This is a genomic window from Streptomyces sp. NPDC058741, assembly GCF_042746715.1.
Lineage (GTDB): Bacteria > Actinomycetota > Actinomycetes > Streptomycetales > Streptomycetaceae > Streptomyces.
The window spans coordinates 193,418-248,830 of sequence record NZ_JBHYQH010000005.1 but is presented as its reverse complement, the minus strand read 5'-3'; the positions used below and the strand labels follow the sequence as shown (position 1 = coordinate 248,830).

General features: G+C 71.5%; 50 protein-coding genes and 6 pseudogenes (2 of these 56 only partly in view). 28 read left to right on the top strand and 28 right to left on the bottom strand.

Features of this window, described 5'->3' with window-relative positions:
• From pta to pyk, 3 genes are all read left to right on the top strand, one after another.
• Positions 1 to 1,970, top strand: partial view of a phosphate acetyltransferase gene (pta, locus tag ACFW6P_RS06605; protein WP_386352392.1) — the 3' portion only. Its footprint begins 133 nt before the window's first position; the window shows 1,970 of its 2,103 coding nt (coding positions 134-2,103); its start codon lies off the left edge, out of view; the stop codon is at positions 1,968 to 1,970.
• Positions 1,967 to 3,181 (top strand): acetate kinase, encoded by a 1,215-nt coding sequence (locus ACFW6P_RS06600; protein WP_386352389.1) that lies wholly within the window; start codon positions 1,967 to 1,969, stop codon positions 3,179 to 3,181. Before pta ends, ACFW6P_RS06600 begins: the two co-directional genes overlap by 4 nt.
• A 73-nt stretch (positions 3,182 to 3,254) precedes the next feature.
• The gene (gene pyk / locus ACFW6P_RS06595) at positions 3,255 to 4,679 is read left to right on the top strand and encodes a pyruvate kinase (RefSeq protein WP_386352386.1); all 1,425 of its coding nucleotides are present in this window, start codon (positions 3,255 to 3,257) and stop codon (positions 4,677 to 4,679) included.
• A 98-nt stretch (positions 4,680 to 4,777) separates the two neighbouring features.
• Here the strand turns inward: pyk and ACFW6P_RS06590 are convergent, their stop codons facing one another.
• The 4 genes from ACFW6P_RS06590 to ACFW6P_RS06575 form a co-directional block, all read right to left on the bottom strand.
• On the bottom strand, positions 4,778 to 6,010 hold the full coding sequence (locus ACFW6P_RS06590) for a hypothetical protein (RefSeq protein WP_386352383.1): 1,233 nt from the start codon (positions 6,008 to 6,010) through the stop codon (positions 4,778 to 4,780).
• 127 nt (positions 6,011 to 6,137) lie between these two features.
• Entirely contained in the window at positions 6,138 to 6,698 is a 561-nt protein-coding gene (locus tag ACFW6P_RS06585) for a DUF6114 domain-containing protein (RefSeq protein WP_386352380.1), read from the bottom strand.
• A gap of 116 nt (positions 6,699 to 6,814) precedes the next feature.
• Positions 6,815 to 7,447: a DUF6230 family protein gene (locus ACFW6P_RS06580; protein WP_386352377.1), complete on the bottom strand. Its 633-nt coding sequence runs from the start codon at positions 7,445 to 7,447 to the stop codon at positions 6,815 to 6,817.
• A gap of 622 nt (positions 7,448 to 8,069) precedes the next feature.
• The gene (locus tag ACFW6P_RS06575) at positions 8,070 to 9,044 is read right to left on the bottom strand and encodes a tetratricopeptide repeat protein (RefSeq protein ID WP_386352374.1); all 975 of its coding nucleotides are present in this window, start codon (positions 9,042 to 9,044) and stop codon (positions 8,070 to 8,072) included.
• A gap of 235 nt (positions 9,045 to 9,279) precedes the next feature.
• Between ACFW6P_RS06575 and ACFW6P_RS06570 the strand changes: the two genes are divergently transcribed.
• Positions 9,280 to 9,915, top strand: a complete 636-nt coding sequence (locus ACFW6P_RS06570; protein WP_386352371.1) for a TetR/AcrR family transcriptional regulator — start codon at positions 9,280 to 9,282, stop codon at positions 9,913 to 9,915.
• 385 nt (positions 9,916 to 10,300) lie between these two features.
• Here the strand turns inward: ACFW6P_RS06570 and ACFW6P_RS06565 are convergent, their stop codons facing one another.
• The 5 genes from ACFW6P_RS06565 to ACFW6P_RS06545 form a co-directional block, all read right to left on the bottom strand.
• Positions 10,301 to 12,001, bottom strand: coding sequence for a methylmalonyl-CoA mutase (locus ACFW6P_RS06565; protein ID WP_386352368.1), 1,701 nt, complete (start codon positions 11,999 to 12,001; stop codon positions 10,301 to 10,303).
• A 75-nt stretch (positions 12,002 to 12,076) separates the two neighbouring features.
• Positions 12,077 to 12,415 carry a DUF3817 domain-containing protein gene (locus ACFW6P_RS06560; RefSeq protein ID WP_386352365.1) on the bottom strand — a complete coding sequence of 113 codons (339 nt, stop codon included), beginning with the start codon at positions 12,413 to 12,415 and terminating at the stop codon, positions 12,077 to 12,079.
• 43 nt (positions 12,416 to 12,458) lie between these two features.
• Complete coding sequence (locus tag ACFW6P_RS06555; RefSeq protein WP_386352362.1) at positions 12,459 to 12,968, bottom strand: MarR family winged helix-turn-helix transcriptional regulator; 510 nt, start codon at positions 12,966 to 12,968, stop codon at positions 12,459 to 12,461.
• A gap of 84 nt (positions 12,969 to 13,052) precedes the next feature.
• The gene (locus tag ACFW6P_RS06550; protein ID WP_386352360.1) at positions 13,053 to 13,346 is read right to left on the bottom strand and encodes an MTH1187 family thiamine-binding protein; all 294 of its coding nucleotides are present in this window, start codon (positions 13,344 to 13,346) and stop codon (positions 13,053 to 13,055) included.
• The gene (locus ACFW6P_RS06545; RefSeq protein WP_386352358.1) at positions 13,343 to 13,687 is read right to left on the bottom strand and encodes a DUF3817 domain-containing protein; all 345 of its coding nucleotides are present in this window, start codon (positions 13,685 to 13,687) and stop codon (positions 13,343 to 13,345) included. The genes ACFW6P_RS06550 and ACFW6P_RS06545 overlap by 4 nt, the downstream gene beginning before the upstream one ends.
• 205 nt (positions 13,688 to 13,892) lie before the next feature.
• Here ACFW6P_RS06545 and ACFW6P_RS06540 point away from each other — a divergent pair, with 205 nt between their 5' ends.
• The 4 genes from ACFW6P_RS06540 to ACFW6P_RS06525 all read left to right on the top strand — a co-directional run bounded on the left by ACFW6P_RS06540 (position 13,893) and on the right by ACFW6P_RS06525 (position 16,567).
• Positions 13,893 to 14,525, top strand: coding sequence for an AIM24 family protein (locus ACFW6P_RS06540; RefSeq protein WP_386352437.1), 633 nt, complete (start codon positions 13,893 to 13,895; stop codon positions 14,523 to 14,525).
• A gap of 1 nt (position 14,526) precedes the next feature.
• A complete protein-coding gene (locus ACFW6P_RS06535; protein ID WP_386352355.1) occupies positions 14,527 to 15,177 on the top strand; it encodes an AIM24 family protein in 651 nt (216 codons plus the stop codon).
• Complete coding sequence (locus ACFW6P_RS06530) at positions 15,174 to 15,974, top strand: AIM24 family protein (RefSeq protein WP_386352353.1); 801 nt, start codon at positions 15,174 to 15,176, stop codon at positions 15,972 to 15,974. The genes ACFW6P_RS06535 and ACFW6P_RS06530 overlap by 4 nt, the downstream gene beginning before the upstream one ends.
• 116 nt (positions 15,975 to 16,090) lie before the next feature.
• Positions 16,091 to 16,567, top strand: a complete 477-nt coding sequence (locus tag ACFW6P_RS06525) for a MarR family winged helix-turn-helix transcriptional regulator (RefSeq protein WP_386352349.1) — start codon at positions 16,091 to 16,093, stop codon at positions 16,565 to 16,567.
• 184 nt (positions 16,568 to 16,751) lie between these two features.
• On the opposite strand, the gene ACFW6P_RS06520 is transcribed toward ACFW6P_RS06525, so the two are convergent.
• Both ACFW6P_RS06520 and ACFW6P_RS06515 read right to left on the bottom strand, forming a co-directional pair.
• Positions 16,752 to 18,188, bottom strand: coding sequence for a sensor histidine kinase (locus ACFW6P_RS06520; protein WP_386423049.1), 1,437 nt, complete (start codon positions 18,186 to 18,188; stop codon positions 16,752 to 16,754).
• Positions 18,185 to 18,853 (bottom strand): response regulator transcription factor, encoded by a 669-nt coding sequence (locus tag ACFW6P_RS06515; protein ID WP_386352344.1) that lies wholly within the window; start codon positions 18,851 to 18,853, stop codon positions 18,185 to 18,187. The genes ACFW6P_RS06520 and ACFW6P_RS06515 overlap by 4 nt, the downstream gene beginning before the upstream one ends.
• 131 nt (positions 18,854 to 18,984) lie before the next feature.
• Between ACFW6P_RS06515 and ACFW6P_RS06510 the strand changes: the two genes are divergently transcribed.
• Positions 18,985 to 19,557 carry a PepSY domain-containing protein gene (locus ACFW6P_RS06510; RefSeq protein ID WP_386352341.1) on the top strand — a complete coding sequence of 191 codons (573 nt, stop codon included), beginning with the start codon at positions 18,985 to 18,987 and terminating at the stop codon, positions 19,555 to 19,557.
• A 481-nt stretch (positions 19,558 to 20,038) separates the two neighbouring features.
• On the opposite strand, the gene meaB is transcribed toward ACFW6P_RS06510, so the two are convergent.
• Both meaB and ACFW6P_RS06500 read right to left on the bottom strand, forming a co-directional pair.
• Positions 20,039 to 20,995, bottom strand: a complete 957-nt coding sequence (gene meaB / locus ACFW6P_RS06505; RefSeq protein WP_386352338.1) for a methylmalonyl Co-A mutase-associated GTPase MeaB — start codon at positions 20,993 to 20,995, stop codon at positions 20,039 to 20,041.
• A gap of 49 nt (positions 20,996 to 21,044) precedes the next feature.
• Positions 21,045 to 22,253, bottom strand: a complete 1,209-nt coding sequence (locus ACFW6P_RS06500) for an acetyl-CoA C-acetyltransferase (RefSeq protein ID WP_386352335.1) — start codon at positions 22,251 to 22,253, stop codon at positions 21,045 to 21,047.
• A 148-nt stretch (positions 22,254 to 22,401) separates the two neighbouring features.
• Between ACFW6P_RS06500 and mce the strand changes: the two genes are divergently transcribed.
• The 7 genes from mce to ACFW6P_RS06465 all read left to right on the top strand — a co-directional run bounded on the left by mce (position 22,402) and on the right by ACFW6P_RS06465 (position 32,326).
• Positions 22,402 to 22,842 carry a methylmalonyl-CoA epimerase gene (gene mce / locus ACFW6P_RS06495; RefSeq protein ID WP_386352332.1) on the top strand — a complete coding sequence of 147 codons (441 nt, stop codon included), beginning with the start codon at positions 22,402 to 22,404 and terminating at the stop codon, positions 22,840 to 22,842.
• Positions 22,843 to 23,075: 233 nt separating this feature from the next.
• Positions 23,076 to 27,023 (top strand): polarized growth protein Scy, encoded by a 3,948-nt coding sequence (scy, locus tag ACFW6P_RS06490; protein ID WP_386352329.1) that lies wholly within the window; start codon positions 23,076 to 23,078, stop codon positions 27,021 to 27,023.
• Between the two features lie 183 nt (positions 27,024 to 27,206).
• The gene (locus ACFW6P_RS06485) at positions 27,207 to 28,142 is read left to right on the top strand and encodes a cellulose-binding protein (RefSeq protein ID WP_386423048.1); all 936 of its coding nucleotides are present in this window, start codon (positions 27,207 to 27,209) and stop codon (positions 28,140 to 28,142) included.
• 86 nt (positions 28,143 to 28,228) lie between these two features.
• Entirely contained in the window at positions 28,229 to 29,191 is a 963-nt protein-coding gene (locus ACFW6P_RS06480; protein WP_386423047.1) for an ABC transporter ATP-binding protein, read from the top strand.
• Positions 29,192 to 29,193: 2 nt separating this feature from the next.
• Positions 29,194 to 29,964 carry an ABC transporter permease gene (locus ACFW6P_RS06475; protein ID WP_386352320.1) on the top strand — a complete coding sequence of 257 codons (771 nt, stop codon included), beginning with the start codon at positions 29,194 to 29,196 and terminating at the stop codon, positions 29,962 to 29,964.
• Between the two features lie 122 nt (positions 29,965 to 30,086).
• Entirely contained in the window at positions 30,087 to 31,439 is a 1,353-nt protein-coding gene (locus tag ACFW6P_RS06470; RefSeq protein ID WP_386352318.1) for an ATP-binding cassette domain-containing protein, read from the top strand.
• Positions 31,436 to 32,326 carry an ABC transporter permease subunit gene (locus ACFW6P_RS06465; protein WP_386352315.1) on the top strand — a complete coding sequence of 297 codons (891 nt, stop codon included), beginning with the start codon at positions 31,436 to 31,438 and terminating at the stop codon, positions 32,324 to 32,326. The genes ACFW6P_RS06470 and ACFW6P_RS06465 overlap by 4 nt, the downstream gene beginning before the upstream one ends.
• Before the next feature lie 6 nt (positions 32,327 to 32,332).
• On the opposite strand, the gene ACFW6P_RS06460 is transcribed toward ACFW6P_RS06465, so the two are convergent.
• Positions 32,333 to 32,665 (bottom strand): ATP/GTP-binding protein, encoded by a 333-nt coding sequence (locus tag ACFW6P_RS06460; protein ID WP_386423045.1) that lies wholly within the window; start codon positions 32,663 to 32,665, stop codon positions 32,333 to 32,335.
• Between the two features lie 288 nt (positions 32,666 to 32,953).
• Here ACFW6P_RS06460 and ACFW6P_RS06455 point away from each other — a divergent pair, with 288 nt between their 5' ends.
• Entirely contained in the window at positions 32,954 to 33,982 is a 1,029-nt protein-coding gene (locus ACFW6P_RS06455; protein ID WP_386352309.1) for an LLM class flavin-dependent oxidoreductase, read from the top strand.
• Between the two features lie 64 nt (positions 33,983 to 34,046).
• Here the strand turns inward: ACFW6P_RS06455 and ACFW6P_RS06450 are convergent, their stop codons facing one another.
• Positions 34,047 to 34,439 (bottom strand): SCO5389 family protein, encoded by a 393-nt coding sequence (locus ACFW6P_RS06450; protein WP_386352306.1) that lies wholly within the window; start codon positions 34,437 to 34,439, stop codon positions 34,047 to 34,049.
• Between the two features lie 253 nt (positions 34,440 to 34,692).
• Between ACFW6P_RS06450 and nucS the strand changes: the two genes are divergently transcribed.
• Positions 34,693 to 35,364: an endonuclease NucS gene (nucS, locus tag ACFW6P_RS06445; protein WP_386352303.1), complete on the top strand. Its 672-nt coding sequence runs from the start codon at positions 34,693 to 34,695 to the stop codon at positions 35,362 to 35,364.
• Positions 35,365 to 35,416: 52 nt separating this feature from the next.
• On the opposite strand, the gene ACFW6P_RS06440 is transcribed toward nucS, so the two are convergent.
• From ACFW6P_RS06440 to ACFW6P_RS06425, 4 genes are all read right to left on the bottom strand, one after another.
• On the bottom strand, positions 35,417 to 37,903 hold the full coding sequence (locus tag ACFW6P_RS06440; RefSeq protein ID WP_386423043.1) for an ATP-binding protein: 2,487 nt from the start codon (positions 37,901 to 37,903) through the stop codon (positions 35,417 to 35,419).
• Between the two features lie 267 nt (positions 37,904 to 38,170).
• Positions 38,171 to 38,494, bottom strand: coding sequence for an STAS domain-containing protein (locus ACFW6P_RS06435; protein ID WP_386352297.1), 324 nt, complete (start codon positions 38,492 to 38,494; stop codon positions 38,171 to 38,173).
• A 149-nt stretch (positions 38,495 to 38,643) separates the two neighbouring features.
• Positions 38,644 to 39,492 carry a 3-hydroxyacyl-CoA dehydrogenase family protein gene (locus ACFW6P_RS06430; protein ID WP_386352294.1) on the bottom strand — a complete coding sequence of 283 codons (849 nt, stop codon included), beginning with the start codon at positions 39,490 to 39,492 and terminating at the stop codon, positions 38,644 to 38,646.
• Between the two features lie 116 nt (positions 39,493 to 39,608).
• On the bottom strand, positions 39,609 to 40,244 hold the full coding sequence (locus ACFW6P_RS06425) for a TetR/AcrR family transcriptional regulator (RefSeq protein WP_386352291.1): 636 nt from the start codon (positions 40,242 to 40,244) through the stop codon (positions 39,609 to 39,611).
• Between the two features lie 102 nt (positions 40,245 to 40,346).
• Here ACFW6P_RS06425 and ACFW6P_RS06420 point away from each other — a divergent pair.
• Positions 40,347 to 40,526, top strand: a pseudogene (locus ACFW6P_RS06420) (IS630 family transposase); the annotation flags it as partial.
• A gap of 10 nt (positions 40,527 to 40,536) precedes the next feature.
• Positions 40,537 to 40,710, top strand: a pseudogene (locus ACFW6P_RS06415) (cytidine deaminase); the annotation flags it as partial.
• 290 nt (positions 40,711 to 41,000) lie between these two features.
• Here ACFW6P_RS06415 and ACFW6P_RS06410 read toward each other — a convergent pair.
• From ACFW6P_RS06410 to ACFW6P_RS06400, 3 genes and pseudogenes are all read right to left on the bottom strand, one after another.
• Positions 41,001 to 41,333, bottom strand: a pseudogene (locus tag ACFW6P_RS06410) (leucine zipper domain-containing protein); the annotation flags it as partial.
• An 87-nt stretch (positions 41,334 to 41,420) separates the two neighbouring features.
• Positions 41,421 to 41,867, bottom strand: a complete 447-nt coding sequence (locus ACFW6P_RS06405) for a tyrosine-type recombinase/integrase (RefSeq protein WP_386352288.1) — start codon at positions 41,865 to 41,867, stop codon at positions 41,421 to 41,423.
• Positions 41,833 to 42,732, bottom strand: a complete 900-nt coding sequence (locus tag ACFW6P_RS06400; protein WP_386352285.1) for an NAD(P)H-binding protein — start codon at positions 42,730 to 42,732, stop codon at positions 41,833 to 41,835. The genes ACFW6P_RS06405 and ACFW6P_RS06400 overlap by 35 nt, the downstream gene beginning before the upstream one ends.
• A gap of 68 nt (positions 42,733 to 42,800) precedes the next feature.
• Between ACFW6P_RS06400 and ACFW6P_RS06395 the strand changes: the two genes are divergently transcribed.
• The 5 genes and pseudogenes from ACFW6P_RS06395 to ACFW6P_RS06375 all read left to right on the top strand — a co-directional run bounded on the left by ACFW6P_RS06395 (position 42,801) and on the right by ACFW6P_RS06375 (position 46,051).
• Complete coding sequence (locus ACFW6P_RS06395; RefSeq protein ID WP_386352282.1) at positions 42,801 to 43,610, top strand: LysR family transcriptional regulator; 810 nt, start codon at positions 42,801 to 42,803, stop codon at positions 43,608 to 43,610.
• Between the two features lie 74 nt (positions 43,611 to 43,684).
• A pseudogene (locus ACFW6P_RS06390) lies at positions 43,685 to 43,848 on the top strand (IS630 family transposase); the annotation flags it as partial.
• A gap of 77 nt (positions 43,849 to 43,925) precedes the next feature.
• Positions 43,926 to 44,696, top strand: a pseudogene (locus ACFW6P_RS06385) (ABC transporter ATP-binding protein); the annotation flags it as partial.
• 21 nt (positions 44,697 to 44,717) lie between these two features.
• A pseudogene (locus tag ACFW6P_RS06380) lies at positions 44,718 to 45,465 on the top strand (ABC transporter permease).
• 13 nt (positions 45,466 to 45,478) lie between these two features.
• A complete protein-coding gene (locus tag ACFW6P_RS06375; protein ID WP_386352279.1) occupies positions 45,479 to 46,051 on the top strand; it encodes a cob(I)yrinic acid a,c-diamide adenosyltransferase in 573 nt (190 codons plus the stop codon).
• 70 nt (positions 46,052 to 46,121) lie between these two features.
• On the opposite strand, the gene ACFW6P_RS06370 is transcribed toward ACFW6P_RS06375, so the two are convergent.
• The gene (locus ACFW6P_RS06370; protein WP_386352276.1) at positions 46,122 to 46,700 is read right to left on the bottom strand and encodes a hypothetical protein; all 579 of its coding nucleotides are present in this window, start codon (positions 46,698 to 46,700) and stop codon (positions 46,122 to 46,124) included.
• A gap of 138 nt (positions 46,701 to 46,838) precedes the next feature.
• Between ACFW6P_RS06370 and ACFW6P_RS06365 the strand changes: the two genes are divergently transcribed.
• The 3 genes from ACFW6P_RS06365 to ACFW6P_RS06355 all read left to right on the top strand — a co-directional run bounded on the left by ACFW6P_RS06365 (position 46,839) and on the right by ACFW6P_RS06355 (position 50,630).
• Positions 46,839 to 48,032: a sensor histidine kinase gene (locus ACFW6P_RS06365; protein WP_386423041.1), complete on the top strand. Its 1,194-nt coding sequence runs from the start codon at positions 46,839 to 46,841 to the stop codon at positions 48,030 to 48,032.
• Positions 48,029 to 48,670, top strand: a complete 642-nt coding sequence (locus ACFW6P_RS06360; RefSeq protein ID WP_386352273.1) for a response regulator — start codon at positions 48,029 to 48,031, stop codon at positions 48,668 to 48,670. Before ACFW6P_RS06365 ends, ACFW6P_RS06360 begins: the two co-directional genes overlap by 4 nt.
• A 133-nt stretch (positions 48,671 to 48,803) precedes the next feature.
• Positions 48,804 to 50,630 (top strand): glycosyl hydrolase family 18 protein, encoded by a 1,827-nt coding sequence (locus ACFW6P_RS06355; protein WP_386352270.1) that lies wholly within the window; start codon positions 48,804 to 48,806, stop codon positions 50,628 to 50,630.
• A gap of 77 nt (positions 50,631 to 50,707) precedes the next feature.
• Here the strand turns inward: ACFW6P_RS06355 and ACFW6P_RS06350 are convergent, their stop codons facing one another.
• The 5 genes from ACFW6P_RS06350 to atpA form a co-directional block, all read right to left on the bottom strand.
• Positions 50,708 to 51,154 (bottom strand): DUF2550 domain-containing protein, encoded by a 447-nt coding sequence (locus tag ACFW6P_RS06350; protein ID WP_386352267.1) that lies wholly within the window; start codon positions 51,152 to 51,154, stop codon positions 50,708 to 50,710.
• Positions 51,155 to 51,284: 130 nt separating this feature from the next.
• Entirely contained in the window at positions 51,285 to 51,662 is a 378-nt protein-coding gene (locus ACFW6P_RS06345; RefSeq protein WP_386423039.1) for a F0F1 ATP synthase subunit epsilon, read from the bottom strand.
• A 111-nt stretch (positions 51,663 to 51,773) separates the two neighbouring features.
• Positions 51,774 to 53,222 (bottom strand): F0F1 ATP synthase subunit beta, encoded by a 1,449-nt coding sequence (gene atpD, locus ACFW6P_RS06340; protein ID WP_386352261.1) that lies wholly within the window; start codon positions 53,220 to 53,222, stop codon positions 51,774 to 51,776.
• 3 nt (positions 53,223 to 53,225) lie between these two features.
• Positions 53,226 to 54,140 (bottom strand): F0F1 ATP synthase subunit gamma, encoded by a 915-nt coding sequence (locus ACFW6P_RS06335; RefSeq protein ID WP_386352259.1) that lies wholly within the window; start codon positions 54,138 to 54,140, stop codon positions 53,226 to 53,228.
• Between the two features lie 20 nt (positions 54,141 to 54,160).
• Positions 54,161 to 55,413 carry the 3' portion of a F0F1 ATP synthase subunit alpha gene (gene atpA, locus ACFW6P_RS06330; protein ID WP_386352257.1) on the bottom strand. Its footprint extends 337 nt past the window's final position, so the window shows 1,253 of its 1,590 coding nt (coding positions 338-1,590); the start codon falls outside the window, past its right edge; its stop codon occupies positions 54,161 to 54,163.

The window sequence follows — 55,413 nt, the reverse complement described above, 5'->3', positions numbered from 1 at the left end:
CCGACCGCCTCTTCGAGCTGCTGCGCGCCCGCTACCGCCTCACCCAGGACCCGGCCACCGTCTACGGCATGGACTACCACGAGGCGTCCGCCCTGCAGGCCGAGTCCGGCACCGACGAGCTGGTGTCCACGCTCGTGGACCGCTTCCACCTGGTCGCCCGGGACTACGACGTCGTCCTGGTCCTCGGCACCGACTACGCCGGCACCCAGCTCCCGGACGAACTGTCGCTCAACGCCCGGCTCGCGAACGAGTTCGGCGCCTCCGTGATCCCGGTCGTCGGGGGCCGCGGGCAGAACGTGGAGTCGGTGCTCGCGGAGACGCGCAACGCCTACCGCGCCTACGACACCCTCGGCTGCGACGTCCTGGCCATGGTCACCAACCGGGTCGCCCGCGAGGACCGCGACGAGATCGCCCGCCGGCTCGACTCCCGGCTCCCCGTGCCCTGTTACGTGCTGCCCGACGAGCCGGCCCTGTCCGCGCCGACCGTCTCGCAGATCAGCCACGCCCTCGGCGCCCGGGTGGTGCTCGGCGACGACTCGGGCCTCGCGCGGGACGTGCTCAACTTCGTCTTCGGCGGCGCGATGCTGCCGAACTTCCTGAGCGCCCTCACCCCGGGCTGCCTCGTCGTGACCCCGGGCGACCGCGCCGACCTGGTGGTGGGCGCGCTCGCCGCGCACAGCGCCGGCACCCCGCCGATAGCCGGGGTGCTGCTCACCCTGAACGAGGTGCCGGGCGACGACATCCTGACCCTCGCCGGCCGCCTCGCCCCGGGCACGCCGGTGCTGTCCGTGGCCGGCACCAGCTTCCCCACCGCCGAGCAGCTGTTCTCCCTGGAGGGCAAGCTCAACGCGGCCACCCCGCGCAAGGCGGAGCGGGCCCTCGGCCTGTTCGAGCGGTACGCCGACACCGCCGACCTCGTGCGCCGGGTCTCCGCGCCGAGCAGCGACCGCGTCACGCCGATGATGTTCGAGCACAAGCTGCTGGAGCAGGCCCGATCCGGCCTGCGCCGGGTCGTCCTGCCGGAGGGCACCGAGGAGCGCGTGCTGCACGCGGCGGAGGTGCTGCTGCGCCGGGGCGTGTGCGAGCTGACCCTGCTCGGGCCGGTCGACCAGATCCGCAAGAAGGCCGCCGACCTGGGCGTCGATCTCGGCGAGTCCCAGCTGATCGACCCGGCCACCTCCGAGCTGCGCGACGGCTTCGCCGAGAAGTACGCGGCCCTGCGCGCCCACCGGGGCGTCACCGTCGAGCTGGCCTACGACGTCGTCTCCGACGTGAACTACTTCGGCACGCTGATGGTGCAGGAGGGCCTCGCCGACGGCATGGTGTCGGGCTCGGTGCACTCCACGGCCGCGACCATCCGCCCGGCGTTCGAGATCATCAAGACGAAGCCGGACGCGGGCATCGTCTCGTCGGTGTTCTTCATGTGCCTGGCCGACAAGGTCCTGGTCTACGGCGACTGCGCGGTCAACCCGGACCCGAACGCCGAGCAGCTCGCGGACATCGCCATCCAGTCGGCGACCACGGCCGAGCGGTTCGGCGTGGAGCCGCGCATCGCGATGCTTTCGTACTCCACCGGCACCTCCGGCTCCGGCGCCGACGTCGACAAGGTGCGCGAAGCCACCGAACTGGTCCGCGCGCGCCGGCCCGACCTGAAGATCGAGGGCCCGATCCAGTACGACGCCGCCGTGGAGCCGTCGGTCGCGGCGACCAAGCTGCCCGGCTCGGAGGTCGCCGGGCAGGCCAGCGTGCTGGTCTTCCCCGACCTGAACACCGGCAACAACACCTACAAGGCCGTGCAGCGCTCGGCCGGCGCGATCGCCGTCGGGCCGGTGCTGCAGGGCCTGCGCAAGCCGGTCAACGACCTGTCCCGGGGCGCCCTCGTCCAGGACATCGTCAACACCGTCGCCATCACGGCGATCCAGGCCCAGTCCCCCGCCCCGTCCCCGCGCGAGAAGGCAGCCGCCCAGTGAGCCCGTCCCGTGTCCTCGTCCTCAACTCCGGCTCCTCGTCGGTGAAGTACCAGTTGCTCGACATGCGGGACAGCAGCCGGCTGGCGGTGGGCCTGGTGGAGCGCATCGGCGAGCAGACCTCGCGGCTGCGGCACACCCCGGCGGGCGGCGGGAGCCGGGAGCGCGGCGGGGCGATCGCCGACCACGACGCCGCCCTGAAGGCCGTCGCCGAGGAGCTGGCCAAGGACGGCCTGGGCCTGGACTCGCCCGAACTGGCCGCGATCGGGCACCGGGTGGTGCACGGCGGCAAGTTCTTCACCGAGCCCACGGTGATCGACGACACCGTGCTCGCCGAGATCGAGCGGCTCATCCCGGTGGCGCCGCTGCACAACCCGGCCAACCTCACCGGCATCCGCACCGCGCGGGCGCTGCGGCCGGACCTGCCGCAGGTCGCCGTCTTCGACACCGCCTTCCACACCACGATGCCGGAGTCGGCGGCCCGCTACGCGATCGACGTGAAGACGGCCGACGAGCACCGCGTCCGCCGCTACGGCTTCCACGGCACCTCGCACGCCTACGTCTCCCGGGCCACGGCGAAGCTGCTGGGCAAGGACCCCTCCGCGGTGAACGTGATCGTGCTGCACCTGGGCAACGGGGCGTCCGCGTCGGCCGTGCGGGGCGGACGCTGCGTGGACACCTCCATGGGGCTGACGCCTCTGGAGGGGCTCGTGATGGGTACGCGCTCCGGGGACATGGACCCGGCCGTCATCTTCCATTTGATGCGTGTGGGGGGAATGTCCGCCGACGAGATCGACACTCTTCTCAACAAGAAGAGCGGTCTGATCGGACTGTGCGGCGACAACGACATGAGGGAGATCCGCCGCCGGGTCGACGCGGGCGACGCGCAGGCGCAGCTGGCCTTCGACATCTACATTCACCGCCTGAAGAAGTACATCGGCGCCTATTACGCCGTGCTCGGCCGGGTGGACGCGGTGGCCTTCACCGCCGGTGTCGGCGAGAACGCGGCGCCCGTGCGCGAGGCCGCCATGGCGGGCCTGGAGGAGCTGGGCCTGGCGGTGGACGGCGAGCGCAACGCGGCGCGCGGCGACACCGCACGGCTGATCTCGCCGGACGGCGCCCGGGTCGCCGTGGCGGTGGTACCCACGGACGAGGAAATGGAGATCGCGACACAGACCTACGCGCTGGTAAACGATCCGGGGATTCACACCTGAGCGGCATCCCGCCCTTCTGAATTTTCCACCAGACGGAATATTCCGCTGAGAAACAAACCGATAGGATCGCCCCATGCGCCGTTCGAAAATCGTCTGTACTCTCGGCCCCGCGGTCGACTCCCACGATCAGCTCGTCGCGCTGATCGAAGCCGGCATGAACGTGGCCCGCTTCAACTTCAGCCACGGCTCGCACGCCGAGCACCAGGGCCGGTACGACCGGGTCCGGGCCGCCGCCAAGGAGACCGGCCGGGCCATCGGTGTCCTCGCCGACCTGCAGGGCCCGAAGATCCGACTGGAGACCTTCGCCGAGGGTCCCGTGGAGCTGGTGCGGGGTGACGAGTTCACCATCACCACCGAGGACGTCCCCGGCGACAAGACGATCTGCGGGACCACCTACAAGGGCCTGACCGGCGACGTCTCCCACGGCGACCAGATCCTCATCAACGACGGCAACGTCGAGCTGAAGGTCACCGAGGTCCACGGGCACCGGGTGAAGACGATCGTCATCGAGGGCGGCGTCATCTCCGACCACAAGGGCATCAACCTGCCCGGCGCGGCCGTCAACGTGCCCGCGCTGTCCGAGAAGGACATAGAGGACCTCCGCTTCGCGCTCCGCATGGGCTGCGACCTGGTCGCGCTGTCGTTCGTCCGGGACGCCAAGGACGTCCACGACGTGCACCGCGTGATGGACGAGGAGGGCCGCCGCGTCCCGGTCATCGCCAAGGTGGAGAAGCCGCAGGCGGTGCAGAACATGGAGGACGTCGTGATGGCGTTCGACGGTGTGATGGTCGCCCGCGGTGACCTCGCCGTCGAGTACCCGCTCGAGAAGGTCCCCATGGTGCAGAAGCGCCTCATCGAGCTGTGCCGCCGCAACGCCAAGCCGGTGATCGTGGCGACCCAGATGATGGAGTCGATGATCACCAACTCCCGCCCGACCCGCGCCGAGGCCTCCGACGTGGCCAACGCGATCCTGGACGGGGCCGACGCGGTCATGCTGTCCGCGGAGTCGAGCGTGGGCGCGTACCCGATCGAGACCGTGAAGACGATGTCGAAGATCGTCACCGCGGCCGAGCAGGAGCTGCTGTCCAAGGGCCTGCAGCCGCTGGTCCCGGGCAAGAAGCCGCGCACGCAGGGCGGTTCGGTCGCGCGCGCGGCCTGCGAGATCGCCGACTTCCTCGGCGGCCGGGGCCTGGTGGCCTTCACGCAGTCCGGCGACACCGCCCGCCGTCTGTCCCGCTACCGCGCGCAGCAGCCGATCATCGCCTTCACCACCGACGAGGGCACGCGCAACCAGATGGCGCTGAGCTGGGGCGTGGAGCCGTACGTGGTGCCGTTCGTGAACAGCACCGACGAGATGGTCGAGCTCGTGGAGCAGGAGCTGGTCAAGCTCAACCGCTTCAACGCGGGTGACGTCGTGGTCATCACGGCCGGTTCGCCCCCCGGTGTCCCCGGCACCACCAACATGGTCCGCGTCCACCACCTGGGCGGCTCGAACTGATCCGGACGGGGCCGTGAGGGCCCTGCGACGCCGAGGGCGCCCCCTGGGATCCAGGGGGCGCCCTCGTGTCTGCGGCTCCCGAACGGGCCGGGGCGCGCTCAGTCGGTGATGAAGTTGTGCAGCCCGGGCACGTGCAGCGTCCCGCCGAACTGGCCGGCCTGGGTGACCTTCACGTTGGTGAAGTAGATCAGCGGGATGTTCAGGGGCGGCGGGTGCTCCGGGTCGAAGGTGATCGGGATCAGCCCGAGCAGGTTGCCGGAGATGCTCTCCGTGTACATCACCGTGTCACCGTCGCGGATCGTGGACGTCGAGCCCTTGGCCGCCTGCACGTGGTAGGTCTTGCCGGACTGCTTGTCCTTGACCGTCTGGTGCAGGTCGCCGATGTCGGTGCCGCCGGAGATGACGTACTTCAGCACCTTCTTGACCGAGCCGTCGGCGGTCCGCACCTCGACGACGCCCTTGTAGTCGGCGCCCTTCAGCGTCAGCGAGCTAGCGTCGAGGTACCACGGGTCGTCGGGCAGCGGCACCGTGTTGTCGACGCCGCCCTCGGCGTCGGTGGCGGCCGGGCAGTCCTCGGGGTCCGTGCTGGCGCTCGGGGACGGGCTGGGCGAGGCCGTGGCCTTCTCCGCCGTCTCCTCCACCGCCTTCCCGGCGGCCCCGGTGGTACCCTCGACCGCCTTGCCGGTGTCCTCGGCCGCCCCGGACGCCTTGTCGGCGGTGTCCTCGACGGTGTCCCGGACCGTGCCGGTGACCTGGTCGGTCGTCTCCCTCACGGTGTCGCCGGCGTCCTCGGCGGCCCTCCCGGTGCCGTCGCCGCTCCCGGTGGGCGAGGCGGACGGGGTCGGGCCGGCGCTCTCGTCGGCGTCCTTGCCGCCGTCGAAGAGGCCGCCGATGGCGTCGCCGATGCCCTCCAGCAGGCCGCCGCCGCTCTCCGAGGGCGACGGGGACGGGGTGGCCGTGTCGTCGCCGGTGGCCGGCTCACTCGTGGACGGGGCGGGTTCGGCCTCGGGCTCGTCCTTGTCGCCGGAACCTGAATCCGGCGAGGAGGAAGCGCCACGGTTCGCCTCCGGGCCGCCCGAGGGGGACGGAGCCGGGGTCGGTTCGCCCTGGTCGTCCTTCCCGTCCGTCGCGTCCTCGCTCGCCGACGGGGACGGCGTGGGCGAGGGGGACTCGTCGTCCTCGGCGTCCTTGCCGGAGTCCTCCAGCGCCGCCACGCAGTCCTTGTACTGGTCGGCCGTCAGGCTCTTCGCGGCCGGAGTCGCCGGGTTGGTGCTGTCGGCGATGGCGAGCGTCGACGTGAAGCCCATGCCCATGAGCACCGCGGTCGGCATCGCCGCCATGGCCATCGCCTTGCCGGTCGGCCTGCTGAACCTGGTGAACAGCGGCTTCTTGGGTGCCGCGTGACGCGGCCCGGTTCTCCCACGGGTCGCTTCCACATCAGCCCCGTGGGTCACCTCGTCAGCCGGCACTGTGCCTCCCGTTCGCCCCGTTGGCCGGGTTCGTTCCTGACAGATCGTTCGACTCGTCCGCCTGGTCCACGGGCCGCAGGGCCGCGGTGCCGTCCACGACTGCGGGAGCCTCGCCCGTCCCTGTGGCGGCGTGACCCGCGGGCTTCCCCTGGGACTTCGGGCCGGGCGCCCAGGACACGGCCATCGCCCCGCCCACGAGCGCGAGGAGGAAGCCGACGAGGAAGCCGCCGAGGTTGGACACGGGAATGGACACCAGCGCCAGCAGGATGGCCGCGACTCCCGCGAAGACGCGGACGTGCTTCTGGAACCAGAGGCTGACACCCAGTACGACGAGCAGCACGCCGATGATCAGGGACCCGGCACCCGCGGTGGTCGCCATCGCCAGCGTCAGGTGACCGATCTGGAGGTTCGCGTACGGGAAGTAGGCGATGGGCAACCCGCTGAGCAGGACGAACAGTCCGGCCCAGAACGGCCGCGTACCCCGCCAGGCGCGGAACTGCTGCCTCCGGAGGGTGAACTGGCCGGTGGCGGCAGGAGTCTCGGCGCTCATGAAAACAGCTCCCTGGTACGGCGTTGCTGTGGTGGTGATGTGGGCCGCGCGTGAAGGCGCGGCCGGAAGGGGGACGGGCGGGGGCGCCACCGGCTCCCCCGCCCGCCGGGGGGTGCTTAGTAGCACTCCTTGACACCGGTCGACAGCGACATCTTCAGGCCGCTGAGCGCGAAGGTTCCGGCGGTGGTCGCCCATGCCGTCTGCTTCACGTCGGTCAGGGTCGCCCGGTCGGCCTGCTGGGCGAAGCCGTACGGGTTGGCCGACTCGCCCTTCCTCATGGCCGGACCCTTGGTGGCGTCCTTGGCGGCCACACCGATGTCGATGTTCTCGAACGTGGCGTCGGCCTCGAGCTCGGCGACATCGATGTAGAGGTTCTTGGCCTTGACCGGCGTGTCACCCTGGCCGGCCCGCAGGATCAGGCTGACGTTGCCGATCACCGGGATGTTCGGGGTGACGACCGACTGGCACAGGTTGTCGATCGTCGCCGACTTGAACGACGAGACCGCGACCGGGTGAGCGGCCTTCTTGCCGTCCAGCGTGTATCCCTCGTCGAGGGCGCCGTACTGCGAGAAGCCCTCACCGACGAGCTTGTCGGTCGTGACCTTGAACGACTGGCCGGAGACGCTGAACGAAGCGGCGAGAGCGCCCTGCCCGAGGGCGACACCTATCGCAGCCGTGGCGGCGACGCTGGGCACCATGACCACAGCGAACCGCTTCCATCTGGTCCCGCCACGCACCTGGGACTCCATATTTCCTCCTTCTCGGACGTACATCTCCTGTCCTGGCTCGCCCCGAGTCGTGGCTCAGCCGGGCAGGGATGGGAGAAGTGCTACGTCCTCGGGAAGGAGAGCGCCCGCGCTCGGCAGCGCAACTCGCGCCCCAATCACCGGCGTTCACCCCCGAGCGACAACCACTGGTCGCGCCTGACACGCATCACGCACAACCCTGCTGGACAGGCTTCGCCCGATGGGCGAAGACCCCCCTGTCCAAGAGCCGGCGTCACTGCCGCCGGCTCTGCTCGGTGGGGACCCAGGACGTCCCGCGACCCAACCGGCTGCCGGGGTACGGGATTGGACCGAGCGTGGCCGATCGTGGTGCATTCTCGCCGCCCGCACAAGGGGGTTCGTTACTCGCTAGTAACGGCCGGATAACCGAACACCGGCCCATCGGCCCCGGTCGGCGACTGAGGGTGGCGCCGGGCGGAGGTACAAAACTGTTGATCGATGGACAGAATCCGACACATCAACGCCCTGGGCTTACTGGCAGTAATAGCGGCCGCGATTACCAAGATTTGGTAAAGCGCGGCCGCGACGAAGCCCCGTCGGCGAATCCTTCACGCGGGCACCACATGCCCGCGTGTTTAACGACTGGTCAGAACAGGGCGCGTGCCAGGGCCCTGCGCGCCCCGATCACCCGCGGATCCTCGGGACCCACGACCTCGAACAGCTCCAGCAGCCGCTTGCGCACGGCGTCCCGGTCGTCCCCCGCCGTGCGCTGCACGGTCTCGATCAGCCGGCCGAAGGCGTCCTCGACGTGGCCGCCCACCAGATCCAGGTCGGCGGCGGCGATCTGCGCCTGGACGTCTGCCGGCTTCTCGGCCGCCTCCCTGCGCACCCGCTGCGGGTCGGCGCCCTGCACCCGCTGGAGCAACTCGGCCTGGCCGAGGCCCAGTTTGGCCTCCTCGTTGCCCGGGTCCTCGCTCAGCACGTTCTTGTACGCCTGGACGGCACCGCCGAGGTCGCCCGAGTCCAGCGCCTGTACGGCGGCCTCCAGCAGCGCGTCGTACGGGCCGGCCGCCCGCTCGGGGGCCGCCGGGGCGCCGCCCGGCTCGGCCTCGGGGTCGACGGTGAGACCGGTCAGGCCGAAGCGCTGCTCGGCGACCTGCACCAACTGGTCGAGGGTCTGCCGGATCTGCTCCTCACCGGCGGCCCCCTGGAAGAGCGGCAGCGCCTGCCCCGCGACGACCGCGAACACCGCCGGGATTCCCTGGATGCCGAACTGCTGCATCAGCATCTGGTTGGCGTCGACGTCGATCTTGGCGAGCAGGAAGCGGCCGTTGTACTCGACGGCCAGCCGCTCCAGGACCGGGCTCAGCTGCTTGCAGGGCTGACACCACTCGGCCCAGAAGTCGATGACGACGGGCACTTCGGCGGACCGCTGCAGGACGTCCCGCTCGAACCCCGCCTCGTCGACGTCGATGACGAGATCGGCCGGGGAGATCGCCCCCGGCCCGCCCTCGCGGGCTGCTTGGGCGCGCGCCTGCTCCGCCTTGGCCTTGGCCTCCTGGGCCGCCTTCACCGCGGCGAGGTCGACGACTCCGCTCATGGACATGTTCCGTGGCTGCATGCGTCTATCCTCCCCTGTACTGCGCGCGCGTGTGAAAACCGGTGGGAAAGCCGGGCCGGTCGAGTGTCTCAGGGCGCCGGGTCCCCACCCCGCGCCGGTGTGCGGCGGCCCGTGTACGTCCCTCACGAGCTTTCGCTACGAGTCGTAGCGTAATGCCATGCGGCCCCCCGGCGACAGTGTCCCCCGGTGATCTCTCTCACGGGCCGCACGGGAACCGTCGGTCTATGGTCATGCCATGCAGAGCCGCAGCCCAGCCAGTCGCACCGGGCGTCCGCGCAGCGCAGCGGCGGACGCCGCGATCCTGGCCGCGACGCGACAGGCTCTGGTCGAGCTGGGCTGGTCCAGGCTCGCCCTCGGGGACGTCGCGACCCGCGCGGGGGTTGCGAAGACCACCCTCTACCGTCGCTGGTCGGGCAAGAACGAACTGGTCGTCGACGCGGTGGCGGAACTCTTCGACACGCTGGAACTGCCCGACCGCGGCTCCCTGGCCGCCGACATCGAGGGCGTGGTCCTGCAGTTCGCCGCGATCCTCGCCCTGCCGGAAGCGAGAAGCGGCCTGATGGCGGTGGTGGCGGAGGCCGCCCGCGACGAGGCCCTGCGGGAACGCATCCGCACCTCGGTCGTCGACCCCCAGAAGCGCCTGGTGATCCAGGGCCGCGCGAGGGCCCAGGCCCGGGGCGAGCTCCCCCCCGAACCGGATCCCGAGTCCGCCGCCCGCACGGTGGACCTCATCTTCGACGTGGTCGCCGGCGCCGTGGTCCACCGCACGCTGGTCAGCGGGGAACCGGTGGACGAGGAGTGGGTGCGCGGCTTCACCGTGGTCCTGCTCCGGGGCCTGACGGGGCAGGCCGCACACCCGGTCGAAGGCTGAGGCCGGTCCCGCCGGCAGGCCCGGTCGCCCTCGCCCCGGCCCGCCGTAGCGCGACGCGCTCGGGAGGGAAGCCGCCGATGCCAGGTCCCGCAGGGCCGCCCGGACCCGTCACCGGCCCCGCGCCGGCGAGCGTCCACGGAGAAGAGGTGGGGTGCCGCGCCCGCGACCCGGCGCCCTCGCGCCGTCCGCGATCGCGGGACCGCCGGAGGGGCGGTCGACGTCCGCGGCGACGGCGCGCGCCTGCCCCTCACCGGCTCCTGTCACGGACTGAACGTCCAGGGGGAGGTGGCAGGCCCCGAGCCGCGGCGGGCGGGGCACGGAATCCCCCGCAGGCCGTGGCCTGAGCCGCGGCGGCGGGGGCGCGGGCCCCCGCCGCGGGCGGATCTCAGAACCCGGCGGGCTCCGTGTAGACCCCCCACTCGTCGCGCAGCACCCCGCAGATCTCGCCGAGCGTGGCCTCCGCGCGGACCGCGTCCAGCATCGGCCCGATCATGTTGGCGCCGCTGCGGGCGGCTGCCAGCATGGCGTCGAGGGCGCGGCGCACGGCGGCGTCGTCGCGGGCCGCCTTGCGGTCGGCCAGCACGCGCACCTGCTCGCGCTCCACCTCGTGGCTGACCCGCAGGATCTCCAGGTCACCGGTGACCGACCCGGTGTGGACGTTGACGCCGACGACCCTCTTGTCGCCCTTCTCCAGCGACTGCTGGTAGCGGAACGCGGACTCCGCGATCTCCCCGGTGAACCAGCCGTCCTCGATGCCCCGCAGGATGCCCGAGGTGATCGGCCCGATCGGGTGCCGCCCGTCGGGGTGGGCCCGCAGGCCCCGCTCCTTGATCTGCTCGAAGATCTTCTCCGCGTCGGCCTCGATGCGGTCCGTGAGCTGCTCGACGTACCAGGAGCCGCCCAGCGGGTCGGCGACGTTGGCGACGCCGGTCTCCTCCATCAGCACCTGCTGGGTGCGCAGCGCGATCTCCGCCGCCTGCTCGCTGGGCAGGGCGAGGGTCTCGTCCAGGGCGTTGGTGTGCAGCGAGTTCGTCCCGCCGAGCACCGCCGCCAGGGCCTCCACGGCCGTGCGCACGACGTTGTTGTACGGCTGCTGCGCGGTGAGCGAGACGCCGGCGGTCTGGGTGTGGAAGCGCAGCCACTGGGCCTTCTCGGACGTCGCGCCGTAGACGTCGCGCATCCAGCGGGCCCAGATCCGGCGGGCGGCGCGGAACTTGGCGATCTCCTCGAAGAAGTCGACGTGGGCGTCGAAGAAGAAGGACAGGCCGGGCGCGAAGACGTCCACGTCCAGGCCGCGCGACAGGCCCAGCTCCACGTACCCGAAGCCGTCGGCGAGGGTGTACGCCAGCTCCTGCGCGGCCGTCGCCCCGGCCTCGCGGATGTGGTAGCCGGAGACGGACAGCGGCTTGTAGGCGGGGATGCCGGCCGCGCAGTGCTCCATCAGGTCGCCGATGAGCCGCAGGTGCGGCTCGGGCTGGAAGAGCCACTCCTTCTGCGCGATGTACTCCTTGAAGATGTCCGTCTGGAGCGTGCCGTTGAGCACGGACGGGTCGACGCCCTGCCGTTCGGCGGCGACCAGGTACATGCAGAAGACGGGGACGGCGGGGCCGCTGATGGTCATCGACGTCGTGACGTCGCCGAGCGGGATGTCCTCGAACAGGACCTCCATGTCGGCCGCGGAGTCGATGGCGACCCCGCAGTGCCCGACCTCGCCCAGCGAGCGGGCGTCGTCGGAGTCGCGGCCCATGAGCGTCGGCATGTCGAAGGCGACCGAGAGCCCGCCTCCGCCGTTGCGCAGGATCATCTTGTAGCGCTCGTTGGTCTGCTCGGCGTTGCCGAACCCGGCGAACTGCCGGATGGTCCACGTCCGCCCCCGGTAGCCGGTCGCGTACAGACCGCGGGTGTAGGGGTACTCCCCGGGCCAGCCGATGCGCTCGAACCCGTCGTACCTGTCACCGGGCCGGGGCCCGTACACCGGCTCCACGGCGTCTCCGGAGAGCGTGGTGAAGTCGGCCTCGCGCTTGCGCGCGGCATCGTAGCGGGCCTGCCAGCGGCGGCGGCCTTCTTCTATGGCGTCAGCGTCCATACCCTCGAATTTACTAGGACGTCCAAGTAAATGTCGATGGGAGACCGCCGTACGTTCGTCCGTACGGCGGTGCCGTTACGCCTTGACCGGTGCCGGGGAGCCGTCCGTGAGCCGGGGCTCCAGCTCGTGGCTGATCCTGCGCTCCACGAAGAACGCGGCCGTCGGGACGGTCCCGGCAAGCAGCACCCACAGCTGCTTGGCCACCGGCCACTTGGCCTTGGAGCCCAGGTCGAAGGCGAAGATCAGGTAGACCACGTACAGCCAGCCGTGCGCGATGCTGACGACGCGCGTGAAGTCCGACGCGCCGTTCAGGTCGAGCACATACTTGCCGATCATGCCGAGGGTCAGCAGGACCAGCAGCACGCCGGTGACGTAGGCCATCACGCGATAGCGGGTCAGCACGCTCTTCTTCATGCCGTCGAGCGTAACGACCCGTTCCGGGGGATCTCGCCCCGGGTCACTCCTCCTCGAAGTCCCCCGCGGCGACGCGCAGCGGCCGCAGCATGGCGAAGATCTCGGCGCACTCCTCGGCGTCGTAGGCACCGAGCCCGAAGTCCATCGCCATCAGGTCCCGGGTGGCCGACTCGACCACCTCGCGGCCCTTGTCGGTGATGCTGGCGAGGGTGCCGCGCCCGTCGTTGGGGTTGGGCCGCTTGGCCACCAGGCCCGACCTCACCAGCCGGTCGACCGTGTTCGTCACGGACGTGGGATGCACCATGAGCCGCTCGCCGATCTTGGACATCGGCAGTTCACCGGACTTGGAGAAGGTGAGCAGCACCAGCGCCTCGTAGCGGGCGAACGTCAGCCCGTACGGCTTGACCACCGCGTCGACCTCGGCGAGCAGGATCTGCTGGGCGCGCATGATCGAGGTGATCGCGGCCATGGACGGCACATTTCCCCAGCGCTGCTTCCAGCGTTCGTCGGCGCGCGCGATCGGATCGAAGGAGAGACTGAGCGGCTTCGGCACGGACCCGACCCTACCGGCCGGTCACATGGTGGTCAGCCCTGTCTCGCACTTCGGTCGGACACGTGGATCCGCACGACTGCCGTGCTACCCGGCCAGATGCCGCTCCACCGTCTCCACCTTGGAGGTCAGCCCGTCCGTCACCCCGGGGCGGATGTCCGCCTTGAGGACGAGGGAGACCCGGGGCGCCCGCCGCTCGACGGCGGCGACCGCGCGCCGGACGACGTCCATGACCTCGTCCCACTCGCCTTCCACGGACGTGAACATCGCGTCCGTGCGGTTCGGCAGCCCGGACTCGCGCACCACCCGCACGGCGTCGGCGACGTAGTCCCCCACGTCCTCGCCGACCCCCAGCGGTGTCACGGAGAACGCGACGATCATGCCTGCACCGCGCCCTCGCCGCGGGCCCGGGAGGCGATGACGGCGTCCTCGGCCTCACGCCGCAGCCGCCGCTCGGCGTAGAAGCCGCCCGCCGGGAGCACCGAGAGCACGAAGTACAGCGCCGCGGTCTGCAGCGGCCACTTCGCCCGGATCCACGCGTCGGCCCAGAAGAGCACGTAGAGGACGAACAGGAAGCCGTGCACCGCTCCCATGACCGGCACGGCGTTGAAGTCCGTGGTCCGCTTCAGCACCGAGCAGACGAGCAGGAGGAGGAAGGAGATCGCCTCGGGGGCCGAGACCAGGCGGAGGCGGCGGAGGGCGGTGGCGGTCTTGAGGTCCACGGGTCACCTTCGGTGGGACAGACGCGGTGGTCTGCGGGTCGGAACGGTCAGTGCGGTCGGACGGCTTGTGAACGCACGCACAAGCGTCCCGCCCATTGTGGCAAACCGCCGCGAGGGCTCCGGACCGGGGTCGCGTCAGGGTCGGTCTCCCCCCACGGGACCTGTCCGTGATGCCCTGCCTGCGGCTACCTTCCCCTACGTGGCGATGTTCCGACTTCAGAGCAGCAAGGTGCTCGCCGTCGACATGACCGGAGACGCCGTCAAGGCGAAGAACGGCTCCATGGTCGCGTACGACGGCGAGATGGCCTTCAGGAAGCTCAGCGGCGGCGGCGAGGGCATACGTGGCATGGTGACCCGCCGGCTGACCGGTGAGCAGATGACGTTGATGGAGGTGAAGGGGCGGGGGACCTGCTGGTTCGCCGACCGGGCCTCCGAGATCAACCTGGTCAGCGTGCAGGGCGACCGGCTTTACGTGGAGTCGAGCAATCTGCTCGCGACCGACGGGGGGCTGCGCACCGGCACGGAGTTCACGGGCCTGCGCGGCGCCTCACAGGGCAACGGGCTGTTCACGACGACCGTCGAGGGCCACGGCCAGGCGGCGATCATGTCGGACGGGCCGGCGGTGGTGCTGCGGGTCAGCCCGCAGTACCCGCTGACCGTCGACCCGGGGGCGTACGTGGCGCACCAGGGGAACCTGCGGCAGTCCTTCCAGTCCGGTGTGACGTTCCGCACGCTGCTCGGGGAGGGCGGCGGCGAGGCCTTCCAGATGCGGTTCGAGGGGGACGGGCTGGTGTACGTGCAGCCGAGCGAGCGCAACACGATCGCGGGAGACGTGTGACATGGCCTTCCGGGAGATCAACTCGAAGATGGTCGAGGCGACGGTCGCGCCGGGGCAGCGGCTGTTCAGTCAGCGCGGCGCGATGCTCGCCTACAAGGGCGAGGTGTCCTTCACGCCCAGCATGGCGGGCGGCCAGGGCGGCCTCATGTCGATGATCGGCCGCCGGGTGGCGAACGAGGACACGCCGCTGATGACCGTCGAGGGCAGCGGCACGGTCCTGTTCGGGCACGGCGGGCACCACGTCCAGGTGATCCGCCTCACGGGCGACACGCTCCACGTCGAGGCGGACCGCCTCCTGGCCTTCGAGGGCACGCTCCAGCAGGGCACGATGTTCCTCGGCTCGCAGGGCGGCGTCATGGGCATGGTGCGCGGACAGGTGAGCGGCCAGGGGCTGTTCACGACCACCCTGAAGGGGCACGGGGCCGTCGCGGTCATGGCGCACGGCGGTGTCATCGAGGTCCCGATCAGCCCGCAGCGGCCGGTGCACGTGGACCCGCAGGCCTACGTCGCCCACCACGGCGACGTCCGCAACAAGCTGTCCGCCGCCCTGGGCTGGCGGGACATGGTGGGCCGCGGCTCGGGCGAGGCGTTCCAGCTGGAGCTCAGCGGCAGCGGTGCGGTGTACGTCCAGGCGTCGGAGGAGAAGCTGTGAGCACCTACGGAACCCCGGGCGCCGGCCCCGCGGTCTTCGACCCGGCGACGCTGCCGTCCGACGACAACGTCAATCCCTACACCTTCTGCGTGGAGCTCAAGGGGAGCCAGTGGTTCCTGCAGAAGGGGAAGATGATCGCCTACTACGGCTCGATCGACTTCAACGGCGTCGGGCACGGCCGGCTGGACCGTCTCGTGCGCACATCGTTCCATTCGCCTCTGCACGCGAGCGACTGGGTCGTGGCGGAGGGCTCGGGCAGGATGCTCCTCGCCGACCGGGCCTTCGACGTGAACTCGTACGACCTCGAGGACGGCAACCTGACCATTCGCTCCGGCAATCTGCTTGCTTTTCAGCCAACTCTGTCGCTGAAGCAGTCCATCGTGCCGGGTTTCCTGACGCTCATCGGAACAGGAAAGTTCGTGGCCGCGTCCAACGGCCCCGTGGTGTTCATGGAACCCCCCATCCGGGTCGACCCGCAGGCCCTGGTCGGCTGGGCGGACTGCCCCTCCCCGTGCCACCACTACGACCACGGGTACATGACCGGCGTCATGGGCGGTCTACGTGCACTGACGGGCCTCGGAGGGGCTTCCGGCGAGGAGCACCAATTCGAGTTCGTGGGCGCCGGCACGGTGCTGCTGCAGTCCTCCGAGACGCTGATGGCCGAGCAGACGACGGGGGCCGTTCCGCAGCAGGCCGGCGTCCCCGGCGGCGGGGCGCACACCCCCCAGACGGGCCAGCCGGGGGTACCGCGCCTTCCCGGACAGCTGGGGGACCTCCAGCGTCGCTTCGGGCTGTGAGCGGTAGTCTGCGGAGTGTGACATCGAACGCCTGAGCACCACTGATCGGCAGGTGCGCGACGCCACACACAACCCCTCACTAGTTCGCCTTTCAACCTTTTAGGTAGACTTCATTCATGGAGACCGAAACGGCCACCCGCTGGCTGACGGACGCGGAGCAGTGCGCATGGCGCACCCACCTGGAGGTCAACAAGCTGTTGACGTACCAGCTCGAAAAGGATCTGCAGCCGTTCGGCCTGACAATGAACGACTACGAGATCCTGGTGAATCTCTCCGAGTCCGATGACCAGCGGATGCGGATGAGCGACCTGGCCTACGCCACCCTGCAGTCCAAGAGCCGGCTCTCCCACCAGATCACGCGCATGGAGAAGGCGAACCTGGTCCGGCGGGAGAACTGCGAGTCCGACCGACGCGGGCTCTACGCGGTCCTCACCGACCACGGCATGACGACGATGCAGAAGGTCGCGCCCCACCACGTGGCGTCCGTACGCAGGCACTTCATCGACCTGCTGTCCCCCGAGGCCCTGACGGAGCTCGACAAGGCCCTCAAGCCCATCGCGGAGCACCTGCGCGGCCAGCACGGGCGCCCCTAGAGGGCCTGTCGTGTGGATCAGGTCGCAGGAATCGGACCGTGCTGGTCAACGCCGGTGAGCGGGGTCTGGTGCGTGCAGCTGCAAGGCGGAGGAGGGAGTCGACGCGGAGCGTCGGCGACTGACGACAACGCGGTAGATGCGCGTGCCAGACCCCGCGTCTGCGGGCTGATCCACACGACAGGCCCTAGGTCCGCGCGGGGCCGCCTGGGGTCTTCACCAGCGGCAGGCGGAGCTCGAACCGGGCTCCGCCCGCGGGACCCTGCCCGACCGTGAGGGTGCCTCCGTGCCGCACGGCGACGTCCCTGGCGATGGCCAGGCCCAGCCCGGCACCGCCGTCGTCGCGGCTGCGGGCGGCGTCGAGCCGCACGAACCGTTCGAAGATCCGCTCCCGGTCGGCCTCGGGCACCCCCTCCCCGTCGTCTCCCACGCCGACCACGGCCCGGTCCTCCTCCCGGCGCACCGTCACGGTGACCGCCGAGCGGGCGTGCCGCTGGGCGTTGTCGAGCAGATTGGCGAGCACGCGCCCCAGTTGCCCACGGGATCCGGCCACCTCCACCGGCTCGGCGTCCACCGTCACCCCGGGGCGCCCCTCCGCCTCCTCCCGGGCCAGTCCGGCCAGGTCGACCCGCGCGTCCGCGGGCCGCTCCCCCGCGTCCAGCCGGGCGAGCAGCAGCAGATCGGCGGCCAGCCGCTGGAGCCGTACGGTGTCCTCGACGGCCCCGTCGAGGTCCAGCAGCTCGGGATGGGCGGCGGCCACCTCCAGCTGGGTGCGCAGCGAGGCGATCGGGCTGCGCAGTTCGTGGGACGCGTCGGCGACGAAGCGCCGCTGCCGCTCCACGGACGTCTCCAGCGCCGCGAGGGTCTCGTTGGTGGTGCTGGCGAGCCGGGCGATCTCGTCGTGCGTGTCCGGCTCCGGGACGCGCCGCGCCAGGTCCTCCGACCGGGTGATCGCGGCCATCTCGCGCCGGATGCCCTCCACGGGCCGCAGGGCCCGCCGGGTGACCAGCCAGGTCACCCCCGCGACGACGGCGAGCAGCAGCGGGAACCCGATCAGCATCACCGTCAGGGCGGTCCGCACGGCCCCGTGCTCGGCGGCCAGCGGCGCCCCGGCGAAGACCGTGAGCTGCCCCCGGTCCCTCGTCTCCACCTCCACGGCGGCGAACCGGTAGTCCTCGGTGTCCCCGTCGGCCGTCGCCGACCCGTTCGTGAAGACGCTCTCCCCGGAGATCTCCCCGGGTTCGAGACGCTCACCCGAGTCGTCGTCGCCGGAGTCGACGTCACCGTCCGCCGTCGCGGCCGGCTGCGGCTCCACCCGCGCGCTGTCGGTGCCGCTGATCCGCTCCAGGTCCTCGCTGACGGCGACCAGCCGCCCTTCCTCGTCGAGGACCTGCACCGGCCCGAGGTCCCCGTCCAGCGCGGACAGCCTGCCGTACGGCGTGCCCGCGGCCAGTTCGGAGGCGACCGCCCGGGCGGAGCGCTCGGCCTGCGTTCCGGCCTCGCCCATCAGGTTCGACCGCAGGGACAGCAGCACAGCGGCCCCGGCGGCGACGAGCGCCACCGCGACCACGAGGGTGGCGCCGAGCGTGGCCCGTGCCCGGACGGACCCGAACAGCCGCCTCACGGCGCGGTCTCCAGCCGGTACCCGGCCCCGCGCACGGTCCGGATCAGCGCCGGACGCAGCTTGCGCCGCAGGGTGCTGACGTAGACCTCGACGATGTTGGGATCACCCTCGTACGCGAAGTCCCAGACGTGCTCCAGGATCTCGGACTTCGACACCACCTCGCCGGCCCGGAGCACGAGCTGCTCCAGCACGGAGAACTCCTTGGCGGTGAGGGCGATCTCGTCCTCACCCAGGAACACCCGCCGGGCGGCCGTGTCGACCTTGAGGTCCCCGTGCACATGCACCGGCGACGCCCCGGCGCCCTGTCCGCGCCGACGCAGCAGCGCCTTGATCCGGGCCACGAGCACGACGTACGAGAACGGCTTGGTCAGATAGTCGTCCGCGCCCGTGTCGAGCCCCTCGGCCTCGTCGTACTCGCCGTCCTTGGCGGTCAGCATCAGGATCGGCACGTCGTGCCCGGCGGCGCGCAGGGCGGCACAGACCCGGTAGCCGTTGAGGCCGGGCAGCATGAGGTCGAGGACGACCAGGTCGTAGGTGCCCTCGGTGGCCCGGTGGAGTCCCTCCCGTCCGTCGTGGACGACGTCCACGGCGTACCCCTCGGCCGTCAGGCCCCTGGCGAGCGACCGGGCCAGCCGCTTCTCGTCCTCCACGATCAACAGGCGCATGGGTCAAGAGTGACAAAGGCAACCTGAAGATCCCTTCAGCGGCTTTCTGTCTCCTCTCAGCCTCCCTCGTCCAGAGTCGAAGTCGTCGAAAACCAAGCGACTCGGGAGGAATCCGCAGGAAGCGCAGCATCGTGATCGCCGCTGTGGCCGCCGCCGCTCTGATCGGCGGCGGTACGGCCACGGCTCTCGCGACCACCGATGACGACGGGGGCTCGGCGCGGCAGGCGGCCGGCCCCCGGCCGGCGGGCGGGGACGACGACGCCGCGCGGGCGGCTTCCGCCGACGTCACGGCGTCCGAGGCGATCGCCGCCGCACTGAAGCACACCTCGGGCACGGCCGTCTCCGCCGAGCTGGACGACGAGGACGGCAAGGCGGTCTGGGAGGTCGACGTCCTGCCGGCCGACGACACCTGGCACAGCGTGCGCGTCGAACCCTCCGGCGGAAAGGTCCTCGGTGCGCACACCGACGACGAGGACGACGCGGCGCAGGCGCGGGCCGTGCTGAAGGGGTCCTCGGTGACGGCCGAGGAGGCCGCGAAGGCCGCCGCCGGCAGGGGCGTGGTGACATCCGTCGACCTGGACGACGACGGCGGGAACACGTCCTGGGAGGCCGAGACCCACACGACCGGCGGCGCCGAGCGGGAGTGGAAGGCAGGCCTGACGTCGGGCAAGGTCACGCCGGACCGCTCCGACGACCAGGACTGACCGGCCACCCCCCAACTGCGACCACCCCGGCGTCCGCGCTGGGGCCGGGTGGGCCCGCAACCCGGCGACGCGGGGTACCGCCGCGCCCACCCTCCCCCGAACTCCCGGCTTCCCTCGAGCAGGGGGAGCCCCTTCGCCCCAGCGGCACGACTGCCCGCAGTCAGGCAGGACCGGCGACCCACAGCAGAGCGAACCCGCACCCGCAGCCAGGCGGAACCGGCGACCCACAGCAGAGCGAACCCGCACCCGCGGCACGCACGGAAGGGGACGTGCCGGGGGCCCGCTCGCAGCGGTCGGCGCGTCAACACCGGTCAGCCGTGACGCAACTCCATCGCGCCGATCCGAGAACGGACACCCCCCGGCGCGGGCCCGACCCGCCCCACCCGAAGAGGCGCACCGCGCACCCCCACCGAACCGGCCACAGGCCGCCGCAGGCACCCGCCCCGCGACGGCCCGCGCGGCAAGTCACCGGCAGCCGCGCTCAGCCCTCCGTCAGCCCCGCCACCAGCTCGTCAGCCGCCCGGTAGGGATCCAGCCCCCCCGCCACGATCCGCTCCGCCAGCGCCCCCAGCCGCCGGTCCCCGTGCAGGTCGCCGATGCGCTCCCGCAGGGCCGTCACCGCGATCGTCTCGACCTCGCGGGACGCCCGGGACAGGCGCCGCTCCGCGAGGACGCCCCGCTCCTCCATCCAGGCCCGGTGCTTCTCCAGCGCCTCGACGACCTCGTCGACGCCCTCGCCCCGCGCCGCGACCGTCTTGACGATCGGCGGGCGCCAGTCGCCAGGACGGCGCGCCTCGCCCAGCCCCAGCATGTGGTTCAGCTCGCGGGCCGTCGCGTCGGCCCCGTCCCGGTCGGCCTTGTTCACGACGTAGACGTCACCGATCTCCAGGATCCCGGCCTTGGCCGCCTGGATCCCGTCGCCCATCCCCGGCGCGAGCAGCACCACCGACGTGTCGGCCTGCGAGGCGATCTCCACCTCCGACTGCCCCACCCCCACCGTCTCGACGAGGACCACGTCGCAGCCGGCGGCGTCCAGGACCCGGATGGCCTGGGGGGCGGCCCACGCCAGCCCGCCCAGATGCCCGCGCGTGGCCATCGAGCGGATGTAGACGCCCGGGTCGGAGGCGTGGTCCGACATCCGGACCCGGTCCCCGAGCAGCGCACCGCCCGAGAACGGGGACGACGGGTCGACGGCCAGCACCCCGACCCGCTTCCCCTGCTTGCGATACGCCGTCACCAGCGCCGAGGTCGACGTCGACTTGCCCACGCCCGGCGACCCGGTCAGCCCCACGACGTACGCCCCGCCCGTCAAGGGCGCGAGCGCCGCCATGACCTCCCGCAGCTGCGGGGACGCCCCCTCCACCAGGGAGATCAGCCGGGCCACGGCCCGTGGCCGCCCCTCCCTGGCCTGGGCCACCAGCGTGGAGACGTCCTGCATCACAGCTCCGTTCAGAAAAAGGGACCTACCCGAAGAGACCAGCGCGGTCTCAGGCCTTCGGTACCCGGACGATCAGCGCGTCACCCTGACCACCGCCACCGCACAGCGCGGCGGCGCCCACGCCACCGCCACGCCGCTTCAGCTCCAGCGCCAGATGCAGCACCAGCCGCGCACCGGACATCCCGATCGGGTGACCCAGGGCGATGGCACCACCGTTGACATTCACCTTTTCGGTGGAAACGCCGAGGTCCTTCACGGACTGCACGGCCACCGCGGCGAACGCCTCGTTGATCTCGATGAGGTCGAGGTCCGCGACCTCCAGGCCCTCCTTCTTCAGCGCGTGCAGGATGGCGTTGGACGGCTGGGACTGCAGCGAGTTGTCCGGCCCGGCCACGTTGCCGTGGGCGCCGATCTCGGCGATCCACTCCAGGCCGAGCTCCTGGGCCTTGGCCTTGCTCATCACCACGACGGCGGCCGCGCCGTCGGAGATCTGCGAGGCCGAGCCGGCCGTGATCGTGCCGTCCTTGGAGAAGGCGGGACGCAGCTTGCCCAGGGACTCGGCGGTGGTGTCGCCCCGGATGCCCTCGTCCTTGCTGAACAGGACCGGGTCGCCCTTGCGCTGCGGGATCTCGACGGGCGTGATCTCGGCCTCGAACAGGCCGTTCTTCTGGGCGGCGGCGGCCCGCTGGTGGGACAGCGCGGCGATCTCGTCCTGCTCGGGCCGGCCGATGCCCAGGCGCGTGTTGTGCTTCTCCGTCGACTCGCCCATGGCGACCCCGTCGAAGGAGTCGGTCAGGCCGTCGTAGGCCATGGCGTCGAGCATCTGCACCGCGCCGTACTTGAAGCCCTCACGGGACTTCGGCAGCAGGTGCGGGGCGTTGGTCATGGACTCCTGCCCGCCCGCGACGATCACGTCGAACTCACCCGCACGGATCAACTGGTCGGCGAGGGCGATGGCGTCGAGGCCGGACAGGCACACCTTGTTGATGGTCAGCGCCGGCACGTTCATCGGGATGCCGGCCTTGACCGCGGCCTGGCGCGCCGGGATCTGCCCCGCCCCGGCCTGCAGCACCTGGCCCATGATGACGTACTGCACCTGGTCGCCGCCGATCCCCGCACGGTCGAGGGCGGCCTTGATCGCGAAGCCGCCGAGGTCGGCTCCGGAGAAGGACTTCAGCGAACCGAGCAACCGTCCCATGGGCGTACGCGCGCCCGCGACGATCACCGAGCCGGCTGCTCCAGAAGTTCCAGAAGACATGAGCTGCGATCCCCTTACCGGCTGCACAGCCGAGGAGTGAACGAGGGTTTACTTCGAATGTACTGACCGGTACTCCGCCCCGTCATCGGGCTGTCGGTGTGATCGCGCGCACGTTGCGTAACCACCGCGGGGGCGCTGCACTGAATCCATGCTGACGCGAATCGACCACATCGGAATCGCCTGCCACGACCTCGACAAGACTGTCGAGTTCTACCGTGCCACCTACGGCTTCGAGGTGTACCACTCCGAGGTCAACGAGGAGCAGGGCGTGCGCGAGGCCATGCTCAAGATCAACGAGACGTCCGACGGCGGCGCCACCTACCTGCAGCTTCTCGAGCCCACCCGCGAGGACTCCACCGTCGCGAAGTGGCTCGCGAAGAACGGGGAGGGCGTCCACCACATCGCTTTCGGTACGGCGGATGTGGACGCGGACGCCGCGGACATCCGCGACAAGGGCGTACGCGTGCTGTACGAAGAGCCGCGACGCGGTTCCATGGGGTCACGGATCACCTTCCTGCACCCCAAGGACTGTCATGGCGTACTGACAGAACTGGTCACTTCGGCGCCTGTTGAGTCGCCTGAGCACTGACCCTCGTACATAAGGGCCGGTAGGGTTGGGTGCGGTCGCCGCTCAGGCCAGGGTGACCGCGGTCCCGCCGTGCGACGGCAGGACCACCGGGGTCCGGGTTTCGGGGGACGAGCGTCGGGGCAGCAGCCTCTGCTCCGCCGATGATCTGACACCATTCCCCGGGGGCCCCGTTCGGCGGATGGACGGAGCTCGTTCGGAAAGACTTGCGACCAGGGGACGGATGGGACCGCGCAGTGCGGGGCTACGAGAGCCAGGAGCGAGAGCCGGCGGCTGACGTCGACCACCTCTCTCGGTTCGAAGCCGAGATGAAGCGGCTGAAGACCGAACGGGAAAAGGCGATCCAGCACGCCGAGGACCTCGGCTACCAGGTCGAGGTGCTGCGCGCCAAGCTGCACGAGGCGCGGCGCACCATCATGTCCCGGCCCTCCTTCGAGGGGGGCGACATCGGCTGGCAGGCCGAGCAGTTGCTGCGCAACGCGCAGATGCAGGCCGACCAGATCCGGGCGGACGCCGACCGGGAGCTGAGCGAGGCCCGGGCGCAGACCCAGCGGATCCTCCAGGAGCACGCCGAGCAGGCGGCCCGGCTGCAGGCGGAGCTGCACCAGGAGGCGGTGACCCGCCGCCAGCAGCTCGACCAGGAGCTTGCCGAGCGCCGCCAGACGGTCGAGTCGCACGTCAACGAGAACGTGGCCTGGGCCGAGCAGCTGCGCGCCCGCACCGAGCAGCAGGCCCGCCGGCTGCTGGAGGAGTCCCGCGCCGAGGCCGAGCAGTCCCTGGCCGCCGCCCGCGCGGAGGCCGAGCGGCTGGCGACCGAGGCCCGGCAGCGGCTCACCGGCGCGGCCGAGGAGGCCCGGGCCGAGGCCGAGCAGATCCTGCGGCGGGCCCGCGCGGACGCCGAGCGCCTCCTCAACGCCGCCTCCACCCAGGCCCAGGAGGCCACCGACCACGCCGAGAAGCTGCGCACCTCCACCGTCACGGAGTCGGAGTCAGCGCGCCGCGAGGCCCAGGAGCTCAGCAGGGCCGCCCAGCAGCGGATGACCGAGGCCGAGGAGGCGCTGCGCAAGGCGCAGGCCGAGTCGGAGAAGCTGGTCGCGGAGGCCAAGGAGGCCGCCGCCAAGGCCCTGGCGAACGCCGAGTCCGCGAACGAGACGCGCACGCGCACCGCCAAGGAGCAGGTCGCCCGGCTGGTCGAGGAGGCCACCAAGGAGGCCGAGAACACCAAGTCCGAGGCGGAGCAGATCGTCGCGGACGCCCGCGCCGAGGCCGAGAAGATCGTCGCGGAGGCCTCCGAGAAGGCCCGGACGCTCACCGCCGAGGAGACCGCGACCCAGCTGTCCAAGGCGGCGCGGACGGCCGAGGAGGTCCTCACCAAGGCGTCGGAGGACGCCAAGAAGACCACCAGGGCCGCGGCCGAGGAGGCCGAGCGGATCCGCAAGGAGGCCGAGGCCGAGGCGGACCGGCTGCGCGCCGAGGCGCACGACATCGCCGAGCAGCTCAAGGGCGCGGCGAAGGACGACACCAAGGAGTACCGCGCCAAGACGGTCGAGCTGCAGGAGGAGGCCCGCCGGCTGCGCGGCGAGGCCGAGCAGCTGCGGGCGGACGCCGTCGAGGAGGGCGAGAAGATCCGCGCCGGGGCCCGCAAGGAGGCCGTGGCGCAGATCGAGGAGGCCGCGAGGTCCGCCGAGGAGCTGCTCGCCAAGGCCAAGGCGGACGCGGACGAGCTGCGCACGACGGCCCAGACGGACAGCGAGAAGGTCCGCACCGAGGCCATCGAGCGGGCGACGGCCCTGCGCCGGCAGGCCGAGGAAACCCTCCAGCGCACCCGGCAGGAGGCCGAGCGGCACCGCGAGGAGGTCGTCGAGCAGGCCGAGGCCCTCAGGGCCGACGCCGAGCGCGCGGCGCGGGAGCTGCAGGCGGAGACCGAGCGGGCTGTGGAGGCCCGCCGGGCGGAGGCCGCCGAGGAGCTGACGCGGCTCCAGGCGGAGGCCGGGCAGCGGCTCTCGGCGGCCGAGCGGGCGCTGTCGGAGGCCCGTGAGGAGGCCGCGCGGATCCGCCGCGAGGCCGCCGAGGAGAACGAGCGGCTGCGCGCGGAGGCCGCCGAGCGGATCCGCACGCTGCGGCAGCAGGCGGAGGCCGAGGCCGAGCGGCTGCGGGACGAGGCCGCCTCGGACGCGTCGGCCACGCGCGCCGAGGGCGAGGCCGTCGCCGTACGGCTGCGGTCTCAGGCCGCGAACGAGGCCGAGCGGCTGAAGTCGGAGGCGCAGGACGGCGCCGACCGTATGCGCGCCGAGGCGCAGGCCGCCGCCGAGCGGCTGGCCGGAGAGGCGTCCGAGACGCTGGCGGCCGCCCAGGACGAGGCCAACCGGCGCCGCCGCGAGGCCGAGGAGCTCCTCGGCAGCGCCCGGCAGGAGGCCGACCAGGAGCGGGAGCGGGCCCGCGAGCAGAGCGAGGAACTGCTGGCCTCGGCACGCAAGCGCGTGGAGGAGGCGCAGGCCGAGGCCGTCCGGCTGGTCGAGGAGGCCGACCGGCGGGCCACGGAGATGGTGGCGGCGGCCGAGCAGCACGCGCAGCAGGTCCGGGACTCCGTGGCGGGACTGCACGAGCAGGCCCAGGGGGAGATCGCCGGGCTGCGCAGCGCCGCCGAGCACGTGGCGGAGCGGACGCGGCGCGAGGCGCAGGAGGAGGCGGACCGGGTCCGCTCGGACGCCTACGCCGAACGTGAGCGGGCGGGCGAGGACGCGGGCCGGCTACGGCGCGAGGCGCACGAGGAGGCCGAGGCCGCCAAGGCGCTGGCCGAGCGGACGATGTCCGAGGCGATCGCCGAGGCGGAGCGGATCCGCACGGAGGTCGCCGAGCACGCCCAGCGGGTGCGCACGGAGGCCTCGGACACGATCGCCGAGGCCGAGCAGAGCGCCTCGCGCACCCGGGCGGACGCCCGCGAGGACGCCAACCGCATCCGTTCGGACGCGGCGACGCAGGCGGACACGCTCATCACCGAGGCGCGCGGCGAGGCCGAGCGGCTCACCACGGAGACGGTCCAGGAGACCGACCGCCTGCGGATGGAGACGGTCACCGAGGCCGAGCGCGTCCGCACCGAGGCCCTGTCCGAGGCGGAGCGCCTGCGGTCGGAGGCGGCCGGCGAGGCCGAGCGGGTGCGGTCCGAGGCGGTCGCCACGGCCGAGCAGCTGGTCGGGGAGGCCACGAGCGAGGCGGAGCGGCTGCGCGCCGAGACCGCCGAGACGGTCGGCGCCGCGCAGCAGCACGCCGAGCGGCTCCGCAAGGAGGCGCAGCGCGTCAAGGCCGACGCGGAGGCGAAGGCGGAGCGGCTCGTCGCCACGGCCCGCGAGGAGGCCGACCGCACGCTGGACGAGGCCCGCAAGGACGCCAACAAGCGGCGCTCCGAGGCGGCCGGGCAGGTCGACCAGCTCATCACGGAGACCACGGCCGAGGCGGACAAGCTGCTGAGCGAGGCGCAGCAGCGGGCGCACAAGACCACCGCGGAGGCCGAGTCGCAGGCCGACACGATGGTGGGCGTGGCCCGCACGGAGGCCGCCCGGATCGTGTCCGAGGCGACGGTCGAGGGCAACTCGCTGGTGGAGAAGGCCCGTACGGACGCGGACGAGCTGCTGGTCGGCGCGCGCCGGGACGCCACGCAGATAAGGGAGCGCTCCGAGGAACTGCGCGAGCGCATCACCGCGGAGATCGAGAAGCTGCACGAGCGGGCCCGCCGGGAGTCGGCCGAGACGATGAAGTCGGCGGGCGACCGCTGCGACGCGCTCATCAAGGCGGCCGAGGAGCAGCTGGCGAAGGCGCAGGCGAAGGCCAAGGAGATCGTGTCGGAGGCCAACTCCGAGGCGGGCAAGGTCCGTATCGCCGCGGTGAAGAAGGCGGAGGGGCTGCTCAAGGAGGCGGAGCAGAAGAAGTCCACGCTGGTCCGGGAGGCCGAGGAGCTCAAGGCCGAGGCGATCCGCGAGGCGAGGCGCACGGTCGAGGAGGGCAAGCGCGAGCTGGAGGTCCTGGTCCGCCGCCGCGAGGACATCAACGCCGAGATCTCCCGTGTCCAGGACGTGCTGGAGGCGTTGGAGTCCTTCGAGGCTCCCGCCACGTCCAAGGACAGCGGGGTCAAGGCGGGGGCCACGGTGGGCGCGCCCCGCTCGGGTGGCAAGTCCTCGGAAAGCTAGCGGAACGGGGCGAAACCGGCGCATGCTGGAGACTTTGACCACGGCTTTGGCAAGCATCTCGGGGGTGGGCCACCCAAAAGGGGTGTCATTTTCCCGATCAAACGCGCATCCGCTCGATGACACACCGTTTCGGCCCCTAGGATTCCACCTATCACCTCACCGGTCTCATTCGACAGGAACCCCATGAGCGACACTTCCCCCTACGGCTTCGAGCTTGTGCGGCGTGGGTACGACCGCGCTCAGGTGGACGAACGGATCTCCAAGCTCGTCTCCGACCGTGACAGCGCCCTCGCCCGCATCACCGCCCTGGAAAAGCGCATCGAGGAGCTCCACCTCGAGACGCAGACCGCCCAGGCACAGGTCACCGACGCCGAGCCGTCGTACGCCGGCCTCGGCGCGCGCGTGGAGAAGATCCTCCGCCTCGCCGAGGAGGAGGCGAAGGACCTGCGCGAGGAGGCCCGGCGCGCGGCGGAGCAGCACCGCGAGCTCGCCGAGTCGGCGGCCCAGCAGGTGCGCAACGACGCCGAGTCGTACTCCGTGGACCGCAAGGCCAAGGCCGAGGACGAGGGCCTCAGGATCGTCGAGAAGGCCAAGAGCGACGCCGCCCAGCTGCGCTCCGAGGCGCAGAAGGACGCGCAGTCCAAGCGGGAGGAGGCGGACGCCCTCTTCGAGGAGACCCGCGCCAAGGCCGCGCAGGCCGCCGCCGACTTCGAGACGAACCTCGCCAAGCGCCGCGAGCAGTCAGAGCGCGACCTGGCCTCGCGTCAGGCCAAGGCCGAGAAGCGTCTCGCCGAGATCGAGCACCGTGCCGAGCAGCTGCGCCTGGAGGCGGAGAAGCTGCGCACGGACGCCGAGCGCCGCGCCCGCCAGACGGTGGAGACCGCCCAGCGCCAGGCCGAGGACATCGTGGCCGACGCCAACGCCAAGGCCGACCGCATCCGTTCGGAATCCGAGCGCGAGCTGGCCGCCCTCACCAACCGCCGTGACAGCATCAACGCCCAGCTGACGAACGTGCGCGAGATGCTCGCCACGCTCACGGGCGCCGCGGTGGCCGCCGCCGGCAGCCCGGCCGAGGACGAGCCGATCTCCCGCGGGGTCCCGGCGCAGCAGTCCCGGTAACCGCCCGGCACCCGGAGCCCGATCCTCCGCGAAGCCCTCTGCCCCTTCGGGTGGCAGAGGGCTTTGTCCCGTTCTAGCGTGGCCGCATGATTGAGCTGGAGGGGCTGACCAAGCGTTACGGCGAGAAGGTGGCGGTCGACGACCTGTCCTTCACCGTGAGACCGGGCATCGTCACCGGCTTCCTCGGGCCCAACGGCGCGGGCAAGTCCACGACCATGCGGATGATCCTGGGCCTCGACCACCCGACCGCCGGTGGCGTCCGGATCGACGGCAGGCGCTACCACCAGCTCAAGGACCCGCTGACGCACATCGGCGCCCTGCTGGAGGCCAAGGCCTGGCACGGCGGGCGGACCGCCTACAACCATCTGCTGTGCCTCGCGCAGAGCAACGGCATCCCGAGCGGCCGGGTCCGGGAGGTGGTGGAGACGGTCGGGCTGACGGCGGTCGCGCGAAAGAAGACCAAGGGCTTCTCGATGGGCATGGGGCAGCGGCTCGGCATCGCCGCCGCCCTGCTGGGCGATCCGCGGATCCTGATGTTCGACGAGCCGGTCAACGGCCTCGACCCCGAGGGCATCCACTGGATCCGCACCCTGATGAAGTCGCTCGCCGCGCAGGGCCGTACGGTCTTCGTCTCCTCCCACCTGATGAGCGAGATGGCCCTGACGGCCGACCACCTGGTGGTCATCGGGCAGGGGCGGCTGCTCGCGGACACCTCCATGGCCGACTTCATCGAGCGCAACTCGCGTTCGTACGTCCGGGTGCGCTCCCCGCATCGGATGCGGTTGCTGGAGGTGCTGCGCCAGGCCGGGATCGAGGCCGTGGAGGGCGACGACGGAGTGCTGGAGGTGGACGGCGGCAAGGCCGAGCACGTCGGTGAACTGGCGGCGCAGCACGGGGTGACGCTCCACGAGCTGAGCCCGCAGCAGGCGTCGTTGGAGGAGGCGTTCATGCAGCTCACCGCGGAGTCGGTGGAGTACCACGCGCACAGCGGCGGGAGCACCGGGCCGGCGCGGCAGCAGCAGTGGGGCGACGGCTGGAAGAAGGGCTGAGCATGGCGACGACCCAGGTCGTGCGGTCGGAGTGGACCAAGATCCGGTCGGTGGCGTCCACGGTGTGGACCCTGTCGCTGGTGGTGGTCGTGACGGTCGCCCTCGGCATGCTGATCTCCGCGCTGTCGAAGAACGAGTTCGACACCATGAGCGCGCAGCAGCGGGCGGAGTTCGACCCGACGTTCACGAGCTTCGCGGGGATGAGCCTCGGTCAGCTCGCGATGATCGTGTTCGGGGTGCTGGTCGTCTCCAACGAGTACAGCACCGGCATGATCCGCACCTCGCTGGCAGCGGTGCCGCAACGCGGTACCTTCCTGTTCGGCAAGATCGCGGTGGCCACGGCGCTCGCCCTGCTGGTCGGGCTGGTCACCAGCTTCGCGGCCTTCTTCCTCGGGCAGGCGATGCTCGGCGGCCACCGGGCGCAGATCGGCGACCCGGGCGTGCTGCGGGCGGTGCTCGGGGGCGGCCTCTACATGGCGCTGATCGCGATGTTCTCCATGGGGATCGCCGCGATGCTGCGCTCGCCGATGCTCTCGCTGGGCATCCTGATGCCGTTCTTCTTCCTGATCTCCAACATCCTCGGCAACGTCGACGCCACGAAGAAGGTCGGCCGGTTCCTGCCCGACCAGGCCGGCAGCAAGATCATGCAGGTGGTCCCGCGGATCGACGACGACACGCCGTACGGGCCCTGGGGAGGCCTGGGGATCATGGGGTTGTGGGTGCTCGCGGCCCTGATCGGCGGGTACGTGCTGCTGAAGAAGCGCGACGCCTAGCGGGCCGGCGGGGCCGACTCTTTACCTGCTCTTGGGCGGAACCGTCAGCGCCTCGGTATCCTCCTAACCCTTGCGGGGGCGTGCGTGCCCCGCTGTCCTGAACCTTGCGATGGGTGCGGAGCATGATCGAAGCAGTCGGCCTGACGAAGCGCTACGGCGACAAGACCGCTGTGTACAACCTTTCCTTCCAGGTGCGGCCCGGGGCCGTCACCGGCTTCCTGGGGCCGAACGGTTCGGGCAAGTCGACGACGATGCGGATGATCCTCGGGCTCGACAACCCGACGGCCGGGCACGTGACGATCGGCGGTCACCCGTACCGCAGGCTGCCCAACGCCGCCCGTCAGGTCGGCGCGCTGCTGGACGCCAAGGCCGTGCACGGCGGCCGGTCCGCCCGCAACCACCTGCTGTCCCTGGCCCAGCTGTCGGGCATCCCGGCCCGACGGGTGGACGAGGTGCTCGGGGTCGTGGGGCTTCAGGACGTGGCGAGGCGGCGGTCCAAGGGCTTCTCGCTCGGCATGGGGCAGCGCCTGGGCATCGCCGCCGCCCTGCTCGGCGATCCGCAGGTGCTGCTGTTCGACGAGCCGGTCAACGGGCTCGACCCCGAGGGCATCCTCTGGGTGCGGAACCTGATGAAGGCGCTCGCGGCGGAGGGCCGTACGGTCTTCGTCTCCTCCCACCTGATGAGCGAGATGGCGCTGACGGCCGACCACCTCATCGTCATCGGGCGCGGGCAGCTGCTCGCCGACATGAGCGTCACGGACTTCATCTCCGCGAACTCCGCGGACTTCGCCCGGGTCCGGACGCCGGACACCGAGCCGCAGCAGCGCGAGAAACTGTCGTCGGCGCTCACCGAGGCCGGCGGGCACGTGCTGCCCGAGCAGAACGGGGCGCTGCGCGTGACCGGGCTGCCGCTCCCCCGCATCAGCGACCTCGCGCACCTCAGCGACGTCCGGCTGTGGGAGCTGTCGCCGCATCAGGCCTCGCTGGAGGAGGCGTACATGCGGATGACGCAGAGCGCCGTCGACTACCGCTCGACCCTCGACGAGAAGGAAGGCCTCCAGCAGCCGCTGCCGCCCGGCGCCCAGCCCCCGATGCCGGTTCCGGGCCAGGGCCAGCCCGGCTGGTACGCCCCGCCGCCGCCCCAGGGCGCACCGGTGCAGGCTCCGGGCCCGTACGGCGCCCCCGGAGCCGCTCCGGGCACCTTCGGGCCGGGCGCGGCCAACCCGTACGCCCAGCCGGCGCCCCCGGCCCCGGCGGCGTTCGGACAGGCGGCCCCCTCGGGGCAGCCCGCGCCCGAGGCGCCGCAGGCGGCGGACGGCGCTCCCGCCCGGCCGGCGGCACGGCCCGCACCCCCGGCCCCGGCCGCACCGCAGGCTGCCGCGCAGCCGCCCGGGGCTCCCGCCGCGCCCGCCGGTGCCCCCGCCGCGGCCTCCGCCCCCACCCCCGACCTGACCAAGCCCGAGGACGCCCGATGAGCAGCCCCCACTCCCAGATGCCGCAGGCCGCGCCCGCCTGGCAGCCGGCCGCCGGTACCGCGTCTGCCGCCTCCGGCTCGCCGTACCCGGGCTACACCTCGCCCATCCCGGTCGTGCGGACGCACCTCGGGCACGCCGTCGCCTCCGAGTGGACGAAGATCCGGTCGGTGCGGTCGACGATGTGGACGCTCGGCGTGTTCGTCCTGCTCGTCGTCGGCCTCGGCGCGCTCACCGGCGTGGTGGTGGCGAACTCCGACCAGGCCATGGACGGCGAGAGCCCGCTCGGGCTCGGGTTCTTCGGCGTGCTGCTCGGCAGCATGTGCGTCATCACGCTGGGCGTGCTGACCACGGCGTCGGAGTACGGCACGGGCATGATCCGCACCACGATGGTCGGATGCCCGAGCCGCAGCCGGGTGCTGGCGGCCAAGGGCGTGGTGTTCTTCCTGGTCGCGTTCGTGGTGACGCTGGTGTCCGTCGCCCTCGTCGCCTTCATGCACATGGCGATCCTGGAGGGGGACGGCGTCACGTCCCCCACCGGCGCGGAGTGGCTGAAGGCCACCGTCGGGGTCTCGCTGTACGTCGCCCTGCTGGGCCTGTTCTCGCTGGCCGTCGGCTCGATCATCCGGCACTCGGCGGGCGCCATCACCATCATGATCGGTGCCGTGCTCGCGCCCCTCGTGATCGCGCTCTTCATGTTCTCGGAGTCGCTCCGGGCCGTGCGCGACGCCCTGTTCGAGTACTCGATCCCGAGCCAGCTCAGCGTCTTCTACGCCGCGTCCCTCAGCGACTCCGGTCCGAGCGGCTGGGACCCGCTGTGGATCATGCTCGGCGCGACGGCCGCCGTGTTCGGCGCCGCCTTCGTGCTGCTGGAGAAGCGGGACGTCTGAAGTCCCTCAGAACCTGGGCGCGTTACGGGACCGCCGCACCCCGGGGGTGCGGCGGTCCCGCGCGTTCCAGCAGGCCTTGTGCCAGTGCCGGCGGTCGTCGACGCCCGTGTGCTCGCCCCAGGCCACCACGTGCGGCACCCCGTCGGGGATCATCTGGTCGCAGCCCGGGCAGCGGTACACCTTGCCCTGCGCGCTCGCGCCGGCCACGTGCCGCACGCTCCAGTTCTCGCCCTGCCAGTTCTCCGACGACTGCCAGCCGCCGTAGCGGCCGGGACGGTCGTCCTCGGCGCTCCGGCCGGAAGAACCGGCGCCCTTGGGTCGGTTGCGACGCGGGGACACGGGACACCTCTCGGGGCTCTACAGGAAGCGGGCCGCATCCAGCCTACGCGGCGCCGGCACAGGTACGCGTACGGCACCAATCGCCACAAGTCCCGCACCGGGCGGGGCGGGCCTTCCGCCCGGGTCCGGCGACGGGGCCCCTGCCCCGGGCTCCCTACCGGTCTCCCCGCAGAGCACTCATTCTGCAGACAATCCGCAGAATACGCCGCTCGGCCGTGTCCTCGGCACGTGTCAGACGGTTATGCGGTGCGGGGAGCTCCGTGTCGGAGCCAAGGAAGCAGGAAAGCAATGCGCGTTGGAAGTTTCGTGTTGGCCGCCCGGTTCCCCGGTCAGGGTGAGGGGGAGGCACTGCACCGCGCGGTCCGTTCGGCCGAGGTGGCCGAGGAGGCCGGCCTGGACACGGTCTGGCTGGCCGAGCACCACTTCGTACCGTACGGCACGTGCCCGTCGGCCGTCACCCTGGCCGCGCTGCTGCTGGGCCGCACCCGCCGCATCAGGGTCGGCACGGCCGTCAGTGTGCTGCCCACCGTCCACCCGGTGGCCCTCGGCGAACAGGCCGCGCTGCTGCACCACACGAGCGGCGGCCGTTTCACGCTCGGCGTCGGCCGCGGCGGCCCGTGGGTCGACCTGGAGGTGTTCGGCGCGGGCCTGGAGGCCTACGAGAAGGGCTTCCCGGAGTCCCTGGACCTCCTGGTGCGCTGGCTGCGCGATCCGTCCGTGGCGGCCGACGGGGAGCGTTTCCGGTTCCGCGAAGTGCCGGTCGTGCCACGTCCGTCGGAGGCGCTGGACGAGGCAGCCGGGCCGGAGCTGGTCGTGGCCTGCACCTCGCCGTCGAGTGTGCGGCTGGCGGCCGAGCGCGGGCTGTCGATGCTCCTCGGGATGCACGTGGGGGACGAGGAGAAGGCCGAGATGGTGGCGCTGTGGCGGAAGCACGCGCGCGCCTGCGGGCGGCCCGCGGAGGAGGTCCTGCGCGCCTCGCACGTGTCGGCCGGCGTCTGCCAGATCGCGGACCGGCGGGTCGACGCGGCCGAGACGCTGATGAAGGCGATGCCGGGCTGGCTGAAGCAGGGCCTGGAGGCGCACGTCACGGTCGACGGGCGCACGCGCCGGATGCGCGACCCGCTGGCGTACACCGAACTGCTCTGCGGGCTGCACCCGGTGGGCACCCCACGGCTGTGCGCCGACCGGCTGGCGGCGACCAGCGAGCGGACGGGCATCTCCCGCTTCGCCCTGCTCGTCGAGGGCTCCGGGGACGTGGCGGCGACCGAGGACAACGTGCGCCGGCTCGGTGCCGAGGTGCTGCCCCACCTGCGGTGAGGCTTGCCGCTCCGGTGCAGAACCGCACCTCCCGCGTACGGAGCGGCAAGCAAGCGGCGGTGCGTCAGCAGTCCCGGAACCCGGGGGACTGGTTCAGCACCTGGCTGCGGACCGAGGTGAAGCGGACCAGCGTCTCGTCGACCGAGGAGTCAAGCGGGAACACGGCCACCCGGTGGCAGTTCTGGAAGGCCAGCCGCACACCGAAGTGCCGTTGCAGCGCACCACGTATCGCGTCACTCGCAAGCGCACGCAGCAGCTGACCGCGTGCCCGCTCGTCCGGCGGAGGCGTCTGGTTGTCGGCGAACGCACCGCCGTCCACCTTCAGCTGGGCCACCAGGGAGCTGATCATCTCCCACGCGTAGGGCAGGGAGGTCCGGACGCAGTCGACGAATTCCGCTTCGTCGACCTCGCCTCGCTCGGCCTGTTCGAGTAGGGCCGGTGAGACGTCGAGCGACATGAGTTCTCCTCTCGCACCCCCGCTGGAGCAGGGGTTGCCGGACGGATGGGGGAGTGCGCGGTGCCCAACACGCTGCGTACACAAGCCGCGACCTCCCGTTCCTACGGTAAGCAACCGACGGTGACGGCACCAGGAGAATGGGCAGATGAGACGCACCCGACGAGCACACCCTGCACACAATCGGCCATCAACGAACACGTGGTTTCCAGGGCGAATCGCGTCGGCAGGCTCCCGTCGAGTAGCGTTGCCGACCATGCGTCTCGTCATTGCCCGCTGCTCCGTGGACTACGCCGGGCGGCTCACCGCCCACCTTCCCTCGGCCCCGCGCCTGATCCTGGTGAAGGCGGACGGCAGCGTCTCGATCCACGCCGACGACCGGGCCTACAAGCCCCTGAACTGGATGTCGCCGCCCTGCACGCTGAAGGAGGGCACCGGCGAGGACGACGGCGTCTGGACCGTCGTCAACAAGGCGGGTGAGAAGCTCATCATCACGATGGAGGAAGTCCTCCACGATTCCTCGCACGAACTGGGCGTGGATCCCGGCCTGATCAAGGACGGCGTGGAAGCGCACCTCCAGGAGCTGCTCGCCGATCGCATCGAGACCCTCGGCGAGGGCTACACGCTCATCCGCCGCGAGTACCCGACGGCCATCGGGCCGGTGGACATCCTGTGCCGGGACGCCGCAGGCGGGACCGTCGCCGTGGAGATCAAGCGGCGCGGCGAGATCGACGGCGTGGAGCAGCTGACGCGCTATCTGGAGCTGCTCAACCGCGATCCCCGTCTCGCCCCGGTGCGCGGCGTGTTCGCGGCCCAGGAGATCAAGCCCCAGGCCCGCGTCCTCGCGACCGACCGCGGCATCGGCTGCCAGGTCCTCGACTACGACGCCCTGCGCGGCATCGAGGACGACAAGCTGCGCCTGTTCTGACCCCGTCGTCCCGCTTCCCGCCGCCGCGTCGCCGCGGCGGCGGGAGACGGCACTAGATCACCTGCTCCGTGCCGCCCTGCGACGCGCTCGCCGTGGTGTTCGCGGGAGTGCTCGGCGCCGGGCCGCTGGCCGAGTCCGAGGTGGACGGGCTGGTGGTCGTCGGCGTCGACGTCGGCGTCGAGGGCTCCGAGCTGTCCGTCGGCGTCGGAGCCGGAGTGGACGACGTCGGCGGCTTCGTCGTCGGCTTGGTCGACGTCGGCGGCTTGGTCGAGGCCGGCGGCTTCGGCGACGTCGGCTTCGGGGACGACGGCCTGGACGGGGACGCCGAGTCGCTCGGGGCCTGGGAACCGCTCGGGCCGTCCGTCGGCGTCGGGTCGTCCGACGTGCCCGGCCTGCCGTCGGGGCCCGGATCGGTGGGGCGGCTCGTCACTCCGCCCGCCCCGCCGTTGCCGTCCTCGGCCGGCTGGTCGGCGCCCAGGCTGCCGTCGTCGACGCCCTGGCTGGCCGACGGGTTGACGCCGACCCGGTCCGACGGCGTGGCGGGCTCGTTGTCGGAGGTGGCGCCGAGCGTCACGACGGTGCCGAGCACGGCGACGAGCAGCGCGCCGGCACCCGAGGCGACGAGGTTGCGCCGCGCCATGCCCTTCAGACCGCCGCCGGCCTTGGCCGAGGGCGGGGGCGTGCTGCGGTGGGTGACCAGTGCCGGCGACGAGGGCGGCTGGAGCGCCGGGAAGGCCGCCGGGACACCGCCGGCCGGGGACGGCGACTGCTCGCCGCGGGCGTCGGGCACTTCCTCGTGCGCGGCCGGCCCGATCCCGAGGGGCGTGCCCGAGCGGTCGGCGACCAGGGCGAGGGCCCGGCGTCCGGCGACGGTGCCCCGCTTGTCGGAGAGGGCGCCGCGCATGCCGATGGCGGCCTCCAGCTCGGCGCGCGCCCGGTCGAGCCGGCCGCCGCACAGGGCGAGGACGCCGAGCTCGTGGTGGAAGTAGGACTCCTCGGCGACGTCTCCGGCGAGCCGGGCGGCCTCGGCGCCGCCGCGCAGGGCCCGGTCCCAGGCGCTCCAGTGCAGCCCGGCGGCGAACGCGGGGGCGGCGGTGCGGGCCAGGTACACGCCCGCGCTCTCCTCGCCCTCGGCGGGCGGCCGGGACGCCGGTCCGAGGACGGACAGGACCGCCAGGATCGCGTCGGCCTCCGCGCACACGCGCTCCGGGGTGACCGAGGGGTGCCCGGCCCACCAGGAGTAGTGCTGGGCGGCGCTGCGGGCGGCGGCCTCGGCCTCGTCGGCGTAGCCGGCGGCCTCCAGCTGGGCGGGCACGCCCGCGGCGAGCCGGTAGCGGGAGCCGACCGGGCAGACCAGTGCGCAGGCGGCCAGTTCGCCGAGCGCGGCGTCCGCGTGGGTGTCGCCGACCAGGGCCGGCAGGTGCGCCTGGTGCGGCACCTCGCCGCCGAGGGCGACGGCGAACCGCAGGGTGGCGCGCGCGGAGGCGCTCAGCCGCGCGGCGAGCAGCGGCGCGGGCGCGGCGGCCTCGGCGAGCGAGGGCAGCGGTACGCCGTCGCCGAGGTCGTGCGCGCCGGGGGCGTCGGCCGGGGGCGCGTCCTCGAAGACGCCGAACTCGTCGACGGCGCCGGTCCCGGCGCGCAGCCGGTCGTGCTGGCGCAGCAGGGCACCGGCCTGGACGAAGCGCAGCGGCAGGCCCTCGGACTCGAACCAGAGGTCGCCCGCCCAGTTGGACTCCTCCTCGGTGAGGGAGCGCCCGACCGCGTGCTCCAGCAGGTCGAGGCCGTCCGCCCGCTCCAGACCGGCGAGCGGGACCTCCTCGACGCCGGACGCGGCGGAGGGGGCCGGCACCTCCGGGGTGGCGCTCAGCAGGAAGGCGCACTCGGGGGTGGCCTCCAGCAGCTCGTCCAGGGCGCCGCCGCCGAACGCGAGGTCGTCCAGGACGACGACGGCGCCGATCTCGCGGAGGTGGGTGAGCAGTTCGTCCCGTCCCGGGCGGTGCAGGGAGGCGCTGAACACCGCGTGGAACAGGTCGTGCAGCAGGTCTTCGGCGGTGCGGCCGAAGCCGTTCAGGCGGACGACGCCGTCGGGGGCGAGGTCGGCGCAGTCCTCGGCGACGAGGTCGAGGAGGCGGGTGCGTCCGGAGCCGGCCGGGCCGGTGAGGCGCACGGAACGGCCGCGGGCGAGCAGGCGCACGAGCTGCTCGCGTTCGTCCTGGCGGGCCAGCAGCGGCAGGGCGGGCTGCGCCGGGCCGGGCGGGACGGGCGGCCGGGCCGCGCGCTCCGCCTCGGCGCGCTCGGCGGCGGTGCGCTTCACCGGTGCGGCGGGGCGCTCGGTGGGCGGGCAGACCTCTATCTCGCTGCCGTCGACGGGGTTGACGGTGAGCAGGAAGTCGCCGGAGACCAGCTGGACCGTGCGGGCGAGCGCGGGCAGGTGCTGGCTGAAGTCGGGTGCGGGGGATTCCCTGGGAGGGCGCGGGCGCGGCGTGTGGCCGCCACCGTCATGGCCGTACTCCTCGGGTCCCCGGTTGTTCGGGTCCATAGGTCAAGCCCCCCAAAAGCGTGTGTGTGCCTGGACAAGCCCCTCCCGGCCTTGCTGCACACCGCGCTGTCGCTTCTGGTCCGGGCCCGCTGTAAGGGTGACAAGGCAGCGGGCAGCCGAACCCTAAACCCTCGCACAGTATCCACGACAGTCCGGGGTACCGCTCCGTCCGTAACGTCACGGTCTCGCGAGGATTGTGCGCGCCGCACGGTTCGGTGGCGTCCGTCCGGGTCTCCCCGGTGGCCCGGTCCATACCCGCAGAGGGCGTCACACCCGGGGCAGGGTCTCCACCCCGATGCCGCCCTCGATCGCCAGGATCCGGTGCAGGCGGGTGGCCACCAGCAGGCGCTGCATCTGCGGCGGGACGCCGCGCAGCACCAGGCGGCGGCCGCAGCGGCCGGCCCGCCGGTGGGCTCCCATGATCACGCCCAGTCCGGTGGCGTCCCAGGAGTCGAGTTCGGACAAGTCGAGCACCAGGTCTCCGGCGCCGCCGTCGACGGCCGAGTGCAGGACCGTACGGGCGTCCGCCGCGCTGCGGACGTCGAGGCGGCCCCCGACGACCAGCTCGGCGTGGTCGCCCCTGATGTGCATATGCGCTCCCCGTGCGTGCGAATCGTGCTCCGCGTGTCGATAAGGGTGATGCAACCTCTGACTGCGTGGAGGCCGCAGAGGTTGCATCCTGTCAGCGAACCGATACCGAATTCACCCGGGGGTGTGATGGCCCCGGGTCATGTGCGGTTTCAGTGCTTGTAGAAGCCCTGCCCGCTCTTGCGGCCGATGTCACCGGCGTCAACCATCCGGCGCATCGACTCGGGGGCCGCGAACTTCTCGTCCTGGGACTCGGTGTAGATGTTGCTCGTGGCGTGCAGCAGGATGTCGACGCCGGTCAGGTCCGCCGTCGCCAGCGGGCCCATCGCGTGGCCGAAACCGAGCTTGCAGGCGAGGTCGATGTCCTCGGCGCTCGCCACGCCCGACTCGTGCAGCTTCGCGGCCTCGACGACGAGGGCGCAGATGAGACGGGTCGTCACGAAGCCAGCCACGTCGCGGTTGACGACGATGCAGGTCTTGCCGACCGACTCGGCGAACTCCCTTGCCGTGGCGAGGGTTTCGTCGCTGGTCTTGTAGCCGCGGACGAGTTCGCACAGCTGCATCATCGGCACCGGCGAGAAGAAGTGCGTGCCGACGACCCGTTCGGGGCGCCCGGTCGCCGCCGCGATCTTGGTGATCGGGATGGCGGAGGTGTTGGAGGCGAGGATCGCCTCGTCCTTCACGATCCTGTCGAGCGCGCGGAAGATCTCGTGCTTGACCTCGAGCTTCTCGAAGACGGCCTCGACGACGACGTCCGCGTCGGCCGCGGCGTCCAGGTCCGTGGTCGCGGTGATGCGGGCCAGGGCGGCGTCGGCGTCGTGCGCCTCCATCTTGCCCTTGGCGACGAACTTGCCGTACGACGCCTCGATGCCGTCGGTGCCCCGCTTCAGTGCCTCGTCGGTGACGTCGCGCAGGACGACGTCCCAGCCCGCCTGTGCGGAGACCTGGGCGATGCCGGATCCCATGAGGCCGGCTCCGATGACGGCGAGCTTCCGTGCCACTGTGCGACTCCCCTGACGCGCTGTTCAAACCTGTCTCTCGGGCGGAGACTAGCGGTCGTGCGAGCGTGTGCGAGCGCTTAGTAACGCGTTTCACGTCTCACGAGATGAGACACGCGTCACGCGGATCCCCGTACGGCGTAGTTGAGCACCTTCTCGCTCAACAGCCCCTCCATCTCGTCCAGCAGGACGAGCGTCTCCCGGGACACTTCCTCCCGGTTCCTCCCGGCGACCATCGCGCGGCCGACGGTGCTCATCACGGTCTGGTGCAGCCAGTTGAGCTGACCGGCGATCAGGGCGGGCATCGGGTCGTCGTCCGCGGCGCCGGTCTCCTCGCGCAGGGCCGCCTCCAGGTTGTCCTGGACCTCCTGCTGGATCGCCCACAGCCGGGAGCGCAGGGGCGGCGCGTCGTGGATGACCTTCATGAACCGGTCGTAGCCCTCGAAGAGGCCGACCCGGGGCGAGACGGCCTCCACCTCGTCGCGCAGTTCGCGCAGGACGGCGGCGGACTCGCCGGTGCCGCGGCCGCGCACCCAGCACGCGAGACGGTCCACGACGCCCTGGCTGCGGTCGAGGAAGAGGTCCTCCTTGGCGGGGAAGTAGTTGTAGACGGTGTTCACGGAGACGTCGGCCGCCTCCGCCACGTCCGCGATCGTCACCGCCACGAACCCGTGCTCCAGGAACAGTCCGGTCGCGATGTCCGAGATGCGCTGCCTGGTCTCGCGCTTCTTCCGTTCCCTGGGCCCTTCAGCCATGTCCGGATCCTGGTGCCGCATCAGGCAACGTTCGCCCTGTTGTGATGTGACGCGCCACCTCGGTGCCGGTGCCGGGCGGCCCGTGTCCGTCCCCCCGTCCGGGTGGCGGAACGAGTACGTGTACGCGAGATCGACGATGGCGAGGGCAGACGGCTGCTGCGGATCATCCGCCGGGGCACCGGGTCGGTGGTGATCTGGCGGCGGGCCCAGATGATCCTGCCGTCCGCGCAGGGCATGCCGGTGACGAAGATCGCCGAGGTCACCTTCACCAGCACGGACCGGGGTCCGAGACGAGCTGAACACGATCGTCGCGGTGGGCGACCGCGACCAAGGGGTCGTTCCCCCATGCGGCCGGTGTCGCCAGGTCCTCCTCGACTGCTTCCCGGCCCTCAAGGTCATCGTCGGCCGAGGCGACCGCATCCGAACCGCCCTCATCACCGACCTGCTGCCGGAGAGCTACGTCTGAGCCGAGCACCAGCGCGACGCCGAGTAACCGCGCTACTCACCGCGCGCTGGCACCGCCGATCGACAACAGGGTGAACGTTGCCTGATGCGGCACTGGTTTTCTGAGTCAGGAATTCTGTTCAGATGTGCAGGGTTGCCTGGTGGCGCGTGCCGAGCGGCCGAAGGCCGAGTTGAACCTGTCGGATGCGGAGCGGGCTGCGCTGGAGGGATGGGTGCCGGCGCCGACTCACTCGGCAGGCGTGGGCTCTGCGGTGCGGATCATCCTGGCCTGCGCGACCGGTGCGCCGAATGTCCGTATCGGGTCAGGACCCGGTACACGGTGGAGAGCACCAGCCGTAGCAGGTGCGCGATGCGGGCCGGTCCTCAGCGGCGCAGGAGCCGGACCTTGATGAGGCGGCGCTCGGTGCGGGTCGGGGTGCGCCGTGGGCTGGCGTGCGGCCGGCTGGAGCGGTCGGCCATGCCTGCCTCGCCGAAGAGGCGGCAGCGGTCGGCCCATCGCTTGGCGGTGCTCACGGAGACCTGGAAGCGTTCCGCGGCCCGCCGCAGGGGCCAGTTGTCGTCCACGACGCAGCGGGCCAGGCGCAGACGGCCGGTCTCTGTCAGGGGTGCATTACGGTGGGACACGAGGGCCTTTCTGTTGGTGTAGACGTCGCAATCCACACCGAACCGGAAGGCCCTCACCTGTTCAAGATCCCTCAGCCGAGATCTGGCTCACCCGTCCACAACCTCCCGAGACGGAACACCCAGCGCGGTGATGAGGGCGTCGACGGCGTCTGGTTGGAGGCGGCGTCGGACGTGGGCGTAGACGGTGGCCGTGACGCCGATGCGGGCGTGGCGGAGGAGTTTCTTGGTCACGACGAGTTCGACGCCCTTCTCAAGGAGCAGCGTCGCAGGCGAGTGTCGGAGGTCGTGGAATCGGAGCGTCCGGATTGCGGCCTTGTGTGACGAGGCCGCGGAAGCGGCAGGCGAGGTGAGCGGGTGTGCAGCAGGTCGTTGAGTTGGAGGCTGGTGCGCCGATTTCCCCGGGCGATCCCGATGCCGTCCAAGCCGCGGTGCGCGTACTCGGCGGCGAGGCCGCGTACGAGAGTGCGGGGTGCTCCGACGATGAGAGCGGTCTTGGTGTTCATGCCTGGACCACCGGCTTGAGGACCTCCTCACACCACTCGCGGAAGGTCGTCGGGCTCGCGGTCCGAATGGTGCGCTGCACGCCGTCGTCGAGGCCGTCGTCCTTGGAGCGCATCATGTCGACGTAGCCCTGCGCGAGCGCATCCCCGACGCCGTGTCCGGCGAGTGCGGCGCGGAAGTCGTCGAGCGACTGCCGCTCGTAGCGGACCGGGCGGCCGAGCACGTCGGACATGATGCGCGCCATGTCGTTGGCCGAAAGGTCCTCGGGACCCAGCACGGGGACCTCGCCCGTGCCCGTCCACGAGCGGTCGAGCAGCAGGCTGGCGGCAGCCCTGGCGATGTCCCGGGTGGCGGCCGTCGGTGCTTTGCGGTCAGCGGCGACGGTGTCGGTGAACACGCCGTCGTCGCGGATCGAAGCCACCTGTCGCAGCAGGTTGTCCATGAACGTCGGGTTTGCGAGCGCCCGGTAGGCCACGCCCGTACGCGCGATGAGGTCGTCCATGGCCAGCGACGCCGTCACGTGCCCGGCGCGGCCTGCGACGGGAGTGCCGCGGCCGAGCGCCGAGACGCCGACGACGTGTCCGACTCCGTGGGCGGTGAACGCCGTGGCGGCTGCGCGCGTGAACCCGGAGTACGCGGCGTCCAGGCTCGGTGTCAGCCGGGCGGCCGGCGGGACCAGCCAGAAGACGGCGTCCGCGCCGGCGAACGCCCGGTCGACGACCTCGGCGTCGCCGTGCGACCCGGTAACGACGTCGACGCGGGCGCGGACCGCGTGGGGGAGCTTTGCGGGATCGCGCACGATGACGCGCAGTTCTTCGCCGCGAGCGGGGGCCTCGTCGAGCAGGATGTCCAGGAGCCGGCTGCCGATCTGGCCGGTAGGGGCGGTGATGACGATCATGCTTCGAGTCTCGGGGCAGGCCATCCGCGGCGTCCAATACCCTCTCCGGCAATTGATACCTTGAAGGCATGGATCTCGATCTGCGCAAGCTCCGCTACTTCGTCGCGGTGGCCGAGCATCGGCACTTCGGCCGGGCCGCGGAACAGCTCTACATCACCCAGCCGGTTCTCAGCCGGCAGATCAGGGCTTTCGAGCACGAGTTGCAGTCCGCCCTGTTCGTGCGGACCACCCGCAGCATGGAGCTGACCGCCGCCGGGAAGCAGCTCTACGAGGAGGCGCAGGGGATTCTCGCGACTGTCGACGCGGCAGTGCGCCGCGTGCACAACGCCGAACGGGGCGTCCTGCGGCTGGTTGTCGCCTTCTCTCCCGGGCTGCATGTGTCGGATGCGATCCGGGCGTTCACCTCGCGCTACCCGGACGTCGAGACCGACGTCCTCCCGACGCGCTGGTGGGAGCAGGACGCCCCGCTCCGGGACGGCCGGGCCCAGGTCGGGTATCTGCGGCGGCCCTTCGACGACTCGGGGTTGCGTACCGTCCCCATCGGTCACGAGCCCAGGGTTGCCTGCATGTCCACGGCGCACCCGATGGCGTGCCGTCAGGAGCTCATGGCTGCGGACCTCGAGGAGGAGCGGATGCTTGACGCACCGACGCGGCGCACGTCCTCGCTCGAGGAAAAGTTCGAGCTCATCGCCTCCGGGCAGGGCATCGCGCTCATCCCGCTGAGCGTCGCGCGGTCATACTCCCGCCCCGACCTCGTCCACCTCCCCGTCACGGATGCCCCAGGGATCGAGACCTGCCTGGCCGTTCTCGCGGACCGACGCGAGAAGCCGCTGCGCGACTTCCTGGAGATCGCCACCGCCACGCTGCGGACCACCTGAGTCATCAGCCGCTGCGGCCGACCGCTCCCCCCGGCCACCGGCGTGAACACCAGCACGACCAACAGCGCCACAGTGTGGAGGCGCAGTTCACCGCCCTGCGCTGCTTTGCCCTCGAGGGCACTTCCGTACCGGCCACAGGCAGCAGGGCACCATGATCCGTCGCTGCGTCATCCGGCGAAACCGTCACGCTGACCATCGGCAGCCACACACTGTGGTCGACAGGGCGAACGTTGCCTGATGCGGCACTCGCTTCCCTGGCGCCCCATGAAACTTGGAGTCATTTCAAACTTTAAGAGACTCTTCTTTTCTGGGGGCATGGCAATCATCAGCACGGCCGGACCGGCCCGTGCCTTCCGGACCGGAAGCGGCCTCGTGGAGGCCGTGCGCGGCATCGACCTGACCGTCCGCGAGGGCGAGATCCTCGGCTTCCTCGGCCCGAACGGAGCCGGCAAGACGACCACCCTGCGGATGCTGACGACCCTGCTGGAGCCGACCGGGGGCACCGCCACCGTCGCCGGATGCGACCTGGCGACCGACCCGGCCGGGGTGCGGCGGGCCTGCGGCTACGTGGCACAGGCCGGCGGGGTCGATCCGCAGATCTCCGTGCGGGAGGAGCTCGTCACCCAGGGGCGCCTGTACCGCCTGACCAGGGCCCGGGCCGTCGAGCGCGCCGGGGAGCTCGCCCACGACCTCGGGCTGACCGAGCTGCTCGACCGCCCGTGCGCCGCGCTCTCCGGCGGGCAGCGGCGGCGGCTGGACATCGCGATGGCGCTCACCCACCGGCCGAAGGTGCTGTTCCTGGACGAGCCGACGACCGGCCTCGACCCGGGCAGCCGCGCCGCCCTGTGGGACCTGGTGCGCCGGCTGCGCGACGAGCACGGCACGACGGTCTTCCTCACCACGCACTACCTGGACGAGGCCGACGCCCTCGCCGACCGGCTGGTCGTCGTGGACCGGGGCGTCGTCGCCGCCGAGGGCACCCCGAGCGCGCTGAAGCTGCGCTACGGCGGCTCGCTCGACGCCTCGCTCCAGGACGCGTTCCTCGCCCTCACCGGCCGCGGCACCACGCCGGCCGACACCACCCCCTCGCCGTTTGGGACTCCTCGGATGCTGATGCACGACACGGCCCTCGTCTACGGCCGCTACCTCCGGCAGTCCCTCCGCTCGCGCTTCGCGCTGCTCTTCGGGGTGCTGATGCCGCTGCTGAACCTGCTGTTCTTCGGACCGCTGCTGACGGATCTGCCGCTCGGCGGGCAGGGCAGCTCCTGGCAGGTCCTCCTCCCCGGGCTGCTGTGCCAACTGGGGCTGTTCGGGGCGTCGTTCGCCGGCTTCTCGGTCATCATCGAGAAGGGCCACGGCGTGATCGAGCGCACGCGGGTCACACCCGTGAGCCGGCCGGCCCTGCTGCTCGGCCGGGTGCTGCGGGACGCCACGGTCTTCGTCTTCCAGGCCGTGCTGCTGGTGCTGGCGGCGGTGGCGATGGGCCTGCGGGCGCCCCTGGGCGGCATCCTCATCAGCTTCGCCTTCGTCGCCCTGCTCACGCTGTCGCCGGCCTCCTCTCCTACGCACTGGCCATGAAACCGGACACCCCGCAGGGCTTCGGCCCCACGATCAACGCGCTGACCATGCCGTCCATGCTGCTGTCGGGGCTGATACTCCCGATGAGCCTGGGCCCGGCCTGGCTGGACGCCCTGTCCCACCTGATGCCGTTCGCTACCTGGTCGACGCCGTCCGGGACGCCTACGTCGGCGGCTACACGACGGCGCACATGCTGAACGGCGTCCTGGTGGCCGCCCGATTCACGGCGGTGTCCGTGACGGTGGACACCCGCGTGTTCCGAACGGCCGGAGCGTAACTACGCTGGCCGCATGGTCAATCTGACGCGCATCTACACCCGGACCGGCGACCAGGGCACGACGGCCCTCGGCGACATGAGCAGGGTCGCCAAGACCGACCTGCGGATCGCCGCGTACGCCGACGCCAACGAGGCGAACGCGGTGATCGGCACGGCCGTCGCGCTGGGCCGGCTGCCCGAGGAGGTCGTCAAGGTCCTCACCCGCGTCCAGAACGACCTGTTCGACGTGGGCGCGGACCTGTCGACGCCGGTGGTGGAGAACCCGCAGTACCCGCCGCTCAGGGTCGAGCAGTCCTACGTCGACAAGCTGGAGGCGGACTGCGACCGCTTCCTGGAGGACCTGGAGAAGCTCCGCTCCTTCATCCTCCCGGGCGGGACCCCGGGCGCGGCCCTGCTGCACCAGGCCTGCACGGTGGTCCGCCGCGCGGAACGCTCGACGTGGGCGGCCCTGGAAGCCCACGGCGAGCTGATGAACCCCCTCACCGCCACCTACCTCAACCGCCTCTCCGACCTCCTGTTCATCCTCGCGAGGACGGCGAACAAGGAGGTCGGGGACGTGCTGTGGGTGCCGGGCGGGGAACGCTGACACACCCCTGACAGGGGCGCGGGGAACCGCGGGGCCGGCCGCGGCGCACCCGCGGCCGGGGCACCCCGCCTCAGCGGCGCACCTGCTCCTGCCCTCGCGCCGCCCCGGTCTCCCCCGGCGAGGGCTTCCGCGGCCAGATCCAGTAGCTGAGGGCGATCAGGCCGTGGATGCCCGCCACGCGCCAGGCCGTGAAGCGCCAGCTCTCCAGGGAGGTGACGCGGCTCGGGTCGTCCACGTACCAGATCGCGAGCTGGAGGAGCACGGTCGCGACGGCGGCTGCCGTCAGGGTGCCCAGCCAGACCCTGCCCTCGTGGCGCGCCCGGGCCATGCCGTGGCGCGGGGGTCCCGGCGGTGGCGGGGCGCCGCCGAGGCGGTGGGCGGCGTGGCCGTCCAGCCACTTCACCGTGCGGTGGCCGTGCCCGACGGTGTAGCCGATGTAGAGCGCGGCCAGGCCGTGCGTCCCGTTCGGCTCGGCGCCGTGCTTCAGATCCAGCGCGGTGGCGACCAGCAGGACGACCTCCAGCAGCGGCTCGCACAGCAGCAGGGCCAGGCCCAGCCGTGGCATGCGCAGCAGGTAGCGGGCGCCCAGGCCGGCCGCCAGCAGCACCCAGAAGCCGGCCTCACAGACGGCGATCAAGGCGACGATCACGGTTCGCTCCTCTCGGTCACCTCCAAGGCTCCCGGGCGGGGCCGCCGAAGTCGTCGTCGCCGCTGACGACTCCGCGGTACATCGAAAGATGCAGGCGGGGATCACGCGAGGGGCGCGGCGGCCGTGTTGGATGGGGGCATGGCCGTACGACTCCCCCGCCCACGACGCTTCGACGTGTACGTCGCCCTGGGGGGTCTGCTCGGCGGGCTGCTGCTGTGGGCCCTCGGTCTGGCCACCCGTCCGCGCACCGAGGTGTACGTGCTGCTGCCGGGGCGCTGGCCCGTCCTGCTGCCGCTGCTGGTCATGGCCGGGTGCGAGCTGCTGCGCAGGACCGCGCCGCGCACCGCCCTGCTGACCGGCACCGCCGCGATCGTCCTGGACGTCTTCACCCAGGGCAACCTGGTCACGATCCTGATGTACACCGACCTGATGTACGCGGCCGTCCTGTACGGCTCGCCCGCCTCGGCCCACCGCATCCCCCGGATCACCGGGCTGCTGTCGGTGGCCGGGACGGTGGTGCCGTTCGCGGTGTGGCGCGAGCCCGAGGCCCTGCTGATCGGCGTGGTCACCGGCGTCGTGGCCTTCGGGCCCGCCGCCACCGGACTGATCGTGCGCACCCACCGCGACGCCGCCGAGGCGGCCCGGCTGCGCGCCGAACAGACCGCGCTGCTCGCGGAGATGGACCGCGCCCAGGCCGTCACGGCCGAACGGGCCCGGATGGCCCGGGAACTGCACGACATGGTCGCCAACCACCTGTCCGCCATCGCCGTCCATTCCACCGCCGCCCTGTCCCTCGACGGCCCGGGGACCTCCCGGGAGGCGCTGGGAGTGATCCGCGAGAACAGCGTGGAGGGGCTCGCGGAGATGCGGCGGCTCATCGGCATCCTGCGGGACGACAGCGGCGACGCCGAGCCGGTGGCCGCCCCCACCCTCGACGGGCTCGGCGCGCTGGTCGAGGGCGCACGCGCCAACGGCCTCGCCGTCACCCTCGACGCCGCCGAGGTCGCGGTCCCCGCGCCCGTGGCGCTCGCCGCCTACCGGATCGTCCAGGAGTCCCTGACCAACGTCCTCAAGCACGCCGTGCCCGGCCGCGTCACCGTGCGCCTCGGTCTGCACGAGGGTGTGCTGGCCGTCCGGGTGACCAGCCCCTACGGCGACCGCGCGGGACCCACCGCCCCCGGATCGGGTGCCGGTCTCGTCGGCATGCGGGAGCGCGCCGCGCTGCTGGACGGCAGCTTCGAGGCCGGTCCCGAGGACTCCCCCGGCGGCAGGGTCTGGACCGTACGCGCCACCCTGCCCGTCAGCGATCCCGTCGAAGGAGACACCGCATGATCCGCGTCCTGGTCGCCGAGGACCAGTCCGCCGTCCGGGCGGGCCTCGTCCTCATCCTGCGCAGTGCGCCCGACATCGAGGTGGTCGGCGAGGCGGCCGACGGAGAGCGGGCGGTGGCGCTGGCGCGGGAGCTGCGGCCGGACCTGGTGCTGATGGACGTGCAGATGCCGCGCCTGGACGGGGTGTCGGCGACCCGTCGGGTCGTCGCCGAGGGGCTCGCGGACGTGCTCGTGCTGACCACCTTCGATCTGGACGAGTACGTCTTCGGGGCGCTGCGCGCGGGCGCGTCCGGGTTCCTGCTGAAGAACACCGAGGCGCGGGATCTGCTGGAGGCGGTGCGGACCGTCGCGCGCGGGGAGGGGCTGATCGCCCCGGCGGTGACGCGCCGGCTCATCGCGGAGTTCGCCGCGAAGCCCGCGCGGGAGCCGTCGGCCGATCCGGCCGTGCTGGAACGGCTGACCCGCCGGGAACGCGAGGTGCTGTCCTGCCTGGGCGAGGGGTTGTCCAACGCGGGTATCGCGCAGCGGCTCGACATGGCGGAGGCGACCGTGAAGACCCATGTCAGCAGGCTGCTGGGCAAACTGGAGCTGCGCAGCCGGGTGCAAGCGGCGGTGCTGGCACAGGAGTTGGGGATCTGATCCGGTCGCGGATCGGACAGATCACGGTGGTCCAGATCTATTGACCGCTGGTCCAGACCTTTCTATTCTCGCCGCACCATGAGTGGCGTGAGGCTCAGTCACGCCCCCCACAACTCCATCAAGGAGGCGCAGCATGCGCTTCAGACACAGAGCCGCGGCAGGGTTCGCGACCCTCCTGCTCCCCTTCGCCGGTCTCGTCGGCCTGGCGAGCCCTGCCCAGGCCGCCACGTCCGCCACCGCGACCTACGCCAAGACCCAGGACTGGGGCTCCGGCTTCGAGGGCAAGTGGACGGTGAAGAACACCGGCACCGCGACCCTCAGCTCCTGGACCGTCGAGTGGGACTTCCCCTCCGGCACGTCCGTCACGTCCTCCTGGGACGCCGACGTCACCTCCTCCGGCACCCACTGGACCGCCAAGAACAAGTCCTGGAACGGCAGCCTCGCCCCGGGCGCCTCCGTCACCTTCGGTTTCAACGGCTCCGGCTCCGGCTCCCCCGCGAACTGCAAGCTGAACGGCGGCAGTTGCGACGGCGGCGCCACCGAGCCCGGCGACAGCGCCCCGAGCGCCCCCGGCACTCCGACGGCCTCCGGCATCACCGACACCTCGGTGAAGCTGTCCTGGCAGGCCGCCACCGACGACAAGGGCGTCAAGAACTACGACGTCCTGCGCGACGGCTCCAAGGTCGCCACCGTGGCGACGACCTCGTACACGGACACCGGCCTGACCAAGGGCACCGACTACTCCTACGCGGTCCAGGCCCGCGACACCGCCGACCAGACCGGCCCGGTCAGCGGCTCGGTCCGGGTCCGCACCACCGGCGGCATCACCGAGCCCCCGCCCACCGGCGACAAGGTCAAGCTCGGCTACTTCACCGAGTGGGGCGTCTACGGCCGCAACTACCACGTCAAGAACCTGGTGACGTCCGGTTCTCCCTCGAAGATCACCCACATCAACTACGCGTTCGGCAACGTCAAGAACGGCCAGTGCACCGTGGACGACACCTACGCCGCGTACGACAAGGCCTACACCGCCGACCAGTCCGTGTCCGGCACCGCGGACACCTGGGACCAGCCGCTGCGCGGCAACTTCAACCAGCTGCGCCAGCTGAAGGCCAAGTACCCGCACATCAAGGTGCTGTACTCCTTCGGCGGCTGGACCTACTCGGGCGGCTTCGGCCAGGCCGCGCAGAACGCCGCCGCCTTCGCCAAGTCCTGCAAGGCGGTCGTGGAGGACCCGCGCTGGGCCGACGTCTTCGACGGCATCGACATCGACTGGGAGTACCCGAACGCCTGCGGTCTGACCTGCGACACCTCGGGCCCGGCGGCGTTCAAGACCCTCTCCCAGGCCCTGCGCGCCGAGTTCGGCCAGAACTACCTGATCACCGCGGCCATCACCGCGGACGCCAGCGCGGGCGGCAAGATCGACGCGGCGGACTACGGCGGCGCCTCCCAGTACCTCGACTGGTACAACGTGATGACGTACGACTACTTCGGCGCCTGGGACAAGACCGGCCCGACCGCCCCGCACTCCCCGCTGACGTCGTACTCCGGCATCCCGAAGGCCGGCTTCACCTCGGCCGACGCGATCGCCAAGCTCAAGGCGAAGGGCGTCCCCTCCGCCAAGCTCCTGCTCGGCATCGGCTTCTACGGCCGTGGCTGGACCGGCGTCACCCAGTCCGCCCCGGGCGGCTCGGCGACCGGCGCGGCCCCGGGCACGTACGAGGCGGGCATCGAGGACTACAAGGTGCTCAAGGGCTCCTGCCCGGTCACCGGCACGATCGCCGGCACCGCGTACGCGCACTGCGGCAGCAACTGGTGGTCGTACGACACCCCGTCGACCATCGCGGGCAAGATGAGCTGGGCCAAGAACCAGGGCCTGGGCGGCGCGTTCTTCTGGGAGTTCAGCGGTGACACCGCCAACGGCGAGCTGGTGACCGCGATCAACAACGGCCTGTCGTAAAAAACAGAACGCTACGCGGCATTGACGCTCCCCCCGACTTCGTCGGGGGGAGGACCCCACCCAGCGAGTGAACGTGGCTACGCCACGTTCACTCGCTGTCCGGGTGGGGCTGCCTCGAGCCACGCGAGGAAACCGGTCAGCGCGTCTTCGCTCATCGCGAGCTCCAGACGCGTCCCCCGGTGCAGACAGGCCAGGATCACATGGTCGGAGAGCAGCGCCAGCTCCTCCTCGCCCTCCGGCACCCGGCGGCCGACCACCTCGATCGCGGACCGCTCCAGGACGCGGCGCGGGCGCGGCGAGTACGAGAAGACCCGGTACCACTCGACGCGGTCGCCGTTGTACCGGGCCACGCCGTACGCCCAGCCCTTGCCGTTGCTGTCTCCCTGCTCCGGGGCCTCCCAGCGCAGACTGGCGTCGAAGGTGCCGCCCGAGCGCTGGATGAGCCGGCGGCGCAGGCCGAAGACGAACAGGGCCACCGCCACGAGGGCCACCACGATTCCGCACACAGTCAGAGCGAGGACCATCGGCACCGACCTCCTCGTCTCCTAGGTAACGGAACGTAAAAAACACCCACATCCGCCTCAGCCGCGGCCGGGTCCGGATCGCTCCGGGACCCAGCCGCGGCTGAGTGACGTCATCACACGGCGAGCGGGGTCAGCGCGCCGCCGTCGCAGCCCGCAGACGGACGTCCGCGCGGCGCTGGGCCTCCGCGTCGTCCTGCGCCTTCGCGCGCTCCAGCTCCCGCTCCGCGCGCTGGACGTCGATCTCGTCCGACAGCTCGGCGACTTCCGCCAGCAGCGACAGCTTGTCGTCCGCGAACGAGATGAACCCGCCGTGGACCGCGGCGACGACCGTCGCGCCCTCGCTGGTGCGGATGGTCACCGGGCCCGACTCCAGCACACCGAGCAGCGGCTGGTGACCGGGCATGACGCCGATGTCGCCGGACGTGGTGCGCGCGACGACCAGGGTGGCCTGGCCGGACCAGACCTCACGGTCGGCCGCGACCAGCGCGACGTGCAGCTCAGCAGCCAAGGTGGCTCCTCGGGTCACCACCCGGCGGGAGTGCCGGGTGTTGGTTACAAGTCTAGTAGGCGTGACAGAGGGGGCGGGACGAAGCCCGCCCCCTCATGACGAGCGCGAGGCTCAGGAGACGCCCAGCTCCTTCGCGTTCTTCTTCAGGTCCTCGAGACCACCGCACATGAAGAACGCCTGCTCCGGGAAGTGGTCGTACTCGCCGTCGCAGATCGCGTTGAACGCGGCGATCGACTCGTCCAACGGCACGTCCGAACCGTCCACCCCGGTGAACTGCTTGGCGGCGTGGGTGTTCTGGGACAGGAAGCGCTCCACGCGACGGGCACGGTGGACGACGAGCTTGTCCTCCTCGCCGAGCTCGTCGATACCGAGGATCGCGATGATGTCCTGCAGGTCCTTGTACTTCTGCAGGATGTTCTTCACGCGCATCGCGGCGTTGTAGTGCTCCGCCGAGATGTACCGCGGGTCGAGGATGCGGGACGTGGAGTCCAGCGGGTCCACGGCCGGGTAGATGCCCTTCTCGGAGATCGGACGGGACAGAACCGTCGTCGCGTCGAGGTGGGCGAAGGTGGTGGCCGGGGCCGGGTCGGTCAGGTCGTCCGCGGGGACGTAGATCGCCTGCATCGAGGTGATCGAGTGACCACGGGTCGAGGTGATGCGCTCCTGCAGGATGCCCATCTCGTCGGCCAGGTTCGGCTGGTAGCCCACCGCGGAGGGCATACGGCCGAGCAGGGTCGACACCTCGGAACCGGCCTGGGTGAAGCGGAAGATGTTGTCGATGAAGAACAGCACGTCCTGCTTCTGGACGTCACGGAAGTACTCCGCCATCGTCAGGCCGGCCAGGGCCACGCGCAGACGGGTGCCCGGGGGCTCGTCCATCTGGCCGAAGACCAGGGCGGTCTTGTCCAGAACGCCGGACTCCTCCATCTCCGCGATGAGGTCGTTGCCCTCACGGGTGCGCTCACCGACGCCCGCGAAGACGGAGACGCCCTCGTGGAGGTTGGCGACGCGCATGATCATTTCCTGGATCAGCACGGTCTTGCCGACACCGGCACCACCGAACAGACCGATCTTGCCGCCCTTGACGTACGGGGTGAGCAGGTCGACGACCTTCAGGCCCGTCTCGAACATCTCGGTCTTCGACTCGAGCTGGTCGAACGCGGGGGCCTTGCGGTGGATGGGCCAGCGCTCGCCCGTGTGGGCCTCGTCGCTGTTCAGCACCTCGCCGAGGGTGTTGAACACCTTGCCCTTGGTGAAGTCGCCGACCGGGACGGAGATGCCCGCGCCGGTGTCGGTCACCGGGGCCTGGCGGACCAGGCCGTCGGTGGGCTGCATGGAGATCGCGCGGACCAGGCCGTCGCCCAGGTGCTGGGCGACCTCGAGGGTCAGCGTCTTCTTCTCGCCCGCGAGCGCCGGGTCGGCGACCTCGACGTGCAGGGCGTTGTAGATCTCCGGCATCGCGTCGACGGGGAACTCCACGTCGACGACCGGGCCGATGACCCGCGCGACGCGGCCAGTGGCCACGCCAGCAGGAGCGGTCGGCTCAACAGTGGTGGTCATTTGTCAGTCACTCCCCGCGGTCGCGTCGGCCAGGGCACTGGCGCCACCGACGATCTCGCTGATTTCCTGGGTGATTTCGGCCTGGCGGGCCTGGTTGGCAAGCCGGGTGAGCGTCTCGATGAGCTCGCCGGCGTTGTCGGTGGCCGACTTCATCGCGCGCCGCGTGGCGGCGTGCTTGGAGGCGGCCGACTGGAGCAGCGCGTTGTAGATACGGCTCTCCACGTAGCGCGGCAGCAGGGCGTCCAGGACGTCCTCCGCCGACGGCTCGAAGTCGAACAGCGGCAGGATCTCGCCCTTGGGCTTCGCCTCCGCCGCGACCTCGTCGAGGCTGAGCGGCAGCAGCCGGGCCTCGATCGCCGTCTGCGTCATCATCGACACGAACTCGGTGTAGACGATGTGGAGCTCGTCCACACCGCCCGCGGCCGTCTCCGTCTCGATGGCCTCGATCAGCGGGGCCGCGACCTTCTTGGCGTCCGCGTACGACGGGTCGTCGGTGAAGCCCGTGAACGACTCCGCGACCTTGCGCTCGCGGAAGTTGTAGTGGGCGACACCGCGGCGGCCGACGATGAAGTTGACGACCTCCTTGCCCTCGGCCTCCAGCTTCGCCGTCAGCTTCTCCGCGGCCTTGATGGCGTTGGAGTTGAAGGCGCCGGCCAGACCGCGGTCGCTCGTGAGGAGCAGGACCGCGGCACGGGTCGGGTTCTCCGCCTCCGTCGTCAGCGGGTGCTTGGTGTTAGAGCCGGTGGCGACCGCCGTGACCGCGCGGGTGAGCTCGGTCGCGTACGGGGTGGAGGCCGCCACCTTGCGCTGCGCCTTGACGACGCGCGAGGCGGCGATCATCTCCATCGCCTTGGTGATCTTCTTGGTCGCGGAGACGGATCGGATGCGACGCTTGTAGACCCGGAGCTGGGCTCCCATGAGTCAGGTCCCTTCCGTCGTCACTTGCCGGCAGCCGGGGCGTCCTCGCCGAGCAGCTTGCCGTCGGAGGTCTCGAACTGCTTCTTGAACTCCGCGATGGCCTCGGCGACGGCCTGCAGGGTGTCGTCGGACATCTTGCCGCCCTCGCGGATGGAGGTCATCAGACCCTGCTCCTTGCGGTGCAGGTAGTCCAGCAGCTCCTTCTCGAAGCGGCGGATGTCGGCGACGGGGACGTCGTCCATCTTGCCGGTGGTGCCGGCCCAGACGGAGACGACCTGGTCCTCGGTGGCCATCGGCTGGTACTGCGGCTGCTTCAGCAGCTCGACCATGCGCTGACCGCGCTCCAGCTGCGCCTTCGACGCGGCGTCCAGGTCGGACCCGAAGGCGGCGAACGCCTCCAGCTCACGGAACTGGGCGAGGTCCACGCGCAGTCGGCCGGAGACCTGCTTCATCGCCTTGTGCTGCGCGGAACCACCGACTCGGGAGACGGAGATACCGACGTTCAGCGCGGGGCGCTGACCGGCGTTGAACAGGTCCGACTCCAGGAAGCACTGGCCGTCGGTGATGGAGATGACGTTGGTCGGGATGAACGCAGAGACGTCGTTGGCCTTGGTCTCGACGATCGGCAGACCGGTCATCGAGCCGGCGCCCATCTCGTCGGAGAGCTTGGCGCAGCGCTCCAGCAGACGGGAGTGCAGGTAGAAGACGTCACCCGGGTAGGCCTCACGGCCCGGCGGGCGGCGCAGCAGCAGCGACACGGCGCGGTAGGCGTCGGCCTGCTTCGACAGGTCGTCGAAGATGATCAGGACGTGCTTGCCCTGGTACATCCAGTGCTGGCCGATGGCCGAACCGGTGTACGGCGCCAGGTACTTGAAGCCGGCCGGGTCGGACGCCGGGGCGGCGACGATGGTCGTGTACTCCAGCGCGCCGGCCTCCTCCAGAGCGCCGCGCACACCGGCGATCGTGGAGCCCTTCTGGCCGATGGCGACGTAGATGCAGCGGACCTGCCTGTTCGGGTCGCCGGTGCGCCAGTTGTCGCGCTGGTTGATGATCGTGTCGACGGCGAGGGCGGTCTTGCCGGTCTGGCGGTCACCGATGATCAGCTGACGCTGGCCGCGGCCGACCGGCGTCATCGCGTCGACGGCCTTGTAGCCCGTCTCCATCGGCTCGTGCACCGACTTGCGGACCATGACGCCCGGGGCCTGCAGCTCCAGGGCACGACGGTCTTCGGTCTCGATCTCGCCGAGGCCGTCGATCGGGTTGCCGAGGGGGT

Excerpts from the sequence above, each read along its gene's own strand:
- ACFW6P_RS06485 (WP_386423048.1), top strand. The coding sequence starts at position 27,207 with ATGAGCGACACTTCCCCCTACGGCTTCGAGCTTGTGCGGCGTGGGTAC.
- ACFW6P_RS06560 (WP_386352365.1), bottom strand. The coding sequence starts at position 12,415 with ATGAAGAAGAGCGTGCTGACCCGCTATCGCGTGATGGCCTACGTCACC.
- ACFW6P_RS06480 (WP_386423047.1), top strand. The coding sequence starts at position 28,229 with ATGATTGAGCTGGAGGGGCTGACCAAGCGTTACGGCGAGAAGGTGGCG.
- ACFW6P_RS06400 (WP_386352285.1), bottom strand. The coding sequence starts at position 42,732 with ATGATCGTCATCACCGCCCCTACCGGCCAGATCGGCAGCCGGCTCCTG.
- ACFW6P_RS06580 (WP_386352377.1), bottom strand. The coding sequence starts at position 7,447 with ATGGAGTCCCAGGTGCGTGGCGGGACCAGATGGAAGCGGTTCGCTGTG.
- ACFW6P_RS06455 (WP_386352309.1), top strand. The coding sequence starts at position 32,954 with ATGCGCGTTGGAAGTTTCGTGTTGGCCGCCCGGTTCCCCGGTCAGGGT.
- mce (WP_386352332.1), top strand. The coding sequence starts at position 22,402 with ATGCTGACGCGAATCGACCACATCGGAATCGCCTGCCACGACCTCGAC.
- ACFW6P_RS06440 (WP_386423043.1), bottom strand. The coding sequence starts at position 37,903 with ATGGACCCGAACAACCGGGGACCCGAGGAGTACGGCCATGACGGTGGC.
- ACFW6P_RS06395 (WP_386352282.1), top strand. The coding sequence starts at position 42,801 with ATGGATCTCGATCTGCGCAAGCTCCGCTACTTCGTCGCGGTGGCCGAG.
- ACFW6P_RS06360 (WP_386352273.1), top strand. The coding sequence starts at position 48,029 with ATGATCCGCGTCCTGGTCGCCGAGGACCAGTCCGCCGTCCGGGCGGGC.
- meaB (WP_386352338.1), bottom strand. The coding sequence starts at position 20,995 with ATGCAGGACGTCTCCACGCTGGTGGCCCAGGCCAGGGAGGGGCGGCCA.
- ACFW6P_RS06570 (WP_386352371.1), top strand. The coding sequence starts at position 9,280 with ATGCAGAGCCGCAGCCCAGCCAGTCGCACCGGGCGTCCGCGCAGCGCA.
- ACFW6P_RS06355 (WP_386352270.1), top strand. The coding sequence starts at position 48,804 with ATGCGCTTCAGACACAGAGCCGCGGCAGGGTTCGCGACCCTCCTGCTC.
- atpD (WP_386352261.1), bottom strand. The coding sequence starts at position 53,222 with ATGACCACCACTGTTGAGCCGACCGCTCCTGCTGGCGTGGCCACTGGC.
- ACFW6P_RS06465 (WP_386352315.1), top strand. The coding sequence starts at position 31,436 with ATGAGCAGCCCCCACTCCCAGATGCCGCAGGCCGCGCCCGCCTGGCAG.
- ACFW6P_RS06450 (WP_386352306.1), bottom strand. The coding sequence starts at position 34,439 with ATGTCGCTCGACGTCTCACCGGCCCTACTCGAACAGGCCGAGCGAGGC.
- ACFW6P_RS06550 (WP_386352360.1), bottom strand. The coding sequence starts at position 13,346 with ATGATCGTCGCGTTCTCCGTGACACCGCTGGGGGTCGGCGAGGACGTG.
- ACFW6P_RS06375 (WP_386352279.1), top strand. The coding sequence starts at position 45,479 with ATGGTCAATCTGACGCGCATCTACACCCGGACCGGCGACCAGGGCACG.
- ACFW6P_RS06515 (WP_386352344.1), bottom strand. The coding sequence starts at position 18,853 with ATGCGCCTGTTGATCGTGGAGGACGAGAAGCGGCTGGCCCGGTCGCTC.
- ACFW6P_RS06470 (WP_386352318.1), top strand. The coding sequence starts at position 30,087 with ATGATCGAAGCAGTCGGCCTGACGAAGCGCTACGGCGACAAGACCGCT.
- ACFW6P_RS06425 (WP_386352291.1), bottom strand. The coding sequence starts at position 40,244 with ATGGCTGAAGGGCCCAGGGAACGGAAGAAGCGCGAGACCAGGCAGCGC.
- ACFW6P_RS06350 (WP_386352267.1), bottom strand. The coding sequence starts at position 51,154 with ATGGTCCTCGCTCTGACTGTGTGCGGAATCGTGGTGGCCCTCGTGGCG.
- ACFW6P_RS06590 (WP_386352383.1), bottom strand. The coding sequence starts at position 6,010 with ATGCCGACCGCGGTGCTCATGGGCATGGGCTTCACGTCGACGCTCGCC.
- ACFW6P_RS06475 (WP_386352320.1), top strand. The coding sequence starts at position 29,194 with ATGGCGACGACCCAGGTCGTGCGGTCGGAGTGGACCAAGATCCGGTCG.
- ACFW6P_RS06565 (WP_386352368.1), bottom strand. The coding sequence starts at position 12,001 with ATGGACGCTGACGCCATAGAAGAAGGCCGCCGCCGCTGGCAGGCCCGC.
- ACFW6P_RS06500 (WP_386352335.1), bottom strand. The coding sequence starts at position 22,253 with ATGTCTTCTGGAACTTCTGGAGCAGCCGGCTCGGTGATCGTCGCGGGC.
- ACFW6P_RS06585 (WP_386352380.1), bottom strand. The coding sequence starts at position 6,698 with ATGAGCGCCGAGACTCCTGCCGCCACCGGCCAGTTCACCCTCCGGAGG.
- ACFW6P_RS06435 (WP_386352297.1), bottom strand. The coding sequence starts at position 38,494 with ATGCACATCAGGGGCGACCACGCCGAGCTGGTCGTCGGGGGCCGCCTC.
- ACFW6P_RS06525 (WP_386352349.1), top strand. The coding sequence starts at position 16,091 with ATGGAGACCGAAACGGCCACCCGCTGGCTGACGGACGCGGAGCAGTGC.
- nucS (WP_386352303.1), top strand. The coding sequence starts at position 34,693 with ATGCGTCTCGTCATTGCCCGCTGCTCCGTGGACTACGCCGGGCGGCTC.
- ACFW6P_RS06365 (WP_386423041.1), top strand. The coding sequence starts at position 46,839 with ATGGCCGTACGACTCCCCCGCCCACGACGCTTCGACGTGTACGTCGCC.
- ACFW6P_RS06535 (WP_386352355.1), top strand. The coding sequence starts at position 14,527 with ATGGCCTTCCGGGAGATCAACTCGAAGATGGTCGAGGCGACGGTCGCG.
- ACFW6P_RS06540 (WP_386352437.1), top strand. The coding sequence starts at position 13,893 with ATGTTCCGACTTCAGAGCAGCAAGGTGCTCGCCGTCGACATGACCGGA.
- ACFW6P_RS06335 (WP_386352259.1), bottom strand. The coding sequence starts at position 54,140 with ATGGGAGCCCAGCTCCGGGTCTACAAGCGTCGCATCCGATCCGTCTCC.
- pyk (WP_386352386.1), top strand. The coding sequence starts at position 3,255 with ATGCGCCGTTCGAAAATCGTCTGTACTCTCGGCCCCGCGGTCGACTCC.
- ACFW6P_RS06575 (WP_386352374.1), bottom strand. The coding sequence starts at position 9,044 with ATGCAGCCACGGAACATGTCCATGAGCGGAGTCGTCGACCTCGCCGCG.